The 57,274-nt window shown below is 63.0% G+C and carries 49 protein-coding genes and 1 pseudogene (2 of these 50 cut by a window edge); 28 read left to right on the top strand and 22 right to left on the bottom strand.

All coding sequences use genetic code 11. The features are described 5' to 3' along the window. Positions 1-1,919: the 5' portion of a beta-N-acetylhexosaminidase gene (locus tag I6L32_RS13615; protein ID WP_202014266.1), read on the bottom strand. The gene continues 745 nt to the left of window position 1, outside the view; only the first 1,919 of its 2,664 coding nucleotides appear in the window; it begins with the start codon at positions 1,917-1,919; its stop codon lies off the left edge, out of view. A gap of 122 nt (positions 1,920-2,041) precedes the next feature. Next, positions 2,042-3,496, bottom strand: coding sequence for an N-acetylglucosamine-specific PTS transporter subunit IIBC (gene nagE, locus I6L32_RS13610; RefSeq protein ID WP_039039841.1), 1,455 nt, complete (start codon positions 3,494-3,496; stop codon positions 2,042-2,044). A 272-nt stretch (positions 3,497-3,768) separates the two neighbouring features. On the opposite strand from nagE, the gene nagB reads away from it, so the two are divergent. The 3 genes from nagB to I6L32_RS13595 are packed head-to-tail and all read left to right on the top strand — an operon-like array spanning position 3,769 to position 6,943. Continuing rightward, positions 3,769-4,569: a glucosamine-6-phosphate deaminase gene (gene nagB, locus I6L32_RS13605; protein ID WP_010674098.1), complete on the top strand. Its 801-nt coding sequence runs from the start codon at positions 3,769-3,771 to the stop codon at positions 4,567-4,569. A gap of 9 nt (positions 4,570-4,578) precedes the next feature. Continuing rightward, entirely contained in the window at positions 4,579-5,724 is a 1,146-nt protein-coding gene (nagA, locus tag I6L32_RS13600; protein ID WP_202014264.1) for an N-acetylglucosamine-6-phosphate deacetylase, read from the top strand. A gap of 4 nt (positions 5,725-5,728) precedes the next feature. Continuing rightward, entirely contained in the window at positions 5,729-6,943 is a 1,215-nt protein-coding gene (locus I6L32_RS13595) for an ROK family protein (protein WP_216944005.1), read from the top strand. A 317-nt stretch (positions 6,944-7,260) separates the two neighbouring features. Here I6L32_RS13595 and I6L32_RS13590 read toward each other — a convergent pair whose 3' ends face one another. From I6L32_RS13590 to aspS, 3 genes are all read right to left on the bottom strand, one after another. After that, positions 7,261-8,886 carry a phosphoethanolamine transferase gene (locus tag I6L32_RS13590; RefSeq protein WP_041212708.1) on the bottom strand — a complete coding sequence of 542 codons (1,626 nt, stop codon included), beginning with the start codon at positions 8,884-8,886 and terminating at the stop codon, positions 7,261-7,263. 362 nt (positions 8,887-9,248) lie between these two features. Beyond that, on the bottom strand, positions 9,249-9,989 hold the full coding sequence (locus I6L32_RS13585; protein ID WP_010674094.1) for a YebC/PmpR family DNA-binding transcriptional regulator: 741 nt from the start codon (positions 9,987-9,989) through the stop codon (positions 9,249-9,251). Positions 9,990-10,089: 100 nt separating this feature from the next. After that, positions 10,090-11,856 (bottom strand): aspartate--tRNA ligase, encoded by a 1,767-nt coding sequence (gene aspS / locus I6L32_RS13580; RefSeq protein WP_045525291.1) that lies wholly within the window; start codon positions 11,854-11,856, stop codon positions 10,090-10,092. Between the two features lie 428 nt (positions 11,857-12,284). On the opposite strand from aspS, the gene I6L32_RS13575 reads away from it, so the two are divergent. The 8 genes from I6L32_RS13575 (at position 12,285) to I6L32_RS13540 (ending at position 20,305) form a co-directional block, all read left to right on the top strand. Then, positions 12,285-13,133 (top strand): DUF72 domain-containing protein, encoded by an 849-nt coding sequence (locus I6L32_RS13575; protein ID WP_010674092.1) that lies wholly within the window; start codon positions 12,285-12,287, stop codon positions 13,131-13,133. Between the two features lie 333 nt (positions 13,134-13,466). After that, positions 13,467-14,204 (top strand): carboxy-S-adenosyl-L-methionine synthase CmoA, encoded by a 738-nt coding sequence (gene cmoA / locus I6L32_RS13570; RefSeq protein ID WP_202014256.1) that lies wholly within the window; start codon positions 13,467-13,469, stop codon positions 14,202-14,204. Between the two features lie 3 nt (positions 14,205-14,207). Continuing rightward, the gene (gene cmoB, locus I6L32_RS13565; RefSeq protein ID WP_201887768.1) at positions 14,208-15,185 is read left to right on the top strand and encodes a tRNA 5-methoxyuridine(34)/uridine 5-oxyacetic acid(34) synthase CmoB; all 978 of its coding nucleotides are present in this window, start codon (positions 14,208-14,210) and stop codon (positions 15,183-15,185) included. A gap of 82 nt (positions 15,186-15,267) precedes the next feature. Further along, a complete protein-coding gene (locus tag I6L32_RS13560) occupies positions 15,268-16,026 on the top strand; it encodes an ATP-dependent zinc protease (protein ID WP_010674089.1) in 759 nt (252 codons plus the stop codon). Positions 16,027-16,029: 3 nt separating this feature from the next. Further along, the gene (locus I6L32_RS13555; RefSeq protein ID WP_041215543.1) at positions 16,030-17,568 is read left to right on the top strand and encodes an inactive transglutaminase family protein; all 1,539 of its coding nucleotides are present in this window, start codon (positions 16,030-16,032) and stop codon (positions 17,566-17,568) included. Positions 17,569-17,571: 3 nt separating this feature from the next. Beyond that, positions 17,572-18,537, top strand: coding sequence for an alpha-L-glutamate ligase-like protein (locus I6L32_RS13550; RefSeq protein WP_039039849.1), 966 nt, complete (start codon positions 17,572-17,574; stop codon positions 18,535-18,537). A gap of 297 nt (positions 18,538-18,834) precedes the next feature. Then, a complete protein-coding gene (locus I6L32_RS13545) occupies positions 18,835-19,749 on the top strand; it encodes a hydrogen peroxide-inducible genes activator (protein WP_010674086.1) in 915 nt (304 codons plus the stop codon). Between the two features lie 106 nt (positions 19,750-19,855). Continuing rightward, positions 19,856-20,305: a C40 family peptidase gene (locus I6L32_RS13540; protein WP_029314241.1), complete on the top strand. Its 450-nt coding sequence runs from the start codon at positions 19,856-19,858 to the stop codon at positions 20,303-20,305. A 54-nt stretch (positions 20,306-20,359) separates the two neighbouring features. Here I6L32_RS13540 and I6L32_RS13535 read toward each other — a convergent pair whose 3' ends face one another. Further along, positions 20,360-20,653, bottom strand: coding sequence for a hypothetical protein (locus tag I6L32_RS13535; RefSeq protein ID WP_010674084.1), 294 nt, complete (start codon positions 20,651-20,653; stop codon positions 20,360-20,362). A 212-nt stretch (positions 20,654-20,865) separates the two neighbouring features. On the opposite strand from I6L32_RS13535, the gene I6L32_RS13530 reads away from it, so the two are divergent. The 4 genes from I6L32_RS13530 to I6L32_RS13515 are packed head-to-tail and all read left to right on the top strand — an operon-like array spanning position 20,866 to position 24,613. Next, the gene (locus I6L32_RS13530) at positions 20,866-22,296 is read left to right on the top strand and encodes a coniferyl aldehyde dehydrogenase (protein ID WP_216944004.1); all 1,431 of its coding nucleotides are present in this window, start codon (positions 20,866-20,868) and stop codon (positions 22,294-22,296) included. Between the two features lie 8 nt (positions 22,297-22,304). Continuing rightward, positions 22,305-22,895 carry a TetR/AcrR family transcriptional regulator gene (locus I6L32_RS13525; RefSeq protein WP_202014252.1) on the top strand — a complete coding sequence of 197 codons (591 nt, stop codon included), beginning with the start codon at positions 22,305-22,307 and terminating at the stop codon, positions 22,893-22,895. Beyond that, positions 22,885-23,412, top strand: a complete 528-nt coding sequence (locus I6L32_RS13520; RefSeq protein WP_202014250.1) for a hypothetical protein — start codon at positions 22,885-22,887, stop codon at positions 23,410-23,412. Before I6L32_RS13525 ends, I6L32_RS13520 begins: the two co-directional genes overlap by 11 nt. A 16-nt stretch (positions 23,413-23,428) precedes the next feature. Next, a complete protein-coding gene (locus tag I6L32_RS13515; RefSeq protein ID WP_216944003.1) occupies positions 23,429-24,613 on the top strand; it encodes an iron-containing alcohol dehydrogenase in 1,185 nt (394 codons plus the stop codon). 15 nt (positions 24,614-24,628) lie between these two features. On the opposite strand, the gene cysM is transcribed toward I6L32_RS13515, so the two are convergent. Continuing rightward, positions 24,629-25,519: a cysteine synthase CysM gene (gene cysM, locus I6L32_RS13510; RefSeq protein WP_128273275.1), complete on the bottom strand. Its 891-nt coding sequence runs from the start codon at positions 25,517-25,519 to the stop codon at positions 24,629-24,631. 154 nt (positions 25,520-25,673) lie between these two features. On the opposite strand from cysM, the gene I6L32_RS13505 reads away from it, so the two are divergent. The 6 genes from I6L32_RS13505 (at position 25,674) to I6L32_RS13480 (ending at position 30,962) form a co-directional block, all read left to right on the top strand. Next, positions 25,674-25,931, top strand: coding sequence for a GNAT family N-acetyltransferase (locus I6L32_RS13505; protein ID WP_010674078.1), 258 nt, complete (start codon positions 25,674-25,676; stop codon positions 25,929-25,931). Then, positions 25,921-26,505, top strand: a complete 585-nt coding sequence (locus I6L32_RS13500) for a nucleotidyltransferase family protein (protein WP_202014244.1) — start codon at positions 25,921-25,923, stop codon at positions 26,503-26,505. The genes I6L32_RS13505 and I6L32_RS13500 overlap by 11 nt, the downstream gene beginning before the upstream one ends. Before the next feature lie 70 nt (positions 26,506-26,575). After that, complete coding sequence (locus tag I6L32_RS13495; protein WP_216944002.1) at positions 26,576-28,399, top strand: SulP family inorganic anion transporter; 1,824 nt, start codon at positions 26,576-26,578, stop codon at positions 28,397-28,399. A gap of 122 nt (positions 28,400-28,521) precedes the next feature. Then, on the top strand, positions 28,522-29,868 hold the full coding sequence (locus tag I6L32_RS13490) for an MATE family efflux transporter (protein WP_202014240.1): 1,347 nt from the start codon (positions 28,522-28,524) through the stop codon (positions 29,866-29,868). 11 nt (positions 29,869-29,879) lie between these two features. Next, positions 29,880-30,470 carry a hypothetical protein gene (locus tag I6L32_RS13485; RefSeq protein WP_010674074.1) on the top strand — a complete coding sequence of 197 codons (591 nt, stop codon included), beginning with the start codon at positions 29,880-29,882 and terminating at the stop codon, positions 30,468-30,470. Positions 30,471-30,746: 276 nt separating this feature from the next. Beyond that, positions 30,747-30,962 carry a YdcH family protein gene (locus I6L32_RS13480; protein ID WP_005313020.1) on the top strand — a complete coding sequence of 72 codons (216 nt, stop codon included), beginning with the start codon at positions 30,747-30,749 and terminating at the stop codon, positions 30,960-30,962. 162 nt (positions 30,963-31,124) lie between these two features. Here I6L32_RS13480 and nifJ read toward each other — a convergent pair whose 3' ends face one another. Both nifJ and I6L32_RS13470 read right to left on the bottom strand, forming a co-directional pair. Beyond that, positions 31,125-34,700, bottom strand: a complete 3,576-nt coding sequence (nifJ, locus tag I6L32_RS13475) for a pyruvate:ferredoxin (flavodoxin) oxidoreductase (RefSeq protein WP_216944001.1) — start codon at positions 34,698-34,700, stop codon at positions 31,125-31,127. Beyond that, positions 34,697-36,302 (bottom strand): annotated as a pseudogene (locus tag I6L32_RS13470) (NAD(P)-binding protein). Before I6L32_RS13470 ends, nifJ begins: the two are co-directional and overlap by 4 nt. A gap of 350 nt (positions 36,303-36,652) precedes the next feature. Here I6L32_RS13470 and I6L32_RS13465 point away from each other — a divergent pair. Then, positions 36,653-38,455: a hybrid-cluster NAD(P)-dependent oxidoreductase gene (locus I6L32_RS13465; protein WP_202014236.1), complete on the top strand. Its 1,803-nt coding sequence runs from the start codon at positions 36,653-36,655 to the stop codon at positions 38,453-38,455. An 80-nt stretch (positions 38,456-38,535) separates the two neighbouring features. On the opposite strand, the gene htpX is transcribed toward I6L32_RS13465, so the two are convergent. The 5 genes from htpX to bioB form a co-directional block, all read right to left on the bottom strand. Next, positions 38,536-39,408: a protease HtpX gene (gene htpX, locus I6L32_RS13460; protein ID WP_010674070.1), complete on the bottom strand. Its 873-nt coding sequence runs from the start codon at positions 39,406-39,408 to the stop codon at positions 38,536-38,538. A gap of 113 nt (positions 39,409-39,521) precedes the next feature. Continuing rightward, on the bottom strand, positions 39,522-40,202 hold the full coding sequence (gene bioD, locus I6L32_RS13455) for a dethiobiotin synthase (protein ID WP_041212695.1): 681 nt from the start codon (positions 40,200-40,202) through the stop codon (positions 39,522-39,524). 108 nt (positions 40,203-40,310) lie between these two features. Then, positions 40,311-41,114, bottom strand: a complete 804-nt coding sequence (bioC, locus tag I6L32_RS13450) for a malonyl-ACP O-methyltransferase BioC (protein WP_202014234.1) — start codon at positions 41,112-41,114, stop codon at positions 40,311-40,313. Then, on the bottom strand, positions 41,104-42,300 hold the full coding sequence (bioF, locus tag I6L32_RS13445; RefSeq protein WP_202014232.1) for an 8-amino-7-oxononanoate synthase: 1,197 nt from the start codon (positions 42,298-42,300) through the stop codon (positions 41,104-41,106). Before bioF ends, bioC begins: the two co-directional genes overlap by 11 nt. Beyond that, on the bottom strand, positions 42,297-43,385 hold the full coding sequence (gene bioB / locus I6L32_RS13440) for a biotin synthase BioB (protein ID WP_043155235.1): 1,089 nt from the start codon (positions 43,383-43,385) through the stop codon (positions 42,297-42,299). Before bioB ends, bioF begins: the two co-directional genes overlap by 4 nt. Before the next feature lie 193 nt (positions 43,386-43,578). On the opposite strand from bioB, the gene bioA reads away from it, so the two are divergent. Together bioA and I6L32_RS13430 are read left to right on the top strand one after the other, a co-directional pair. Beyond that, complete coding sequence (gene bioA / locus I6L32_RS13435) at positions 43,579-44,853, top strand: adenosylmethionine--8-amino-7-oxononanoate transaminase (RefSeq protein ID WP_043155237.1); 1,275 nt, start codon at positions 43,579-43,581, stop codon at positions 44,851-44,853. 135 nt (positions 44,854-44,988) lie between these two features. Beyond that, positions 44,989-45,810, top strand: coding sequence for a HAMP domain-containing protein (locus I6L32_RS13430; protein ID WP_202014230.1), 822 nt, complete (start codon positions 44,989-44,991; stop codon positions 45,808-45,810). On the opposite strand, the gene I6L32_RS13425 is transcribed toward I6L32_RS13430, so the two are convergent. Beyond that, the gene (locus I6L32_RS13425) at positions 45,798-46,172 is read right to left on the bottom strand and encodes a hypothetical protein (protein WP_223302528.1); all 375 of its coding nucleotides are present in this window, start codon (positions 46,170-46,172) and stop codon (positions 45,798-45,800) included. The genes I6L32_RS13430 and I6L32_RS13425 overlap by 13 nt on opposite strands. A 168-nt stretch (positions 46,173-46,340) precedes the next feature. Here I6L32_RS13425 and asnS point away from each other — a divergent pair, with 168 nt between their 5' ends. From asnS to I6L32_RS13410, 3 genes are all read left to right on the top strand, one after another. Further along, positions 46,341-47,741, top strand: coding sequence for an asparagine--tRNA ligase (gene asnS / locus I6L32_RS13420; RefSeq protein ID WP_039039869.1), 1,401 nt, complete (start codon positions 46,341-46,343; stop codon positions 47,739-47,741). Positions 47,742-48,093: 352 nt separating this feature from the next. After that, on the top strand, positions 48,094-49,437 hold the full coding sequence (locus I6L32_RS13415) for an anaerobic C4-dicarboxylate transporter (protein ID WP_202014228.1): 1,344 nt from the start codon (positions 48,094-48,096) through the stop codon (positions 49,435-49,437). Positions 49,438-49,563: 126 nt separating this feature from the next. Then, a complete protein-coding gene (locus I6L32_RS13410; RefSeq protein WP_202014226.1) occupies positions 49,564-50,220 on the top strand; it encodes an adenine nucleotide alpha hydrolase in 657 nt (218 codons plus the stop codon). A 70-nt stretch (positions 50,221-50,290) separates the two neighbouring features. On the opposite strand, the gene I6L32_RS13405 is transcribed toward I6L32_RS13410, so the two are convergent. Both I6L32_RS13405 and dcuC read right to left on the bottom strand, forming a co-directional pair. Then, positions 50,291-51,430, bottom strand: a complete 1,140-nt coding sequence (locus I6L32_RS13405) for a M20 family metallopeptidase (RefSeq protein ID WP_202014223.1) — start codon at positions 51,428-51,430, stop codon at positions 50,291-50,293. A 137-nt stretch (positions 51,431-51,567) separates the two neighbouring features. Beyond that, entirely contained in the window at positions 51,568-52,944 is a 1,377-nt protein-coding gene (gene dcuC / locus I6L32_RS13400; protein ID WP_202014221.1) for a C4-dicarboxylate transporter DcuC, read from the bottom strand. 285 nt (positions 52,945-53,229) lie between these two features. On the opposite strand from dcuC, the gene I6L32_RS13395 reads away from it, so the two are divergent. After that, a complete protein-coding gene (locus tag I6L32_RS13395) occupies positions 53,230-53,544 on the top strand; it encodes a hypothetical protein (RefSeq protein ID WP_010674057.1) in 315 nt (104 codons plus the stop codon). A 433-nt stretch (positions 53,545-53,977) separates the two neighbouring features. On the opposite strand, the gene I6L32_RS13390 is transcribed toward I6L32_RS13395, so the two are convergent. The 5 genes from I6L32_RS13390 to I6L32_RS13370 all read right to left on the bottom strand — a co-directional run. Next, positions 53,978-54,565 (bottom strand): CFI-box-CTERM domain-containing protein, encoded by a 588-nt coding sequence (locus I6L32_RS13390; protein WP_040094802.1) that lies wholly within the window; start codon positions 54,563-54,565, stop codon positions 53,978-53,980. Continuing rightward, entirely contained in the window at positions 54,562-55,419 is an 858-nt protein-coding gene (locus I6L32_RS13385; RefSeq protein ID WP_216944000.1) for a CFI-box-CTERM domain-containing protein, read from the bottom strand. Before I6L32_RS13385 ends, I6L32_RS13390 begins: the two co-directional genes overlap by 4 nt. Before the next feature lie 178 nt (positions 55,420-55,597). Further along, a complete protein-coding gene (locus tag I6L32_RS13380; protein ID WP_201035424.1) occupies positions 55,598-56,143 on the bottom strand; it encodes a recombinase family protein in 546 nt (181 codons plus the stop codon). A 112-nt stretch (positions 56,144-56,255) separates the two neighbouring features. Then, complete coding sequence (locus tag I6L32_RS13375) at positions 56,256-56,393, bottom strand: hypothetical protein (protein WP_010674054.1); 138 nt, start codon at positions 56,391-56,393, stop codon at positions 56,256-56,258. 378 nt (positions 56,394-56,771) lie between these two features. Then, positions 56,772-57,274, bottom strand: the 3' portion of a protein-coding gene (locus tag I6L32_RS13370; protein WP_216943999.1) for a hypothetical protein. It continues 442 nt past the right edge of the window; only the last 503 of its 945 coding nucleotides appear in the window; the start codon falls outside the window, past its right edge — the gene reads right to left on this strand; the stop codon is at positions 56,772-56,774.

The following is a 57,274-nucleotide window of genomic DNA, read 5'->3' as shown; positions in this document are numbered from 1 at the left end:
TTGACCCGGGTCTTGTCGGTGGCGAATACGCTGGCATCCGTGGCGTACTTCAGGCCATCTTCCCACGCCTGCAGGGTGGAGAAGCCGTGGCCCTTGACCATCTCGCTCACTTCCTTGGCAAAGTAGACCGGCAGCTCGGCCACGTCCTTGATCTTGCCATCGTCGATCATCTTCTGGCACATGGGGGACTTGCCGAACGGCTTGTCCTGCTTGCTGGAGTCGACGTTGCCCTTCCAGGCCACCAGATCTTCTTTCTTGGTGACGGCCGGATCCTGGTAACCACCGCCCTGCATGATGTTCTTCGCCTCGTCACCACCGTAGTGCCAGGCGGTCAGCGGCTGGCCGGCGGCCTGGTGCATCTGGGCCACTTCGTCCATCACCTTGGCCACGAAGGTGGCGGCACCCGGCTGGCAGGGGTTGATGAAGGACATCTTGTCGTAGAACTGTACCGAGGTGACGTTGGAGGTATCGGCCGGGTCAGTCAGACGGAACTGGTTGGCCTCGGCTTCTTTGCCCTCGCTCATCAGACGCTTGTAGCGCGCCTCCATGGAGACCACGGCGGCACGGGCGTGGGCCGGCATGTTGATCTCGGGGATCACGGTCACACCGCGGGCCTTGGCATAGCGTACCAGGTCGATGTAGTCCGCCTTGCTGTAGAAACCGGAGCCCTGGTTGTCGCTGGTGGGGCCGGAGCCGAGCTGCGGCATCAGGCACTTGGTTTCGGACTCGTCGTGGCAACGCTGGCTGCCGACGTCGGTCAGCTCCGGCAGGCCCGGGATCTCCAGACGCCAGCCTTCATCGTTGGTCAGCCCCAGGTGCAGCACGTTGAGCTTCATGGCAGACATCTGATCCACCAGCTTCTTCATGGTCTCCGGGCTTCTGAAGTGACGGGCCACGTCGGTCTGCATGCCGCGGTATTCAAAGCGCGGCGCATCCTCGACGCTCATCTGGCTCACCAGCTTGTCGTCAACGCCCAGCAGAGAGATCAGAGACTGGGCGCCCCAGAAGGCGCCGTCAACGTCGTGCCCCTGAATGACGGTGCCCTTCTTGCCGATGGTCATGTCGTAGCCTTCGGCCTGCTTGAGCTTGCTGCCGAGCTTGATGGTGACCGGGTAGCCGGTGTCGGAGAGGGTAACACCCAGCTTGGTCAGTTGCGCCTTCAGGGCCTCGGCGCGATCGCTCGGCAGGTCAAGGGCATTGAGCTTGATGGTGGAGAAGTCGACTTGCGGGCCGGCCTTGACCACCTGCTTCATCGGGCTTGGCAGGATGCGGTCGTCAATCTTGCCGGCAGGCAGCAGGGTGCTGGTCTGGTTCGCGGCGAAACGGGTCTCGCTGTTCATCAGGATGTTGTTGTCATCCTTGGTGCGCTTCCAGCCATCGGCAGGCATCGGCTTCTCGTAGGTGCTGGCATCGTCGATGTTGCTCATGCTGGCCAGCACTTTCGGCTCGGCCCCTTCACTGGCGACATACCAGTTCGGCATGATGTCAGATTCGAACAATACCCAGTATTCCACCACCAGGGGCACCTCGACCGTGGCGTCCTTGGCAAAGCCCTGGAACTTCTCGGTCGGCGTCAAACGATAGAGGTCGCCGGTCAGGTGGGTGATGGTGAACTGGTCGTTGTCCACCCGCTGGATGCGGCGGATGGAGGAGACATAGATGCTCCAGTCCTTGGAGGTGACGTCAGCCCCGGTATTGGTCAGGTGCAGCTTGGCAACGCCGCAGCTCGCCCACTCGGAGCCCAGCGCCTGGCAGTCAAGACCGGCGCCGGCACCGTCATTGGTGACGACTTCGTACTTGACGACGAGGTTGCTGGCGAGGGCGTCGACCACCGCTTGCCTGGCAGCATCAGCTGCAAGTGCGGGACCGGCGAAAACGGTAGACATGGCAATGGCTAACAGAGAATGTTTCAAGTTCATAACTGCTGCTCTCATTTGAAGTAAAGGTTGGATTTTCTTGGCTTTTTTTATATGGGGCCCCGAGGCGGGGCCCTTAGTTATGTCAACAATGGACTTAGACTTGAGGTGAGCGAGTCGCTCGATTAACGCAGGGCTTTCATCTCACCGGCGATGATCTCGGCCAATGGGCCCAGAATCACCTGCAGGTTCTGCTCACCGAGCTTGACCACACCGGCCGCGCCCAGGGCTTTGAGCTTGCGCTCGTCAACGATGCTGCGGTCTTTCAGGGTCAGACGCAGACGGGTGATGCAGGCATCGATGGTCACCAGGTTCTCCTGACCACCCAGCACTTCCAGATACTGCTTGGCCAGCTCGGTGCGGTCGGTGGTTTGAGCCTGTACCGGTACGGCTTCGTCATCTTCACGACCCGGGGTTTTCAGGTTGAACTTGGCGATCACGGCGCGGAAGACCACGTAGTAGAGGCCGAAGAAGACCAGACCCTGTACCAGCAGCATGTACCACTGGGTCGCCAGCGGGTTGCGGCTGGAGAGCACCATATCCACCAGACCGGCGCTGAAGCCGAAACCGGCGATCCAGTGCATGGAGGCTGCGATGAACACGGAGATACCGGTCAGCAGGGCGTGGATGACGTACAGTACCGGCGCCACGAACATGAAGGAGAACTCGAGCGGCTCGGTCACCCCGGTGAAGAAGGCGGCAAAGGCGGCAGCGATCATGATGGACGCAACCTTCTCTTTGTTCTCTTTCTTCGCGCTGTGGTAGATGGCCAGTGCGGCACCCGGCAGACCGAACATCATGATGGGGAAGAAGCCGGCCTGGTACATGCCGGTCACGCCCACGACAGCCTTGCCGGCGTCGATGGAGGACTGGCCACCCAGGAAGTTCGGGATGTCGTTGATGCCGGCTACGTCGAACCAGAACACGGAGTTCAGGGCGTGGTGCAGACCGACCGGGATCAGCAGACGGTTGAAGAAGGCATAGATGCCGGCACCGGTGGAGCCCATGCTGACGATGGATTCACCGAAGCTCACCAGGCCACCGTAGATGACCGGCCAGACGGCCATCAGGATGAAGGAGACGACGATCATCACCACGGAGGTCACGATCGGCACCAGACGACGACCGGAGAAGAAGGCCAGCGCCTTGTGCAGCTCCACGCTGCTGAAGCGGTTGTACAGCTCGGCGGCGATGACACCACACAGGATGCCGACGAACTGGTTGCTGATTTTGGCAAAGGCTGCCGGCACCTGGTCGGCCGGGATACCCTTGATCTGGGCCACGGCGCCCGGGCTCAGCAGAGTGGTGACCACCAGGAAGCCGACCAGACCGGCCAGCGCGGCGGAACCGTCTTTATCCTTGGACATGCCGTAAGCGACGCCGACGGCGAACAGAATGGGCATACTGTCGATGATGGCGGCGCCCGCCTTGATCAGAAACGCAGCCAGAGGGCTTCCGCCACCCCAACCGTTCGGGTCAATCCAGTAGCCAATCCCCATCAGGATCGCGGCGGCAGGCAATACCGCTACCGGCACCATCAGGGCACGGCCGATCTTTTGCAAATAACCGAGAATGTTCACGGTTCCTCTCCTTAGTTGGTGTTTTTCTAGAAATTAAGTGCTTATCACGTTCGACGCATAAGCCATCAAGGCTTGATTGGCAGTCTATGTGTTTTATTTCGCTGCGCAAATTAATAAACCAGCTTTCGTGATCATTATCACTCAACAGAGATAAAGGTAGCCGATAGATGTGGCTTAGTTCGCAATCTTTATTTACGCTATAAAACAACTTGAATCCGTGTCTGGTCCCTTGCCGTCACTCCCTGTGCGGCAACCGTACTGAGGTATATAGAATGCGCCTGATCCCGTTGAAGTCTGCCAGCCAGGTGGGTCTCTGGTCTGCCCGTTACATCGTTGACCGCATCAATGCGTTCAAACCCACTGCCGAGCGCCCCTTCGTGCTGGGTCTGCCCACTGGCGGCACCCCGCTCAACACCTACAAGCGCCTGATTGAGCTGCATAAAGCCGGCGAGGTGAGCTTCCAGAACGTGGTCACCTTCAACATGGACGAGTACGTGGGGCTGCCCAAGGAACACCCGGAGAGCTACCACAGCTTCATGCACAACAACTTCTTCAATCACGTGGACATTCGCCCGGAAAACATCAACATCCTCAATGGCAACGCCGAGGATCTGGTGGCCGAGTGCCAGCGCTACGAAGACAAGATCAAGTCCTACGGCAAGATCCACCTGTTCATGGGCGGCGTCGGCAACGACGGTCACATCGCCTTCAACGAACCGGCCTCTTCCCTGGCTTCCCGTACCCGGGTCAAGACCCTGACCGAAGACACCCGCATCGCCAACTCCCGCTTCTTTGGCGGCGACATGGAGCAGGTGCCCAAGCTGGCCCTGACCGTGGGTGTCGGCACCCTGATGGACGCCGAAGAGATCCTGATCCTGGTGGTCGGTCACGCCAAGGCCCAGGCCCTGCAGGCCACCGTGGAGGGCAGCGTCAACCACATGTGGACCATCTCCACCCTGCAACTGCATCCGAAAGGGATTGTGGTGTGCGACGAACCTTCCACCATGGAGTTGAAGGTCAAGACGGTGCGCTACTTCCAGCAACTGGAAGCCGACAATATCAAGCACCTCTGAGGAGCCCCCATGTACGCTCTGACTAATTGCACTCTCTACACCGGCAGCTGCGTGCTGACCGGTTATGGCGTGGTCATCGATGGCGACAAGATTGTCGCCATCTCACGCCAGGCAGAACTGCCCGCCGGCATCGAGCAGATTGACCTCCAGGGCGCCAACCTCAGCGCCGGCTTCATCGACGTGCAGCTCAACGGCTGCGGTGGCGTCATGTTCAACGGTCACATCACCACGGACACCCTGGCCACCATGCAGGCGGCCAACCTGAAATCCGGGACCACCAGCTTCCTGCCGACCCTGATCACCAGCCCGGATGCGGACATGAAGCAGGCCGTCGCCGTCACCCGCGACTACATGGCCACCCACCCCAACGAGGTGCTTGGCGTCCATCTGGAAGGGCCCTACACCAACCTCAAGCGCAAGGGGATCCACCCGGCCGAACAGATCCGCCAGCCCGCCGACGAGATGATCGACTTCTTCTGCGACAACGCGGACGCCATCGCCAAGATCACCCTGGCGCCGGAGCGCAACAAGCCCGAGCACATCCGCCGTCTGGTGGAGGCCGGCATCCTGGTCTCCGCCGGCCACACCGCCGCCAACTACGACCAGGCCATGGCGGGCTTTGACAACGGCATGCGCTTTGCCACCCACCTCTACAACGCCATGACCCCGACCCTGAATGGTCGCGAGCCCGGCGTGGTCGGTGCCATCTACGATCGCAAGGATGTCTATGCGGGCATCATCGTCGATGGCCACCACGTACACTGGGCCAACGTGCGCCTGGCGCACAGGATGCTGGGGGAGCGGCTGGTGCTGGTCACCGATGCCACCGCGGCGGCAGGTGCACCGGAAGGCTTTGAGAAATTTGATTTTTGCGGCGCAACCGTCTATTTCCGCGATGGTCAGTGCGTCGATGAGAATGGTACACTCGGCGGCTCCGCCCTCACCATGATCGAAGGGGTGGAAAATCTGGTCAAACAGGTCGGATTGCCGCTCGACGAAGCACTGAGAATGGCCACCCTTTACCCCGCTCGCGCCATTGGATGGGACTCGCGTCTCGGTAGTATCCAGGTCGGAAAAATTGCCAACCTCACCGTCTTTGATCAGGCCTTCGCGGTCTGCGGGACCGTGGTTAACGGACACTACACAACACAGTGACACTATGACTGGCGGACAAATAGCAAACGTAGATCTTATCAAGCAGGTAAACAGTGCGGTCGTCTATCGCCTCATTGACCTGCAGGGGCCCATCTCGCGGGTCAAAATTGCCGAGTTGAGTCAGCTGGCCCCGGCCAGCGTGACCAAGATAACCCGGCAACTGATCGAGCACGGCCTCATCAGGGAAACCTCGCCGCAAGCCTCCACTGGCGGGCGCCGCGCCATCTCCCTGACCACCATCAAGCATCGCTTCCAGTTTGTGTCCGCCAAGCTGGGTCGCGGCTACCTGCAGCTCTCCCTGTATGACCTCGACGGCAAGGAGCTCGATCAGCACATCACCCAGGTGACCGAGATCGAGCTGCAACCGGTGGTGGACATGCTGCTGCGGGAGATTGGCGCCTTCATCGACGCCAATCAGGATCGCAGCCGCAACCTCATCAGCATCGCGCTGACCATGCCGGGTCTGGTCAACCCGGAATCCGGCATGGTCATCTACACCCCCACCTACCAGATCCGCAACCTGGGGCTCGCCAAGCTCCTGGAGCACCACTTCAACCTCCCCTGCTACGTGGGCAACGACACCCGTTCGCTGGCGCTGGCCGAACACTTCTTTGGCGAGTCCCGCGACTGCATGGACTCCATCCTGGTGAGTGTCCACCAGGGGACGGGCTCGGGCATCATCACCAAGGGCAAGGTGTTTCTCGGCCAGAACCGCAACGTCGGTGAAATAGGCCACATCCAGGTCGAACCTCTTGGCAAGCGCTGCCACTGCGGCAACTTCGGCTGCCTCGAGACCATCGCCTCCAACGAGGCCATCGTCGACAAGGTGAAGGAGCTCATCAGCCGCGGTCACCTGAGTTCGCTACAGGAGAAGCACATCACCATCCAGGAGGTGTGCAAGGCGGCGGTGGCCGGTGACGAGCTGGCCCGCAGCGTGATCGAGAACGTGGGGGAGCACCTGGGGCGCGCCATCGCCATCACGGTCAACCTGTTCAACCCCCAGAAGGTGCTCATCGCCGGTGAAATCACCGCCGCCGAAGAGATCCTGATCCCGGCCATCCGCCGCTGCGTCGAGCACCAGTCTCTGCCAAGTTTCCATCGCGGCCTGCCCATCGTGAAGGCGCGCTTCCAGAACCAGCCCACCATCGGCGGCTTCGCCCTGGTCAAGCGCTCCCTGCTGGAAGGGGATCTGTTGCAGATCATCATGGAGCAGAAGTAAGGTCCACCCCTTCGGATAAAAAAACGGCAGCCAGTGGCTGCCGTTTTTTTATGGTCTGTTTTCGCCGGTTCACCCCGCCCGGCACGATTTGAACAGGTCCAGCTTGCCGTCATAGACCTGGGTCTGCACGTCCATGATGCCGAGCATGGTGCGGCGCAACAGGTTGTCGTGCCGCTCAACCGTTCTGGCCCATTCACCCCGCCCGGCACGGTTTGAACAGATCCAGCTTGCCGTCATAGACCTGGGTCTGCACGTCCATGATGCCGAGCATGGTGCGGGGCAACAGGTTGTCGTGCCGCTCAACCGCTCGGGCCCATTCACCCCGCCCGGCACGGTTTGAACAGATCCAGCTTGCCGTCATAGACCTGGGTCTGCACGTCCATGATGCCAAGCATGGAGTGAAACAGGTTGTCGTGGGAGAAGCGCTTGCTGGCTGCCTCCTGTTGCAGGCAATCCAGATTGAGCTGACGGTCTGCCTGCAACTGGGGAGAGAACCAGGTCAGGAGCGGCACCCGGGTCTGATCGTCCGGTGCGAACTTGTAGGGGGTGCCGTGCAGATAGAGCCCCATGGCGCCGAGGGATTCGCCGTGATCCGACAGATAGACCAGCCCCACGTTGTACTGGCTCTCCAGGCTCTTGAGCTTGTCGATGAGCTGGGCCAGCACCTTGTCGGTGTAGCGGATGGTGTTGTCATAGGTGTTCACCAGCTCTTCGTTACTGCAGTTCTCGATGTCGCTGCGCGGGCAGTCCGGCAGGAAGACGCGATCGGCGGCCGGGTAGCGGCGATAGTAGGTCGGACCGTGGCTGCCCATCAGGTGGAAGGCCACCAGCTTGCTGCCCTGCTTGCCCTGCATGTCGGCGATCTGCTGATCCAGCCCCTGCAACAGCACCTCGTCATGACAGGCATTGCCGGAGCAGTATGCGGGGAATGCCTTGGGCTCAATCTCGATGGTGGGAACGTTTTTGCACACCCCCTTGCAGCCGCCGTCGTTTTCCTTCCAGAGCACCGAGATCCCGGCATGTTGCAGCACGTCCAGCAAGCCGTCCTGGGACTGGGCCCTGGCCTCGTCATAGCCGCGCCGGGTCATGTTCGAGAACATGCAGGGCACGGAGAGCGCCGTGGCGGTGCCGCAGGAGCGCACGTTCCTGAACGAGACCACATTGGCCTCCTTCTCGGTGAAGCCGTTGGTCTCCTTCTTGTAGCCGTTGAGGGAGTAGTTCTGGCTGCGGGCCGTCTCCCCCACCACCAGGAACATCAGGGTCGGCTTCTCATGCTGGCCGATCACCCTGGCATCGGTGCCGATCTGCTGGTAGGGAATGGGAGTCGCGAAGACCACATCCCGGGCGTACTTGTAGAGCCCGTGCACATAGTTGGCGGGCACTATCTCCTTGCCGAGGGACTTGTTGTTGCGCCCGACCGAGGCGTAATCCTGGTAATAGAGGGCGGCAGCCCCCATCAGAAACAGCAAGGAGAGGGCGATGGAACCGAGGCGCAGACCCAGTCCCTTGTACCAGGGACGGGGGTACTCAATCTTCACCCACAGCAGGACCAGCACCGGCAGCAGGCCGGTCAGCAGGAACCAGAGCACCACGGAGCCGTTGAGGTAGGAGCCCGCCTCCCCGCTGTTGGTCTCGATGATGTTCTGCATCATGCCCATGTCGAAGATCACCCCGTACTTGAGCATGGCGTAGCTGACCAGGGAGCCGGTCAGGATGAGCAAGGCGAAAAAGGGCTTGAGCAGATAACGGAAGGTAAAGGGCAGGAACACCGCGTTGAGGGCCGCCACCAGTACCAGGGGAATGGAGAGGACAAACCCCGCCTTGACGTGTTCAAGGGCGCTGAGAATGCGATAAAAGTGCAGGAAAATGGGCCAGTTGAAGACCAGTGCAAACAGCAGCACCAGCAACAGATTGACCTTCATCACTCCCAGAGTGAGACGCATAGAGAGACTCCGACAAACCAGTGGAACTAACAACCTGCCAGCAGGCTTCGTGGTGACCATCCCGGCGCTCGGCCCTGGAAAAACAGGACAAGAGCCAGGGAGGTCCAGATACGGGGTCATCCTAGGACGGCAAACTTAAGCGAACATTAAGAGAGGAAATCGAACCACAAGGGGAGGTGCGCGGTCTGGCACATAAAAAAACGGCAGCCCGGGCTGCCGTTTTTGCGAAGGTGAACAAGGTGTCGCACCTGTGTGTTCGCGAACCTGAACAGGGTCGCGAGAGGCAATTACAGGGTCGCTGCAATCTCGTCGGAGCCGGGGAAGAGGACCGTTGTGGTCACCCTCCCCTTTGCCCTGAGGGATCACAGGGTCGCGGCGATCTCGTCGGAGATGGAGCCGTTGTGGTACACCTCCTGCACGTCGTCCAGATCTTCCAGCATGTCGATGAGGCGCATCAGCTTGGGCGCGGTCTCGGCATCCAGTTCCGCCTCGGTGGAGGGGATCATGGTCACTTCGGCGCTCTCGGGCTTGAAGCCGGCAGCTTCCAGACCGTCCAGCACGGTGCCGAAGTCGTTCGGGGTGGTGTAGACCTCAATGGTGCCATCTTCTTCGGTCACCACGTCGTCGGCACCGGCTTCCAGCGCGGCGTCCATCAGAGCGTCTTCATCGGCGCCCACGAAGGTCAGCACCCCCTTCTTGGTGAACAGATAGGCCACGGAGCCGTCGGTCCCCAGGTTGCCGCCGCACTTGCTGAAGGCGTGACGCACTTCGGCCACGGTACGGTTGCGGTTGTCGGTCAGGCACTCCACCATGACGGCGGAACCGGCCGGGCCGTACCCTTCGTACACGATGGTCTCGAGCTGCTCACCGTCACCGCCGCCGGCCCCACGGGCGATGGCGCGGTTGATGGTGTCGCGGGTCATGTTGCTGGTCAGGGCTGCCGCCACCGCTGCACGCAGGCGGGGGTTGTTGGCAGGATCGGCATCACCCAGACGCGCGGAGGTGGTGATTTCGCGGATCAGCTTGGTGAAGATCTTGCCGCGCTTGGCGTCTTGCGCCGCCTTGCGGTGTTTGATGTTGGCCCATTTACTGTGACCTGCCATAGGGACTCTCCGTTATAGTTGGAAATTTCAGTAACACTGGTTGCGCCCAGAGGGAAACGGGAAAGGCCGCATCGCTGCGGCCTTTGTTGCCGATAACGGCTTATTCGTCACCCTTGACGGTGGTCGCAATCGCCAGCTCGCCCAGTTGGGCCGGGTTGGCAAAGCTCGGGGCGTCTGTCATCAGACAGGCGGCCGCCGTGGTTTTCGGGAAGGCGATGACATCCCGGATGTTGTCGGTGCCGGTCAGCAGCATGCTGAGGCGGTCCAGACCGAAGGCCAGGCCGGCGTGGGGCGGGGTGCCGTATTTCAGGGCATCCAGCAGGAAGCCGAACTTCAGGCGCTGCTCGTCCGGGGTGATCCCCAGGATGTCGAACACGGTGGACTGCATCTCGCTGTTGTGGATACGCACAGAGCCGCCACCCACTTCGTAACCGTTGATCACCATGTCGTAGGCGTTGGCGTAAGCGCCCACCGGGTTCGCTTTCAGCTCGGCCGGGCCCAGGTTGCTCGGGGCGGTGAAGGGGTGGTGCATGGCCGCCAGACCGCCTTCGCCATCTTCTTCGAACATGGGGAAGTCGATGACCCAGAGCGGCTTCCAGACGTTCTCCACCAGGCCCAGATCGCGGCCCACCTTCAGGCGCAGGGCGCCCATGGCATCGCACACCACCTTCTTGGAATCGGCGCCGAAGAAGATGATGTCGCCATCCATCGCGCCGGTACGGGCCAGGATCTCGCGCACGATGGCGTCAGAGAGGAACTTGGCCACCGGGGACTGCACGCCCTCGAGGCCGCTCCCGGCTTCGTTGACCTTCATCCAGGCCAGGCCCTTGGCACCGTAGATGCCGACGAACTTGGTGTACTCGTCGATCTGCTTGCGAGACAGCTCCGCGCCGCCCGGTACCTTCAGGGCCGCCACACGGCCTTTCGGATCCTTGGCAGGACCGGCGAACACGGCGAACTCCACCTCGGTCAAGAGATCTGCCACATCGACCAGCTCCATGGGCAGGCGCAGGTCCGGCTTGTCGGAGCCGAAGCGGCGCATGGCTTCGTCGAAGGTCATGATGGGGAAGTCACCCAGGTCCACGTTCAGGATGTGCAGCCAGAGCTTGCGGATCATCTCTTCCATGATTTCACGCACCTGGGGTGCGGTCATGAAGGAGGTCTCGACGTCGATCTGGGTGAATTCCGGCTGGCGGTCGGCACGCAGGTCTTCGTCGCGGAAGCACTTGACGATCTGGTAGTAGCGGTCGAAGCCGGACATCATCAGCAACTGCTTGAACAGCTGGGGGGACTGCGGCAGGGCGTAGAACTTGCCCTTGTGCACGCGGCTCGGCACCAGATAGTCACGGGCCCCTTCCGGGGTCGCCTTGGTCAGCATCGGGGTCTCGATGTCGAGGAAGCCGTGCTCGTCCATGAAGCGGCGCACGAAGGCACTGGCCTTGGCACGGGTCTTCAGATACTTGGCCATCTCGGGGCGACGCAGATCCAGGTAGCGGTACTTGAGGCTCACCTCTTCGCTGTTGACCTGGTTGAAGTCAAGGGGCAGCGGCTCGGCACGGTTGATGATGGTCAGCTCGTGGGCGAACACCTCGATGGCACCGGTGGCCATGTCGCTGTTGCGCTGGGAGTCGGGGCGGGTACGCACCACACCGGTCACCTGGATGCAGAACTCGCCGCGCAGCTCGGAGGCCAGGGCAAAGGCGTCCGGCTTGTCCGGATCGAAGAACACCTGCACGATGCCCTCGCGGTCGCGCATGTCGATAAAGATGAGGCCGCCGAGATCACGACGACGATGGACCCAACCGCACAATGTAATGGTCTGCCCGGCATGGGCCTCGTTGACCTGTCCGCAATAGATAGAGCGCATGGACTTCTTCCTTCGAAATGGTAGAGAGACGGTTCATCCTGGGTCGCCGGGCACGACTGGCAAGCACCGTCTGTCTCACAGCTGGCCAGATCCTGCTTCTTGCCCGGTTTGAAATCTGTCTCGGGTCATCCGGCTCCCCGAGCCGGATTCTTGCCGCCGCCCCAGGCATGCCCCCGCTCCCGACCGGGATGACGAGTGGGCGCCGGGGTATCGGCTGGCGTCGTTGTCTGGCCACTGCCGGGCCGCGATCATCGTCACCCGGGGGCTCGGTCGCGCGCATTACGACAATGTGGCAAACAAAAGGGTTGGCATTATAGAGGAAAACCTCCATTTGGGTAAAATGGCCCGCAGCCCCCTTTACCCTGTTTTTTGTTGTTCTGGCGCAAAAAGGAGGGCAAAAGTGCGCCAACCTGCCGACAGGAACCATCATGAGCCTCTATTTGGGCCTGCCCCAGTGGTCACACCCGGCCTGGCCCGGCCAGTTGCTGGGGATGAATGCCAGGCCCGCCGAGCACCTCGCCGACTATGCCCGGGTGTTCAACTCCGTGGAGGGCAACACCACCTTCTACGCCTCGCCGACCCCGGAGACGGTGCAGCGCTGGGCCGATGCGGTCCCCGACCACTTTCGCTTCAGCTTCAAGTTTCCCAAGGAGATCAGCCACCAGAGTGATCTGGTGAGCGCGGACAAACAGGTGACGGCCTTCATCCGCCTGCTGGCCCCCCTGCATGACAAGCTGGGGCTGCTCAAGCTGCAACTGCCCGCCCGCTTCGGGCCAGAGGGGCTGGCCCGTCTGGATGCCTTCTTCGCGCGGCTGCCCCAGGATTTCACCTATGCCCTCGAGGTGCGCCACCCCGATTTCTTCGCCAAGGGGGAGGCGGAACGGGCCCTCAACCGGATGCTGATGGCGCGGGGCATCAATCGCATCATGCTCGACAGCCGTCCGCTCTTCTCGGTGCCCGCCACCACGGCCGCCATGATCGATGCCCAGGGCAAGAAACCCAGGTTGCCGGTCCATCTGCTGGCCACGGGGGGTGCCCCGGTGGTGCGCCTGATTGGTTTGCCTCAAATCGAGGACAATCACCCATTTTTGCCACCATGGTTGCCACATTGGAAACAATGGCTCCAGGAGGGCAAGGATCTCTACCTCTTTGTTCACACCGCCGACAATGCCCGGGCCCCCGAACTCGCACGGCAGATCAGCCGCCTGCTCGGCCAGGAGATGGCCCCCTGGCCGGGAGAAAACGATCGCGCCCGCCAGGGGGTGCTGCCCTTTTGAGCGACCCCCTCCCCGCCCCTTCTCCGTCCCCAAAAAAAGCCGCTTTTTTTGTGGTCCCACCGGGGTTGACGTCAAGACAAACGCCCGCCTTTCCTCTACACTAGCGCCCCAAGTAAGGTCCCGGGCCTGGGTGCATGGCAATGCGTTGCCCACCCCAGCCCGGCACCCTGAGGGCCCGGACCATGGCCCGTTGCGAACAGGGGCAGCCCGAAGGATCCCGGAGCAAGCCACCCCGTTCGTCAACCGGTGACGACGCCATTTCGATGCCCGTCCACCCAAGATTCAATTGAATAAAACAGCCGCCCACCACACCGGCTGTCAGGTTGCGTCAGCATGCACGATCAGATTTTTGCCGCCCCCATCGCCCGTCTGGGAGACTTCTGCTTTGACGAGCAGGTCGTCGACGTCTTCCCCGACATGATCCAGCGCTCGGTGCCCGGTTACAGCAACATCATCTCCGCCATCGGCATGATGGCCGCCCGCTACGCCCAGCCCCAGAGCCGCCTCTACGATCTCGGCTGCTCCCTCGGCGCCGCGACCCAGGCCATGCGCCGCCACGTCACCCAGCCCGGCTGCCAGATCACGGCGGTGGATCTCTCCCACCCCATGATCGAGCGGGCCCGCTCTCACCTCTCGGGCTTCAAGTCCGAGGTGCCGGTGGAACTCATCGAGGCGGACATCTGCGACATCCCCATCGAGAACGCCTCCGTGGTGGTGCTCAACTTCACCCTGCAGTTCGTCGCCCCCGAGAAGCGGGCCGCCCTCATCGCGCGCATCTTTGACGGCCTGCGCCCAGGCGGCATCCTCATCCTGAGCGAGAAGTTCCGCTTCGATGACGAGCAGGTCAACGAGCTGCTCATCGACTTGCACCTCGACTTCAAGCGGGCCAACGGCTACAGCGAGCTGGAAATCAGCCAGAAGCGCACCGCCCTTGAGAACGTGATGCGCACCGACACCCTGGCGGTCCATCAGGCGCGCCTGCGGGACGCCGGCTTCACCCACCTGGACCTCTGGTTCCAGTGCTTCAACTTCGGCTCCATGATTGCCATCAAAGCCAGCGACACCAACTAAGCCATGATCGATTTCGCCCATTTTTATCAACTGATCGCCAAGAACAGGTTGAGCCACTGGCTGCACACCCTGCCCGCCCAGCTGCACGCCTGGCAGCACGACAACCTGCACGGGGATCTGCCGCGCTGGAACCGCGCCCTCGCCAAGCTGCCTGTCGTAGCCCCCGGCCGGATCGAGCTCAAAGAGCGGGTCGCCATCGGCGGCTCCGATAGCCTGGGAGAGGGTGAGCGCAAGAAGACCGAGAGCCTGTTGCGCCAGCTCATGCCCTGGCGCAAGGGCCCCTTCCATGTGCACGGCATCCACATCGACACCGAGTGGCGCTCCGACTGGAAGTGGGATCGGGTGCTGCCCCACATCAGCCCGCTCCAGGGCCGCTACGTGCTGGACGTGGGCTGCGGCAGCGGCTACCACCTCTGGCGCATGGTGGGGGAAGGGGCGAAACTGGCGGTCGGCATCGACCCGAGCCCGCTGTTCCTCTGCCAGTTCGAAGCCATTCGCCACTTCATGGACAACGACCAGCGCGCCCACCTGCTGCCGCTCGGTATCCAGGAGCTGCCGGATCTGCGGGCCTTTGACACCGTCTTCTCCATGGGGGTGCTCTATCATCGCAAGTCCCCCATCGAGCACATCGAGCAGTTGCGCAACCAGCTCAAAGACGATGGGGAGCTGGTGCTCGAGACCCTGGTGGTGGACGGCGACGAAAACCAGGTGCTGATGCCCTCCGATCGCTACGGCAAGATGCGCAACGTCTGGTTCCTCCCCTCGAGCGCGGCCCTCACACGCTGGGTCGAGCGCTGCGGGTTCACCGATGTGCGCATCGTCGACGAGAATATGACCAGCACCGACGAACAGCGTCGTACCGACTGGATGATTAACGAGTCCCTGAGTGACTATCTGGATCCACACAATCCTGCACTCACGGTCGAAGGATACCCGGCACCCAAACGTGCCGTACTGATCGCCAGAAAGGCCAAAGACTAGCCGATGGCGGCTGTGGAAGTTACACTGACCCAATTCCAGGAAGCACAGTTAAATGAATGACATGAAAAGCAAATTAAAAGGAATGACCCTGCTCTCCCTGCTCAGTCTCGGCGGGTGTGTCAGTATGGAAAAAGCCCCCCCGGCCCCGACCCTGACGCTGGCCGAGCTGCGCAACGAGATCTCGTTGAGCGAGCAACGTCTGCAAACATCCATGGAACAGCAACAGAAGCAGTATGTGCAGCAACAGCACCTGCTGGTTCAGCTCAACACCGATGTCACCAACATGAAAGAGTCCGTGAAGAAAGTCGACAGCAAGCTGGCTACCCTGCCTCCCGAGCCGCCCAAGGCCATGCCCATTCCCACCGAGAAGTGCCCGGCGCCGAGCCAGGGCCACACCGTCGATGGCAAGCTGCTGGTGGGTGAAGCGGAGTGGATCTGGGTTGACGCCGCCAACGACGCCTTCCAGGCCCGGGTCGACACCGGCGCCACCACCTCCTCCATCAGCGCCCAGGAGATCACCATCTTCGAGCGCAACGGCAAGAACTGGGTGCGCTTCTTCCTGAGCCACCAGGAGATGGACGACAAGATCCAGATTGAAGCGCCCCTGGTGCGTCATGTGCGGGTCCGTCAGGCTTCCGCCGACGATCTCGACCGTCGCCCCGTGGTCCGCCTCGCCGTGCGCATCGGCGACATGACCGAGAAGGCCGAATTTACCCTGAAGGACCGCAGCGACATGACCTTCCCCGTGCTGCTGGGCCGTGAATTCCTCAAAGACATCGCCGTGGTCGACGTGGCCCGCGAATATATCCAACCCAAACCCAAGCTCAAGGATGTGAAATAATCCATGGTTTCCCGTAAGCCGTTCTATCTGCTGGTCGCCCTGCTCTACATCGTCGGCCTGGGGATGACCTTCTATCATCACATCGCGCTGGACGTCCCGCTCACGCCGGGTGAAAAGCGCCAGATCTGGTCCATCGAAGCCAAGCTCGAGTTCGAGGCCACCGGCGAGCCGGTGATCGCCTCCCTGGCCATTCCGGGCACCCAGCCCGGCTTCACCCTGATGAACGAGAACGCCGCGAGCCCGGGCTATGGTCTGTCGTTCGTGGAAAAAGACGGGGATGCCCGCGCCGAGTGGTCCATCCGCGCCGCCTCCGGCCGTCAGGAGCTCTACTACCGGGTCGACATGATGGCCGATGCCCATGCCAAGCCCGCCGCCAACCCGCAGCCGCCCGCCATCGAGAAGCAGATCGAGAGCGAGCCCTACGCCACGGCCATGAAGCAGATCCTGGAGCGCGCCCAGGAGCGCTCCGCCGACGGCTACACCCTGACCCGCGAGATCATCAAGGAGATCGAGAAGCAGGAACAGAACGCCGAGCTGCTCAAGTCCCACAAGAGCCGCGCCAATCTGATTGCCGAGCTGCTCAACAACGCGGACGTCCCGGCCCGGGTGGTTCACGCCCTCAGCCTGGAAGACGGCCGTCGCCGTCAGGAGCTGGTGGATTACCTGCAGGTCTTCAACAGCCCGACCGACTACAAGCTGTTCAACCCGCAAAGCGGTGAACAGGGTCAACCGGCCAACCTGCTGCTGTGGGAGTACAACTCCGGCGCCCTCCTGGACGTCACCGGCGGTCACAACTCCCGCGTCACCTTCTCGATGATCGAGCAGGAGCAACCGGTCAACGTGGCCCTGGCCCAGAAGTTCGAAAAATCCGAGATGATGAACTTCTCCATCCACAGCCTGCCCCTGGAAGAGCAAGCCCTGTTCAAGGGTCTGCTGCTCATCCCCATCGGCGTGCTCATGGTGGTGTTCCTGCGGGTCATCGTGGGGATCAAGACCTCCGGCACCTTCATGCCGGTGCTGATCGCGGTCGCCTTCATCCAGACCTCGCTGGTCACCGGCCTCATCGGCTTCCTGCTGATCGTCGGCACCGGCCTGGTGATCCGTTCCTACCTCTCGAGGCTGAACCTGCTGCTGGTCGCCCGAATATCGGCGATCATCATCATGGTGATCTCGATGATCGGCATCTTCTCGGCGTTCGCCTTCAAGCTGGGGCTGACCGACGGCATGAAGATCACCTTCTTCCCGATGATCATCCTCTCCTGGACCATCGAGCGCATGTCCATCCTGTGGGAAGAAGAGGGTCCCAAAGAGGTGTTCCGCCAGGGCGGCGGTTCCCTGCTGGTGGCGGTCATCGCCTACCTGGCCATGGACAACGAGCTCATTCGTCACCTCACCTTCAACTTCCTCGGCCTGCAGCTGGTGCTGATGGCGACCGTGCTGTTGATGGGTAACTACACCGGCTACAAGCTGAGCGAGCTCAAGCGCTTCAAGCCGCTGGTGGACGAGATGAAGTCTGGTGCCACCCCGGGTAAGGACAAGTAACAGATGTGGTTCTGGCAGAAATACACCAGTCCGTGGAGCCTGTCCCAGGCAGGCATCCTCGGCATGAACAAGCGCAACCACTCCTATATCAGCCGCTACAACCCGCGCCGCCTCTATCCGCTGGTGGATGACAAGCTCAAGACCAAGCGCATCGCGCTGGATGCGGGGGTGACGGTGCCTGAACTCATCGGCACCATCCGCGAGCAGCACGACGTGACTCGCATCACCGAGCTGGTGAAGGACTGGCCGGGCTTCTGCATCAAGCCGGCCCGCGGCTCCGGCGGCAAGGGGATCCTGGTGATCCTGCGCCAGGAGGACGGCCTCTTCTACAAGCCCAACGGCAGCGCCGCCAACGGCCAGGATCTGGAGCGCCATGTCTCCAACATCCTGGCAGGGCTCTATTCCCTCGGCGGCAAGCCCGACGTGGCGCTGGTGGAAGGGCTCATCAACTTCGACGACGTGTTCGACGGCTACTCCTTCGAAGGGGTCCCCGATGCCCGGGTGATCATCTTCAAAGGGTTCCCGGTGATGGCCATGATGCGCCTCTCCACCTCGGCTTCCGATGGCAAGGCGAACCTGCACCAGGGCGCCGTGGGGGTGGGCCTGTGCCTGCGCACCGGCCGCGCCCTGCGGGCGGTGCAGTTTGGCAACCCGCTGCGCCACCACCCGGACACCGGCCTGGATCTCTACGATCTGAAGGTGCCCCACTGGGACACCCTGCTCAACCTGGCGGCCTCCTGCTACGAGATGTCGGGTCTGGGCTATATCGGGACCGACATGGTGCTGGACAAGTTCCGCGGCCCCATGCTGCTGGAGCTCAACGCCCGTCCGGGCCTTGCCATCCAGATCGCCAACGGTCGCGGCCTGGTGCCCAACCTCAAGACCATCGAGAAGCTGGGTCAGGTCAAGATGAACGTGGAGCAGCGGGTCAACTTCGCCAAGGATCACTTCGGTATCTTCGACGAATAGTCCGCCCCCCTTCTGCAAAAACGCGCCCACCGGCGCGTTTTTTTATGGCCGCTCCTGCGCGCAGGGCGCCCCGCCGGAAGGCCGATCCCCGTCACATCCCATGGCGGCACCCCTTCAATGCCGCGGCACAAGGGGATAAGCTCCTGACCAATGAGGGGTGGCCAGTCCATCGGCGCAGGCCACCACATGTGCGTGAGGCAGTGCGCCTGCCAGGGGGCACCGATTTGTCGACGACAACGGGGCTTCTCGATGGTAGATTAATCAAATCAAATAGATAGCATCGATCGGGTTTCTCCTATGCAACGTTGGCCCAGCCTGAAGCAGCTCCAGTATCTGGTCGCTCTGGACGAGCACAAGAATTTCAACCGCGCCGCCAAGGCCTGCCATGTCAGCCAGTCGACCCTGAGTACCGGGATCCAGACCCTGGAGGACATGATGAACCTGCAACTGGTGGAGCGGGATCACAAGAGCTTCATCATGACGCCGGTCGGCATGGAGATCGTGGCGCGGGCGCGCAACCTGCTCTCCGACGCCCGGGATCTGATGGAGCTGGGGCAGCAGCAGGGGGGCGTCATGCACGGCACGGTGCGCCTGGGCTGCATCCCCACCATCGCCCCCTTCCTGCTGAGCAAGCTGCTGCAGGTGTGCGGCAAGGCCTATCCGGATCTGGAGCTGCTGCTGCGGGAAGACACCACCACCAATCTGCTCAAGCAGCTGGAGCAGGGGCAGCTCGATCTGCTGATCCTGGCGCTGCCGGTGGAGATCGGCGGCTTCCACAGCAAGACCGTCGGCCAGGATCCCTTCCACATGGTGATGCCCTCCCACATGGCTGCGGGTCTGCACATGCCGTTCGACTACAAGGAGCTGCCCAACCAGAGCATCTTCCTGCTGGAGCGGGAGCACTGCCTGACGGAGCACGCGGTGAGCGCCTGCCGGCTGCGGGACAAGAGCAAGATCAACCCGTTCGCCGCCACCAGTCTGCACACCCTGGTGCAGATGGTGGGGGCCGGTCTTGGCACCACCTTCCTGCCCCAGATGGCCATAGATGCGGGCATCCTCGACAACACGGACCTGGTGGCCATCCCCCTGCCCGGGGAGAAACCCTATCGGGAGATAGGCCTGGTGTGGCGCCCCAGCACCACCCGGGTGCAGACCTTCTACAAGATTGCCGAGCTGCTGACGCCGCTCATTACCCCCAAACCGGCGGGGTGATCCAGTGGCTGCCCCCACAGGCGGCCACTCGTCAATGCCGTTGTCATTCAGGTTCCAGGCAGGATCATCGTCTATGATGAACCCCGTGCCCTATCAAGGAGTTGAGATGTTTCGCACCTTGCTGCTGCCCCTGCTGGCCCTGCTTCTCGCCGCCTGCTCCAGCACGCCGGAGCCTCCCCCTCCCGTGCGCCAGAGCGGCGCATTCGACAACTTCTATCAGCAGTGGCGCGGCGTGCCCTATCGCATGGGCGGTACCAGCCGCGCCGGTCTCGACTGCTCCGCCTTCACCCAGCTCGCCTACAGCCAGGTGCTGGGCTTCACCCTGCCCCGCACCACGGAATCCCAGGCGAGCCTCGGCCGCCCGGTGGACAGATACCGTCTCCAGCACGGGGACCTGGTCTTCTTCAAGACCGGCTGGCAGCAGTACCACGTCGGGGTCTACACCGGGGCAGGGGAGTTCATCCACGCCTCCACCAGCAAGGGCGTGATCCGCTCGCGCCTCGACAACGTCTACTGGAACAGCCGCTACTGGCAGGCCCGCAGGCTGGTCCAGTAGGTGCGACCCCCAACATGAAAAGGCCCCGAGGGGCCTTTTCATGTTGTTGCCGGGTCAGTGCTTGCGGTGCCAGCGGGGCGAGGTGGCACGCTCCCCCCAGGGGGTCATGCAGGGCAGCAGGGCCCCCTCTATGACGCCCTCATGGCTCGCCAGCGCCAGGGCAATCTTCTCGTGGAGCAGGCGCAGCAGGTTCTTCTCCTGGCCCGCCAGGGAGTGGCCTGCGGCGAAATACTCCTGCTGATGTTGCAGCGCCAGCTTCTGGGCAAACTCATAGGTATTGAAACTGTCCGGCATGCGCGCGATCACGTCATCCAGCCGGGCCAGCAGGCTATGCAATTCCCTGGTCATGTGCGGTTCTCCCTCCGAGTTGGTGACCCACAATTACCCCTTATTAGATAGAAGACCAATCCGAATGCCTCAAAAATGGGAGCCCGGACACAGTTCCGGACAACGCTGCCCACTGGCAGCCACCCTCTGCCCTCGCCCGGTTTACAAGTCGGCAACGAATCGCTAGATTTGGACCGACTAATCAGTCGGTCACTTTTCGTGCGGAGCATGCCATGGACACCACCGTCACCCCCGCCTCACCGGACAAGTTCTCCCTCCCCGAGCAACTGCATCGGCTCAGGCAGGCCAGCCAGGCCACCCCCATGCCGGATCTGGCGTCCCGCCGTGCCAGACTTGATGCCCTCAAGCAGGGGCTGCTGCGCCACAAGCAGGCACTGTGTCAGGCCCTGGCCCGGGACTACGGCCAGCGCAGCGATTACGACAGCCTGATCGCCGATGTGCTCCCCTGCGTCATGCAGATCAACTACACCCAGAAACGGCTCAAGGGGTGGATGAAACCGGAGCGCCGTCATTCCGGCCTGCTGCTGGCCCCCGCCAGGGTCGAGGTGCACTATCAGCCCCTCGGCGTGGTCGGCATCATGGTGCCCTGGAATTTCCCGGTGATGCTGAGCCTCGGGCCCCTCATCGGCGCCCTCGCCGCCGGCAACCGCGCCATGATCAAGCTCTCCGAGTTCACCCCTCACACCAACGCCGCGCTGCGCACCCTGCTCGATGAGGCCCTCGGCGGTGACGAGGTGGTGATCATCGAGGGGGATGCGGGGATCGCGGCCGCCTTCAGCGCCCTCCCCTTCGACCATCTCATCTTCACCGGCTCCACGGCGGTGGGTCGGCTGGTGATGGCCGCGGCCGCCCCCCAGCTCACCCCCCTCACTCTGGAGCTCGGCGGCAAGAGCCCCTGTCTCATCGCCCCCGACATGCCCCTGGCCCTGGCGGTGGAGCGGATGATCTTCGGCAAGAGCCTCAACGCCGGCCAGATCTGCATAGCCCCCGACTACGTGCTGCTGCCGAGGGGGCAGGAGCAGGCCTTTATCGAGGCCTATCAGGCCCATTTTCGCCGCCTCTACCCCAAAGGGCTCGAGAGCCCGGATTATGGCGCCATCATCAACGCCCCCCAGTACGAGCGGCTCACCGCCTGGCTGGAGGAGGCGAGGCAGGCCGGCGCCCAGATCCACCCCTGCGTCACGCCCGCCCGGGATGACGCCACCCGCAAGCTGGTGCCCCACCTGCTGACCGAGGTGCCCGGCCACTGCCAGGTGATGCAGCAGGAGATCTTCGGCCCCCTGCTGCCTCTGGTGCCCTATGACGACATCGAGGAGGCCCTGGCCTATGTGGCGGCCCGGCCGCGCCCCCTGGCGCTCTATCTGATGAGCCTGGACGAGACGCTGCAACGCCGCCTCATCCGGGAGACCCACGCCGGGGGCATGGCCATCAACGAGAGCCTGTTCCAGGTGGCGGCGGACGATGCCCCCTTCGGCGGCATCGGTCCCTCCGGCATGGGCCACTATCACGGCCGCGAGGGGTTTCTCACTTTCTCCAAGGCGAAAACAGTGCTGCGCCGCGGACGCTTCAGCACAGGCTCCCTCATTCACCCCCCCTATCGGCGCTGGTACCAGCGGCTGATGATGGCCCTGTTCCTGCGCTAGGAGGCGAGATGCGAGAAACCATGACCGACAAACGCCGCCAGATCCTGGATGCCGCCCTGGCCCTGTGCGCGGAGGATGGCCTGCAGGGCGCCGCCACCGCCCGCATCGCCAAGGCGGCCGGGGTGGCCAATGGCACCCTGTTTCATCACTTTCCCAGCAAGGAGGTGCTGATCCAGAGCCTCTACCAGGACATCAAGCTGCGCCTTGGCGCCGCCATCACCGAGGCCGATGCCGCCCTGCCGCTCCAGGAGCAGGCCCGCCACTACTGGCACCAGGCCATGGGCTGGATGCAGGCCCACCCCCGTGAGCTCAGGTTCGTGCTGGGCTTTTTCCACTCCCCCCTGCTGGCCCGCCCCCTGCGCAGCCAGATCCTGGCTGAGACCCTGCATTTTCTGCCGAGCCTGCTCGCCCGTGGCCAGGCCAGCGGCGAGCTGATGTCGGCCCCGCCGGCCCTGATGCTGGAGGTGTGCCAGGGCCAGTTTCTGGCCTGCGCCTCCCTCTTTGTCGATCAGCCTGAGCTGGGGGAAGACTCCCACTGGCAGGAGAGCGCCTTCGCCCTCTTCTGGTCAGCCATCAGCGGAGGTTCCCATGCGCCCTGACGCCCTGCTTGCCACCGGCAGGCGCCTCTGGATTGGCAGCCTGCTCTGGATCATCGGCCGCACCCTGTGCCGCGCCGCCCGGGTCGACGAGGCGGTACGCCGCGAGCTTGCCCCCCTGCCGGACGGCCTCACCATTAGGCTGGAGGTAAACGGCATGACCCGGGGGCTGAGTCTCTACAAGTTCGCGGGGCGCTGGCACTGCGGTGAGGAGACTGGCAGGGCGCACTCGACCTGTGCCCATGACGGCCCCCACCCCCTGCGGGTGCGCTTCAAGCACCCCGCCGTCGCCTTTCGCGCCCTCAGTTTTCGCCTCGGCATCAACCAGGCCTTTTGCGAAAACCGGCTGCTGGTGGAGGGGGATCTCGACGCGGCCATGCACCTGGTGCGGGCGCTTGAGCAGTTGCAGAGCCTGATCCTGCCCGCCTTCATCGCGCGGCCCCTGCTTCGCCACTACCCGGACCCGCATCGCAAGCTCGCGCGGGCCTGCCACATCTATCTGGGTCTTCTGACCGGTTGAACACGAGGAGAACGGGATGAGCCGTTATTACGATTTTTTCTGCCCGGTCAAGCTGATGGCGGGGGAGCAGGCACTGGAACAGTTGCCGGATGCCCTGAGGGGATTGGGGGCTGGCCGCCCCTTGCTTCTCACCGACAAGGGGGTCAGCGGCAGCGGGCTCGCCACCCTGCTGGCCGGTGTGATGGCCGAAGGGGCCTTGCCGGTCGCCGCCATCTGGGACGAGATCCCGGCAGACTCCTCCACCGCCGTGGTGGAGCGGATCGCCCGCCACTACCGGGAGCTGGGCTGTGACAGCCTGCTGGCCCTTGGCGGCGGCTCCGTCATCGACACCGCCAAGGCGGTGAACATACTGGCGACCCTGGGGGGCGAGCGGCTGCTCGATTATGCCGGAGCGGATTGCCTGACCCGTCCCCTCAACCCCCTGGCGGTGGTCCCCACCACGGCGGGGACCGGCTCCGAAGTGACCCTGGTGGCGGTGATCAAGGATGAAGGGAGCGGGCGCAAGGTGCCCTTCACCTCCCCCTTCCTGCTGCCCCGGCTGGCGGTGCTGGATCCCCGCTTCACCCTGGGGCTGCCGCTGCCCATCACCGCCGCCACCGCCATGGATGCCATGACCCACGCCATCGAGGCCTTCATCGGCAACGGCAAGAACCCGGTCAGTGACGCCCTGGCCCTGATGGCGGTGGAGAAGATTGCCACCGCCCTGCCCAGGGTGCTGGCCCACCCGACAGACAAGGGCCTGCGGCTGCAACTGGCGGAGGGCTCCACCCTGGCGGGCATGGCGTTTTCCAACTCCATGGTGGGGCTGGTGCACGCCCTCGGCCACAGTCTGGGGGCGCGCTGCCACCTGCCCCATGGCCTCTGTATGAACCTCTTCCTGCCCACCGTGCTCGACTACAACCGGCCCGGCATCGACCCCGAGCTGGCCCGCCTGCTGCTGCCGCTGGTGGGGGCCGAGCGCTTTGCCGCAACCCCGGCCGCCGCGCGGGCCCAGGCCACCATCGAGGCGTTGCAGGCACTGCGCGATACCCTGTGGCAGACGGTCAAGCTGCCCCGCACCCTGCGGGAGGCGGGCCTCACCGACAAGGCGCTGCTGCCCGGGATCCGGGATCTCGCCATCAACGACGGCTCCCTGCTCTACAACCGCAAGGATGCGGACAGGGAACAGTTGCTGGCCCTGCTGGAGCGGGCCTGGGAGTAGCGGGCCCCTTGCCTGTCAGGCATCGGGGGTGAAGACCCCGGTGGAGAGATAACGATCCCCCCGATCGCAGATGATCGCCACCACCACCCCCTGCCCGATCTCCGCCGCCACCCGCAAGGCCCCGGCCACGGCGCCACCCGAGCTGACACCGCAGCAGATCCCCTCCTCCCGCGCCAGGCGGCGCATCATGACGAGGGACTCTTCCAGTGTCACATCCAGCACCCCATCAACCCGCGCAGGCTCGAAGATGGCGGGCCGGTAGGCCTCGGGCCAGCGGCGAATGCCGGGGATCTGGCTCCCCTCGGCCGGTTGCAGGCCGATCACCGCCACCGCCGGGTTCTGCTCCTTGAGGTAGCGGGAAACCCCCATGATGGTGCCCGTGGTGCCCATGGCCGAGACGAAGTGAGTGACCGCCCCGCCGCTCTGGCGCCAGATCTCGGGGCCGGTGGAGCGGTAGTGGGCATCCGGGTTGGCGGGGTTGTTGAACTGATCCAGCACCAGCCCCTCCCCCCGCGCCTGCATGGCCAGGGCGAGGTCTCGCGCCGCTTCCATGCCCTCTTCCACCAGCACCAGCTCGGCGCCGTAGGCCTGCATGGCGTCGCGCCGCTCCTGGCTCATGTTGCTCGGCATGATGAGCCGCATCCGGTAACCCCGGGACGCCGCCACCATGGCCAGCGCGATGCCGGTATTGCCGGAGGTAGCCTCGATGAGCCGGGCTCCTGGCGCTAAGTGACCACTCGCCTCTGCCTGCCTGATGAGGTTCAGCGCCGCCCTGTCCTTGACGGAGCCGGCGGGGTTGTTGCCCTCCAGCTTCACCAGCAGGGTGACGCCGGGGTGCGGATTGATGCGGCGCAGCGCCAGCAGCGGGGTGTTGCCTATCAGATCGTCCAGGGTGGCGAAGGCCATGACGGATCCATCCTCTCTCTATGTTCTATACCTTGCCTTGCGACCATTCGCAGGCCGGCCAGTGTAAGCGAGCCCGCCATGGGCGCAAAGAATGGCGTTGGCAAACCCTGTCCGCCATGTTCTGATCTTCCCATTCACCCAGAGAGGACTCCCGATGAGCGACATCCTTCACCAGGCCGATCAGCAGCAGTTTGTCTGCACCGTGGACGGCAAGCTCTCCCGCCTTGCCTATCGCAGGCTGGACGCCACCAAGGTGGACGCCTACAGCACCCAGGTTCCCCCCGAGCTGCGCGGACAGGGGATTGCCGACAAGCTGGCCCGCCGCTTCTACGACTGGACCCTCTCTGAGGGGCTCACCATAGTGCCGAGCTGCAGCTACATCGACGTCTGGTTGCGCCGCAATGCCGGTTGACGCCGCGGCGCTGCGGGAGGCGCACCTGCGGGCCTGCACCGAGGCCCTGCTGCGGGCTGATCACCCGCGCATGGATTGCCTCCGGGCTGCGCGGGAGCTGGCCCTGCCCGACTGGGCCCTGGGGGCGGGGTTTGTGCGCAACCTCATCTGGGATCACCTCCATGACAAGGCCGAACCCACCCCGCTCAACGACATCGATCTTATCTATCTGGACAACGCTGATCCGACTGGATTGAAGGAAGCCGATCACGAAGCCTGGCTCGCCGCCAGGATGCCGGGCCAGCAGTGGGAGGTGCGCAACCAGGCACGCATGCATCTGCGCCAGCAGGTGCCTCCTTTTGCCAGCTCGCTCTCGGCCCTCAGCCACTGGGTAGAGGTGCCCACCTGCATCGGGGTCCGCCTGCTGGCAGATGATGCGTTCGAGTGGCTGGCCCCCTACGGCTTTGCCCCCAACTGGTCCCTGGTGGTGAGCCCCAATCCGCGCTGTCGCCAGGAGAGCCGTATCTTTAGCGAACGAGTCAGGGCCAAGGAGTGGCAACGCATCTGGCCTGACCTTGTGGTGAACTGGCCATGAGCGGATTGCAAAGGGCCGACGACCTTGGGCACACTAAGAAAAAGATGTTTGTAACTCAATGGGTTAAATAATGCGCGACTTCTTCTCTCTCGAGCGCTGGCTGCCGGGGCTCGCCGCCTTGCTGCAATACCAGCGGGCTTGGCTGATGCCGGATCTTCGCGCTGGCCTCTCGGTCGCGGCCGTGGCCCTGCCCGTGGCCATCGCCTATTCGGAGCTCGCCGGGGTAGGTGCCATCGTCGGCCTCTACTCCTGCATCCTGCCCATGGTGGTGTATGCCCTCTTTGGCACCTCCCGTCAGCTCATCGTCGGTCCGGATGCCGCCACCTGCGCGGTGATCGCCGCCGTGGTAACGCCGCTCGCCGCCGGGGATCCCACCCGTCACTGGCAACTGGTGATGACCATGACCGCCATGACCGGCTTCTGGTGCCTCATCGCCAGCCGCTTCAAACTGGGGGTGCTGGCAGACTTTCTCTCCCGCCCCATCCTGATGGGGCTGCTCAACGGGGTGGCCATCACCATCATGGTGGGCCAACTCTCCAAGATCTTCGGCTTCACCTTCAGCGAGCGCTACCTGATAGAGCGGATCCTGAACGGCACCAGCTACATTACCCAGACCCATCTGCCCACCCTGGCCATGAGCCTGACCGCCCTGCTCACCCTGCTGCTGGCCAAGCGCTACAGACCGGCCTGGCCCTCCTCCATTGTGGCCATGGTGGTGACGGCGGCCCTGGTGTGGCTGTTCAATCTCGGCCGTGTCGACATCGCCACCCTGGGGACCATCGGCTCGGGGCTGCCCGCCTTCCAGATACCGGACTTTCCCCCCGGGCTTATCCGTGAGCTGGTGCTGCCCGCCCTCAACCTCGCCATGGTGAGCTTCGTCTCCATGATGCTTACCGCCCGCAGCTTTGCCGCCAAGAACGGCTACGAGATTGATGCGGACAAGGAGTTTAGGGCGCTGGGCATGGCGAACCTGGCCGCCGCCGCCTCCCAGGGGTTTGCCATCAGCGGGGCGGATTCGCGTACCGCGGTCAACGACGCCAACGGCGGCAAGAGCCAGCTGGTCTCCATCATCGCCGCCGCCGTCATCGCCCTGGTCACCTTCTACCTGACGGCGCCGCTGCAATACATTCCCACCGCCGCCCTCGGCGTGGTGCTGGTGATGGCCTCCCTGTCGCTGACGGATTTTCGCGGCCTCTGGGCTCTGCGCGACTCGGATCGCGCCGCCTTCTGGCTCGCCCTGGTGACCTTTGTCAGCGTGCTGACCATGGGGGTCATTCCGGGCATCACCCTCGCGGTCCTGCTGGGGCTGTTCCAGTTCCTGCGCAACGTGATGCGCCCCACCGACCAGCTGCTCGGCATGGACGACGAGGGCGTGGTACGCACCCTGGGGGACAACGAGCAGGCCAAGGCGATTCCCGGCATCCTGGTCTATCGCTTCAACTCCCCGCTCACTTACTTCAACGCCCCCTACTTCAAGCGGCGGGTGCTGGCGCTGCTGGTGCAGGATCCCCACAATCCCAGGTGCCTGGTGGTGGATGCGGTGGCCTGCTTCACCCATCAGGACATCAGCGTGATGAGCATGGTGGGAGAGCTGCACAAGGAGCTCAAGCGGCGCGGCATCCACATGGTGATGGCCGGTCGGCACGGCCAGATGAGCCAGTGGTTCAAACAGGCGGGTATCCGGGTCGGCGAGGATGGCATCATCCTCTGCCCCGACATGTACCAGGCCCTGCGCATGACCCGCTGCTACCGGGAGCCGGTGTTCCGGGACGACGAGGGGGTGGAGAGCACCACGGATGCCCTGCTCACCCGCTGGCCGCACGATGACGACCTGCCCGACTCGGCGCGCCTCACCCGCCCCAGCGAGCAGGAGGCCGGCGCCACGCCGGTCTGAGACACGTCCCCTGGTCGCAGGCCCCCTCCTCCTGCGACCAGGATTGCACCCCGCCCCCGCTTGGTGTTAAATGCCCCTCCAGTTGGCCCTGACGAGGGCCATCGCCAGCACCTGGATATCCCATGCAGACTCAATCCCACGCAGGCCCGGGCTCCCTCTTCGCCCTGACCTGGCCACTGTTCATCGATCTGGCCCTTCACTTTCTGACCGGGGCCCTCAACACCTTCATGGTGGGCCACGTCTCCTATCAGGGGGTGGCAGCCCTCGCGGTGGGCAACCAGGTGTTCGATCTGGCCATCACCCTGTTCAGCTTCGTCAGCATCGGCACCAGCGTGGTGATCACCCAGTATCTGGGGGCGGGAGACAAGGAAAAAGCCCGCGTCGTCATCCACACCGCCATCGGTTTCAACCTGCTGGTGGGACTGGTGGCCGCGGTCGGCGTCATGGCGGGGGCCGGCACCATGCTGGCGCTGATGAACCTGCCTGCCCACCTGATGAGCGACGGCAGCCTCTACCTGCAGATCATCGGGCTTTGCCTGCTGCCGGAGGCGGCGGCCCTCTGTCTGGCCGCCACCCTGCGTGCCCACGGCCACACCCGCCAGGCCATGTACGTGACCCTCATCGTCAACATCATCACCTTCGTCGGCAACCTGCTGCTGCTCTATGGCTGGTTCGGCCTGCCCCAGCTCGGGGTCGCCGGGGTCGCCATCAGCACGGTGGCGGGGCGCATCGTCGGGGTGGCGCTGCTGGTATGGCTGGTGGCGCGCAAGACCGGCATCCGGCTGCGTCTGCCCGAGATCGTCCGCCCAAGCCGCGCCATGCTGGACAAGGTGCTGCACATCGGTCTGCCGGCGGCGGGGGAGAACCTCTCCTGGATGCTGCAGTTCATGGTGGTGACCGCCTTCGTCGGCCTGCTCGGCGACAAGGCGCTGGCGACCCAGTCCTACTTCTTCCAGATCTGCCTGTTCATCCTGCTGTTCGGCCTCTCCATCGGCCTTGGCAACGAGATCATCATCGGCCACTTGGCGGGAGCCCGACGCTTCGATCAGGCCTATCGCCAACTGATGAAGAGCCTGAAACTCGGCCTCATCGTCACCGCCGCCATCGCCATCGCCGCCGCCCTCAACGGCCGCGCCATCATCAGCCTGTTCACCGACGACGCCGACATCATCACCCAGGTGGCGCAGCTCTTCCTCATCAGCCTCATCCTCGAACCCGGTCGCACCTTCAATCTGGTGGTGATCAACGCCCTGCGCGCCACCGGGGATGCCCGTTTCCCGCTCTACATGGCGCTCGTCTCCATGTGGGGCATTGCCGTTCCCCTGGCCTATTTCCTTGGTATCATGCAGGGCTATGGCCTGGTAGGCATCTGGCTGGCCCTCGCCTGCGACGAGTGGGTGCGCGGTCTGGCCATGTTCTGGCGCTGGCGCAGTCGTCGCTGGCAAAACAAAATTCTTGTCGAAACATAAGCGGAATCACCATGAAGAAAATCGGACTCTTGTTGACGGCCATCCTGCTCAGCCCGCTCGCCATGGCGCAAACCGCCCCGGCGACCCCCAAGGCGCAGGCTCCCCAGACCTGGTATGTGGCCCCCATCGTCATCGACGAGACCAGCGAAGCCCAGAAGGCCCTGACCAAGGAGTTCACGGCCCAGATGATCAAGACCATCAAGATCAACGAGTACCAGACCGGCAAGGCGGTGGGCAAGACCAAATCGCCCAAGTGGCTGATCCGCACCAAGCTGATGCCCGCCAGCACCGAGCCCCTGGTCGGCAAGAAGCACCCGCAGGGCCTCACCTACGGCAAAGGCATCCCCACCCAGGAGATCGTCGGCGAGCTCATCATGAACGGCACCCTGGTGGCCCACATCGGTCAGGGCTGGCGCGAACCCATCGTGCCGGGCACACCGGTGGCGGAGAAGATCTCCATCGCCAACTACCAGTACGCCATCGGCAACGAGGCCAAGGCGCCGGATCTGGAAGAGCTGGCGGCGCAGATCGGTTTCGAGGCAGGCAAGGTGATTGCCAGAGACGGCAAGCCCCTGCCCGAGAAGAAAAAGAAAAAAGAGTAAACGGCTCACCCGTTTCCAGTCAGGGGCCTCGCGCCCCTTTCTGTTGCCCGCCCCGTTGCAGACTCCCTCTCCCGAATGTGAACCGGATCCCGCTTCTTTCCTCTGCTGCCCCAGGGTCAGTAGGCAATCATCTTGTAATTCAAACAGTTAAAAATCACCCTTCTTATGCAGCAAATCCGTGGCCCCGAATTGGATCGGGATCACGTTTCTCCCCGGCAGTAAGGGGTATTTTGGTCTTGCAGGCACAATCAAACGACAACAAGGAGGCTTCATTACATGTTTCCGGAGTACAGAGATCTCATCTCGAAACTGAAGAGCAGTGATGTCCATTTCCAGAAGAAGTTTGACTTGCACAACGACCTGGATGCGGAGATCAGAAAGCTGGAGAAACACCACGCCAGCGACTACAGCTCCGAGGTGAAGGATCTGAAAAAACAGAAACTTAAACTGAAAGAGGAGATATACGACATCCTCAAACAACATCCACACTAGACGCCTCGACGAATACCTGGATAAGCAACTTATCCTGCCAGCCCGGCCCGACGCCGGGCTTTTTGTTGGCTGCTCACGAGGCGCGGTAACGGCCACTTCCCTTGGCACCGGAAAACGAAGCGGGCCAATGGCCCGCTTTGTCATACCTGTTTCACCCCATGATCACACCAGCGGATGGAAATGGCTGGCTTCGCGGGTGGCCATCTCCTCGTAGGTAGCCCACTTCTGCCACGCCACTTGTTGCGCCACCTGCATCAGCCGCTCGGCCTCCTGTGGATGGCTCTGGGCCAGCACCCGATAACGGGTCTCCTCCTGCCGGTATTCGGCGAGCGGGATGGAGGGTCGCAGGCTGTCGAGGCTGAAGGGGTTCTGCCCGGCGCTGCGCAGTACCGGGTTGTAGCGCATCAGCGGCCAGTGGCCCGAATTGACCGCACGCTTCTGTTGGGCCAATCCCTGCTCCATGTCGATGCCGTGGGCGATGCAGTGGCTGTAGGCGATGATCAGCGACGGGCCCGGATAGGCCTCCGCTTCCCGCAAGGCCTGCAGCGCCTGCTGCGGGTTGGCGCCAAAGGCGATGCGGGCAACATAGACGTTGCCGTAGGAGATGGCCTGCAACGCCACATCCTTCTTGGCCAGCGTCTTGCCTCCCGCCGCGAACTTGGCGACAGCGCCGAGCGGGGTCGATTTCGACATCTGGCCGCCGGTGTTGGAGTAGACCTCGGTATCCATCACCAGCACGTTCACATCGCGCCCGGAGGCGAGCACGTGATCGAGCCCCGCCGAGCCTATGTCATAGGCCCAGCCATCGCCGCCCACTATCCAGACCGAGCGGCGCACCAGCTGATCGATAAGCGAGAGCAGCTCGCGGGCCTTGCCGGATTTCACCTCTTCCAGCCGCTCCCGCACTTGCGCCACCCGGGTGCGCTGGGCGCGGATCTCCGACTCCAGCCGCTGCGGGGCACTGATCAGCGACTCGACCAGCTCTGCGCCCAGCTCCCCCTTCATCGCTTCGAGGGCGGCCACCGCCTGACCGTGGTGTTGGTCGGCGGTGAGACGAAAACCAAAGCCAAACTCGGCGTTGTCCTCAAACAATGAGTTAGACCAGGCCGGCCCCTTCCCTTCACCGTTCTTGGCCCACGGCGTGGTCGGCAGGTTGCCGCCGTAGATGGAGGAGCAACCGGTGGCGTTGGCCACCAGCATGCGGTCGCCAAACAACTGGGTCAGCAGCTTGAGGTACGGGGTCTCGCCACAACCAGCGCAGGCACCGGAGAACTCGAACAGGGGCTCGAGGAACTGGGTGCCGCGCACGGTGGAGAAGTCCACCCGCTCGCGGGCAGGCCACGGCAGGCTCTCGAACCAGCACAGTGCCTGCTTCTGACCAGCCAGATGCGGCGCCTTGTCCATCATGGCGATGGCGCGCTCGCCTTGATGGCGGGCATCCGCTCCGGCCCGCACCGGACAGGCCTGCACGCACTGGCCGCAGCCGGTGCAATCCTCCGGATAGAGCTGCAGGGTGTAGCGGCTGTCGGGGAAGCCCCTGGCGGTAACGGGCACCGACTGCGCTGCCTCGGGGACGGTCGCCAGCCAGTCCTGATGGTAGAACTTGGTCCGCAGCGCCCCATGGGGGCAGACAAAGACGCAGTTGCCGCACTGGATGCAGATATCGGATTGCCAGATCGGGATCTCGCGGGCGATATCCCGCTTCTCGAAGCGGCTGGTGGCGGTGGGGTAAGTGCCATCCACCGGCAGCATGGAGACAGGGATCAGATCGCCGCGCCCCGCCAGCATCGGGCCTGTGACCCGCTGGACAAATTCGCTGCCACCCGGTGCCAGCGGCAGCGGATAGTCGCTGATCTGCTCGTCACCGGCCGGGATGGCCACCTGATGGAGATGAGCCAGGGTGTCATCCACCGCCGCGAAGTTGCGCTCGACCACCTCGGGCCCCTTGCGGGCATAGCTTTTCTCGATGCTCTCTTTGATCAGCGCAATCGCTTCGTCCCGCGGCAAGATGCCAGCCAGCGCGAAGAAGCAGGTCTGCATGATGGTGTTGATGCGATTGCCCATGCCGTTGCGCTCGGCTACCCGATCCCCATCGATGCAGTAGAGCTGGATATTGAGGGCGCGGATGCGGGCGCGCAGCCGCTCGGGCAGCTCGGCCCAGACCCGGTCAGGCTCATAGGGGGCATTGAGCAGCAGGGTCGCTCCTTCGGCGGCATGCTCCAGCAGATCCACTGACTCTACAAAGCCCCACTGATGGCAGCCGATAAAGCTCGCCTGCTCGATAAGCCAGGGGGCGTCGATGGGCTCGGGGCCAAAGCGCAGGTGGGAGACGGTGCGCGAGCCCGACTTCTTGGAGTCGTAGACGAAGTAGCCCTGAGCGTGGAAGCCCTCCAGCTCGCCGATGATCTTGATGCTGTTCTTGTTGGCGCCCACGGTGCCGTCGGCACCAAGGCCGAAGAAGAGCGCCCGCACCCGACTGGCGGGCTCCAGATCGCCGATGGGGTGCCAGGCCAGACTGAGGCCGGAAACGTCGTCCACTATCCCCACCGTAAAGCGGGGGCGCGGCGCATCGGAGGCCAGCTCCTCGAACACGGCCGCACACATGGCGGGGGTGAACTCCTTGGAAGAGAGGCCGTAGCGACCGCCACTGAGCCAGGGCAGCCGCTTGATAAGGCCGCGCTGCAAACCGTCGATCAGCGCGCTCTGCACATCCAGCAGCAGCGGCTCGCCCCCTGCCCCCGGCTCCTTGGTGCGATCCAGCACGGCGATGCGCCGCACGCTCTCGGGCAGGGCATCGAGCAGCGCCTGCACCGGGAAGGGACGATAGAGGCGAATGACCAGCACCCCGGTCTTGCGATCCTGCCGGTTGAGCCAATCCACGGTGGTGCGGGCGGTGGCCGCCCCCGAACCCATCAACACGATGACCTCAATGGCATCCGGGGCGCCGTGATACTCCACCAGCCGGTAGTGGCGGCCGGTCAGCTCGCCAAGCCGATCCATACACTGCTGCACCCGCGCCGGTACCGCTTTGTAGAAGGGGTTGACGCTCTCGCGGGACTGGAAATAGGTATCCGGGTTCTGGGCGGTGCCACGCATCACCGGATGATCCGGGTTGAGGGCCCGGGCGCGGTGGGCGCGCACCCAGTCGTTGTCGATAAGGGCGCGAATTTCATCTTTGTGCAGCGCGGTGATCTTGTTCACCTCGTGGGAGGTACGGAACCCGTCGAAGAAGTGGATAAAGGGCACCCGGCACTGCAAGGTGACACTGTGGGCGACCAAGGCCAGGTCCTGCGCCTCCTGCACCGAGCCGGAGGCGAGCATGGCAAAGCCGGTGCTGCGCGCCGCCATCACGTCCTGATGGTCGCCAAAGATCGACAGCCCCTGCGCCGCCAAGGATCGGGCCGCCACATGGAACACCGCCGAAGTCAGTTCACCGGCGATCTTGTACATGTTGGGCAGCATCAGCATCAGTCCCTGACTGGCGGTGAAGGTGGTGGCGAGCGCCCCCGCCTGCAGGGCGCCGTGTACCGTGCCAGCCGCCCCCCCTTCACTCTGCATCTCCACCACCGTGGGGATGTTGCCCCACAGGTTGGTCTGCCCCTCTGCCGCCCAGGCATCGGCCAGTTCGGCCATGGTCGAGCTCGGGGTGATGGGATAGATGGCACACACTTCGCTCAGCTGATACGCCACCCGGGCCGCGGCTTCGTTGCCGTCGACCATGATCAGTTCATGTTTCATTGGGACTCCTCCGGTTGGCGAAGCTCGATGGCGTGGCAGGGACACTGGTCATGGCAGGCACCGCAGCCGGTGCAGCGCTCGGCATCCACCTGATACCCCAGACCCGGCCCCAGCTTGGCGATGGCCTGCTCGGGGCAGCTGCCATAGCAACCGTCACACTCGAAGCAGTTGCCGCAGGAGTAGCAGCGCGCCGCCTCGTAGCGGGCTGCCGTCTCGTCCAGCCCGCCGATGATCTCGCCAAAGTCGTCCCGCGCCGAGGGCGGTTTGACCGGCTGGCTGCTGGCCGGCGCATGGGTCTGGAACCAGAGCTGCAACTGCTCCGGCCCCACCAATGAATAGGAAAGCGGCTTGTGGTAGAGGCGACCGCGCAGCCAGGCATCCATATGGCGCGCCGCCTTCTTGCCGTGGCCGGTGGCGATGGTGACAGTGCGCTCGGAGGGCACCATGTCGCCACCGGCAAAGAGGCCCGGCACATCCGTCATCAGGTTCTCGCCAACCTGTACTACTCCCTCCTTGTTGACCCGCACGCCGGGGATGCTCTCAAGCACCGAGAGGTCGACCTCCTGACCCAGCGCCAGAATAAGGGAGTCCGCTTCGAGGGTTTCAAACTTGCCGGTGGGCACCGGCTTGCCCTCGGCATCCAGCGCCATCACCTCCACCTCGATGTTGGTACTGTCGAGCTGGCGGATAGTGCGCAGCCAGTTGATCTTGATCCCCTCCTCCTCGGCCTCAAGGGCTTCGAAGGCGTGGGCTGGCATATGGTCCCGGTCGCGGCGGTAGATGATCATCGCCTCCTCGACCCCGAGGCGACGAGCGGTACGGGCCGCATCAATGGCGGTGTTGCCGCCGCCGTAGATGGCCACCCGCCGTCCCAGTTTGGGCGGTGGCAGTCCTTTCTCTTCGGCCAGACTCGCCTGCTCGAGGAAGCTCACCGCATCGAGGATCTTGCCCGCCTCCCGGGCCGGAATGTCGACCCGCTTGGCCAGATGGGCGCCGATGGCCATGAAGACGGCGTCAAAGCCCCCCTCGTCGCGCTCGCACAGCACATCCTCCACCTTGTGGTTGAGGGTCAGCGTCACCCCGGCCGCCACGATGCGGGCCACCTCCCGATCCAGCACATCGCGAGGCAGGCGGTAAGCGGGAATGCCGAAACGCAGCATGCCGCCCGCCAGCGGCCCCGCTTCGCGGATCTCCACCTGATGGCCGAGCCGATTGAGGTGCCAGGCGCAGGAGAGGCCGGAGGGACCTGCACCGATCACCAGCACCTTCTTGCCGCTGGCGAGTGCGGGGGGCGCAGGCTGCCAGCCACGGGCCAGCGCCTCGTCGCCGAGGAAACGCTCGATGGCGTGGATGGAGACGGCATCATCCACCTGGGCCCGGTTGCAGGCGCTTTCGCAGGGGTGATAGCAGACCCGCCCGTGGACCGCAGGCAGGGGATTTTCTTCGATCAATCGTTGCCAGGCCGCCTCAAAGCGGCCCGCTTCGGCCAGGGCAAGCCAGGCCTGGATGTTCTCGCCAGCCGGGCAGCCGGGTGCGAACCGGGCCTGCTCCCGTTTTCTGGGAGAGATCCGGCTGTGGGGTCATATCCAGTTGTTTGCTCATACATTGCTTTCTTCTTTTTGTGTGACAGGCCCCATCCGAATGCGCTTGATACCGTTTTGCCTGGGCAGACGGTGGCTGGAGGGGGAAGAAGCGAAAGCGTCAGAAACTGGAAGCTGGCCCGATGATGGGCCGTTTTTTGTAAGACATGGTGGATCAGGATCAATAAATGTTGCGCTTTATGGGTCGCCCCCTTCACAACCGGATCCCCGTCACACCCCGCAGCCATTCGGGCCTGTCGCCCGAGCCCCCTCGCCGCCCTCGACATGGGCAGCAGGAGAAGATTGCCGCCCGGGGCAGGAATCGTTATCTTCCCCTCTTCACAGGAATCGCCACAGCACAAGGACCAGGACATGCCGACCCTCGCCAGCATACATCTCTACCCCATCAAATCGACGGCAGGCATGCCGCTGGAGCGCGCCCGGGTGACCCAGGAGGGGCTTGCCGGGGATCGCCGCTACATGGTGGTCAAACCGGATGGCACCTTTATCACCGCCCGCACCCATCCCCAGTTGCAGCAGGTGGTGGCCACCCCCGTCGAGGGGGGGCTGCAACTGCGCTATCCGGGTCTGCCCCCCCTTGCCCTCATGGAGGCGGCGTTCAGTCGCGCCCCTCAGCACACCGGTGTCTGGGGGGATCGCTTTACCGCCCTGCACACCGGGCCCGACGCCGATGAGTGGCTGAGCCGGGTGGCGAGGGAGCCGGTGCGCCTGCTCTGGCTCGGGGAGGCATCCGATCGTTTTCGGGAGAAGACCGGCACCCGGGTGAGCTTTGCGGACGGCTACCCCTTGCTGCTCATCAGCCAGACTTCCCTTGAGGATCTCAACCTGAGATCCGATGCCTTGCACCAGATGAGCCAGTTTCGTACCAACCTGGTGGCGAGCGGCACCCGCCCCTTCGAAGAGGATGGCTGGAAGCGGATCCGCATCGGCGAGGTGGAGTTTCGGGTGGACAAGCCGTGCAGCCGCTGCATCATGACCACGGTGGAGACAGGCACGGAGCGCTTCAATGCCCTGAAAGAGCCGCTGGCTACCCTCACCCGCTACCGCCGTGGCGAAGATGGTGAGGTCTATTTCGGCCAGAATCTGGTGGCCCTGAACGAGGGGTGGATTGAAGCGGGCAGCGAGATCGAGGTGCTGGAGCGGGCCCGGGCGCCGGTCTACCCCAACGCGGCCCCGAAAAAACGGGAGCTGGTGTGCGTCGCCCGGGAACCCCTGGCCCGGGATCTGGAAACCTTCTGGTTCGAGGCCGCCGACGGCGAGCCCCTGCCCGACTACCTGCCTGGACAGCACCTGCCCATCAGCCTCGATATCAAAAACACACGGGTTCAGCGCCGCTACACCCTGAGCTCCACGCCGGAGCGGCCCGAGCGTTACAGCATCAGCGTCAAGAAGCTGGCCGATGGCCGCCTCTCCCCCTGGCTGCACCATGAGCTGAAAGTGGGCGACCGGTTGCTGGCCGCCCCCCCGGCCGGCGAGTTTCACTTAGGGTCCGAGCGCAGGCTGCTGCTGCTCTCGGCGGGATCCGGTGTCACCCCCATGCTCTCCATTGCCCGCACTCTGGCACTACGGGGGGAGCTCGGTGACGTCCACTTCATGCACCTGTGTCGCAGCGAGGCAGACATTCCTGCCGCCAGCGAGCTGCACGCCATGGCGCAGCAGGGAATGACCCTCACCCTGATCCTGAGCCAGCCTGACAAACACTGGCAGGGGCTCAGCGGCCGTCTGAATGACGATCACCTGGGCCGGATCCGGGATTTGCAGGAGCGGGAGGTGTTCATCTGCGGCCCCCACGGCTTCATGGCCGATGCAGCCAACCGGCTGACCGCCCTCGGCGTACCGGCCGGGCGCATCCGCCAGGAGAGCTTTGGCGGGGCCCTGCTCTCGGTGGCCCGCCCCCATCAGGCGGTGCAACTGCGTATCGGCGAGCGGGAGTTTGCGGGCAACAACCAGGGCACCGTGCTGGATCAGGCCAACAAGCAGGGGGTAGAGCTGCCCTGGAGCTGCCGTGCTGGCATCTGCGGCAGTTGCAAGCAGACCCTGGTCTCGGGCGAGGTGGATCACCCCGATGCCCCCGCCATCAGCGCCGCCGAGCGGGCCGAGGGCAAGATCCTCGCCTGCTGCGCCGTGCCCCTGACGGATCTGGTGATCAAATAGGGTGATCGGGGGGCAAAACCCCGTCCCCGGAATGCAAAACGGCTGCCCGAGGGCAGCCGTTTTCTTTAGATGACTGGCTATCAGCCACGCAGGGCGGCGATGCGCTGCTCGATGGGCGGGTGGCTCATGAACAGCTCGCTCATGGAGCGCTTGCCGTTGATGCCGAACGCCATCATGGAACCCTCCATCTGCGGCTCGGCACCGCGGGCGAGACGCTGGAGCGCGGCAATCATCTTGTCGCGGCCGGCCAGCTTGGCGGCACCGGCGTCGGCACGGAACTCGCGCTGACGGCTGAACCACATGACGATGATGGAGGCGAGCACGCCGAACACCATCTCCAGCACGAACACGGTGATCATGTAGGCGAAACCGCCGGTGCTGCTGCTCTCTTCCTCGTTGTTGGAGCTGAAGAAGTTGCTGATGACGCCGGCCACGATGCGGGCGAAGAACATCACGAAGGTGTTCACCACCCCCTGGATCAGGGTCAGGGTCACCATGTCGCCGTTGGCCACGTGGCTCACCTCGTGGGCCAGCACGGCTTCCGCCTCGTCGCGGCTCATGCTGTAGAGCAGACCGGAGGAGACGGCAACGAGGGAGTCGTCACGGCGGGCGCCGGTGGCAAAGGCGTTCATCTCGGGGGAGTCGTAGATCCCCACTTCCGGCATCTTGATGCCAGCCTCACGGGCCTGACGGGCAACAGTGCTCACCAGCCAGTGCTCGGTCTCGTTGCGGGGCTGCTCGATGACCTGGACGCCATAGCTGCGCTTGGCCATCCACTTGGACATCAGCAAGGAGATAAAGGAACCCCCAAAACCGAACACGGCGCAGAACACCAACAGACCGGAAATGCTGGACTTGTTGATCCCCAGAACCGAGAACAGGATATTGAGTACCACCCCCAGCACCAGCATGACGGCCAGGTTGGTCACCAGGAATAGCATAATTCGCTTCATATTGACTCCTTGTGAGATATGGATGCATGGTTCGGGGCGCCCCAGGGGCGACCGATGCCACACTTGCCCCAGATAATAGACAGACTCGATGAATGTTTGCTGAATGTCTGGCCTCAGAGCAAGGGCGACACATCGAGACAGTGGTGCAAATCCACCTCATTCACCGCGTCCACGAAGGGGAGCTCCCCCAGAAATGGGGCCGGCAACATGGCTTTCAAGGTGTCCAGGTTCTCCTCGTAGCGGCTCATGTGCGGATCCACCCGGTTGATGACCCAGCCCGCCAGGGTCAACCCCTGCTGGCGAATGGCGCTGACGGTGAGCAGGGCATGGTTGAGGCAGCCCAGCCTGGCCCCCACCACCAGGATCACCGGCAGCCGCTCCTGGGCGACCCACTCCGAGAGCAGACGCTGGTGATCCAGCGGCAGGAACCAGCCCCCCGCCCCTTCGACAATGACGAGATCGGCCCCAGCTCCCTCAATCTCCCGCAAGCCGGCGGACAGCCCCTCGAAGGGGATGCTCACCCCCCGCTCACGGGCGGCGATATGGGGGGCGATGGGCGGCTCGAAGGCATAGGGATTGACCTGCTCGTAGGGCAGCGCAACCGTGGCCGCCTGCTGCAACAGCAAGGCATCCAGATTGCGAAGCCCCTCCGGGGTGCGGGTGCAGCCCGCCGACACCGGTTTGTACCCGGCGCAGCGAATGCCTCTGGCGGCAAGCGCCAGCAACAGGGTGCGGGCCACCAGGGTCTTGCCCACGTCGGTGTCCGTGCCCGTGATGAAATAGGATGTCCCCATGATGATTCCTCGATGCAGTGCAGGGGCGCAGAGGCGCCCCGATATCCATGGTGAAAGGCAGGCGCGCGTCCTGCCGCTGAAGGGGTGGGTGCGCCGGGTCTTTTTGTGTCAGCGCCGCACCAGGCGCCCGAGGCAGACCTCGTAGCTGGCGGCCAGCAGGCCGTCCGGTTGACGGTGGCGCTCGTAGGCCTCCCCCAGTCGCACCAGGCGCTGGCGATGACCCAGGCCCGCAGACCGCTCGTCGTTGACCTGGCTCGCACCTATCCCTTTGAGGTCGCGCAGCAGTCCGCTGAGCGCCGGGTAGGCGAGGGACCAGGTCAGCGGGCAGAGTTCCGTTGCCTCGAAGCCCCCGTCACGGGCCGCCTGCTGCAACTGGGGCAACGTCAGGAAGCGATTGACATGGTCACGACCATCCACGGCCCGCCAGGCCTCCCGCAGTTGCCACAGTGACCCCGAAAGCAGGGTCGAGAAGAAGACCTGGCCACCGGGTTTGAGCACCCGGTTGAGCTCGGCAAAGGCCTGGGCCGGCCGCTCGCACCACTGCAGGGCCAGGCTGGAGAAGACCCAGTCCAGGCTCTGGTCGGCAAAGGGCAGCCCCTCCGCATCGCCGCACACCAGGCGGGCTCCGCCGCCGCGAAGGGCCGCCTGGGCCAGCATGCCGGGAGCGAGATCCAGCCCGGTCAGCGTCTCACAGCGCGGCGCCAGGGCAGGCAGGAAGAAACCGGTGCCGCAGCCCAGATCCAGCCCGGCCCCTGAGCGCACCTCTTTCACGCCCCCCTCGTCCATGCGCGCCAGCAGCGACTGCCCCACCTCCTGCTGGAAGCGGGCGTGGGCGTCGTAGTGGCGAGCCGCCGCCCCGAAGCGGCGGGCGAGCTGTGCCTTGTCCACCGACTGGAAACGCTCATGCACCATGGGCGCCCCCTCTCTCGTCGGTGGATGGGCGGGGTCCCAGGGCCTCGAGCAGGCGATCCACGTCATCTTCGCCATGGGCGGCGCACAGGGTGATGCGAAGGCGCGCTGTGCCGACCGGCACCGTGGGTGGGCGGATGGCGCCGGCCCAGACACCGCACTCCCGCAGCCGCTCGGCAAGTTGCAGGGCAGCGACGCTCTCCCCCACCAGCAACGGCTGGATGGGGGTATCGCTTGCCCCAAGCCGCCAGCCGAGCGCCTGCCCCCCCTGCCGGAACCGGGCGACAAGGCGAGCCAGGTGGGCACGGGCCTCGTCGGCTACGCGTACCAGCTCGATGCTCTGGCGCACGGCGCACGCCTGGGCGGGGGGCATATGGGTGCTGTAGACATAGTGGCGGGCAAAATTGACCAGGTACTCCACCAGCTCGCGACTGCCACCCACAAAGGCGCCGGCCACCCCGAGCGCCTTGCCGAAGGTCCCCATCTGGATGTGCACGCTGGCCGGGTTCACCCCCTGGGCCGCCAGGGTGCCGCGCCCCTCGGCACCCAGCACGCCGAGGCCGTGGGCATCGTCAATCATCAGCCAGTTGCCGCTTCGGGATGCGAGTGTGGCCAGCTCAGCCCAGGGGGCCTGATCCCCGTCCATGCTGAAGACCCCTTCCGAGACGATCAGGCCCCGGTTTGGCTCAAGCAGCCGCTCAAGGGCCGCCATGTCGTTGTGGCAAAAGCGCTTCATCTTGCAGGGGAGCTGGCTCCCCATTTCCTGCAGGGAGGCGTGGTTGAGCCTGTCCTGCCACAGCAGATGATCCTTGCCGAGCAGGGCCTTGAGCACCGCCTGATTGGCGGAGAAGCCACAGTTGAACAGCAGCACCGCCTCCACCCCGAGCCAGTCGGCAAGCGTCTCTTCCAGCTGCTGGTGAGCGCGGCTGTAGCCGGTCACCAGGGGCGAGGCACCTGCCCCCGCGCCATATTGCGCCACCCCCGCCGTGAAGGCGGCCTTGATGGCGGGGTGACCCGCAAGGCCCAGGTAGTCGTTGCCAGAGACGTTGAGGTAGTCCCGCCCCCCGACCCGGATCCGCCCGCCGCTCGCCACATCCACCGGGGTGCGTCGGCGCAGCAGGGTGGCCTGTTCACGCTCGGCCAGCGCCTCCCCCAGGGCAAAGGGGCCGGTAACAACGGGCGTCATCATGGACGGAGGACATCTGCGCGGGAACGGGTGGCATCGTAGAAGAGTTCGCTCGGCTCGCTCTGGCGGTTCACCTCGGCCAGCAGCTCCTCCTCTTGAACCTGATCCGGCTTCTGGGCCCGCTGGGCGGGGCGGATGCCGAGGCGCTTGAAGAGCTGCATGTCGCTGTTCTCGTCCGGATTGGGGGTGGTCAGCAGCTTGCAGCCGTAGAAGATGGAGTTGGCCCCGGCCATAAAGCACATGGCCTGCATCTGCTCGTTCATCTTCTCCCGCCCGGCGGAGAGGCGCACGTGGGAGGCCGGCATCATGATGCGCGCCACGGCGATGGTGCGGATAAATTCGAACGGGTCCAGGTTCTCCTGGTTCTCCAGGGGCGTCCCCTTCACCTTGACCAGCATGTTGATGGGCACGCTCTCCGGGTGGCGCGGCAGATTGGCGAGCGCCATCAGGAGGCCCGCCCGATCTTTCGCCTGCTCCCCCATGCCGACGATGCCGCCGGAACAGACCTTCATGCCGGCGCCGCGCACATGCTCCAGGGTGTCGAGCCTGTCCTGATAGGTGCGGGTGGTGATGATGTCGCCGTAGAACTCCGGCGAGGTGTCGAGGTTGTGGTTGTAGTAATCGAGCCCCGCCGCCCCGAGACGCGCCGCCTGATCGGCGGTCAGCATCCCCAGCGTCATGCAGGTCTCCATGCCGAGCCCGCGCACCTCTTCAATCATGCGCAGGATGTAGGGCATGTCCTTCTCTTTCGGGTTGCGCCAGGCCGCCCCCATGCAAAAACGGGACGAGCCGTTGGCCTTGGCCTCCCGGGCCCGCTCCAGCACTTTTTCCACCTCCATCAGCCGCTCGGTCTCGAGCCCGGTGTGGTAGCGAGCGCTCTGGGGGCAGTATTTGCAATCCTCCGGGCAGGCCCCGGTCTTGATGGAGAGCAAGGTGCTTACCTGCACCTCGTTCGGGTCGAAATGGGCGCGGTGCACCGTCTGGGCCTGGAACAGCAGATCGTTGAATGGCAGGGCAAAGAGATCCTGAACCTCGGACAGGGTCCAGTCGTGACGAAGGGCGTGGGCACCCGCGGTGAGAGCATTCATACATGGCTTCCGGTTGTTATTGGTGGGATCCTGCGCCGCGCTCAAGAGAGCGTTCGCCGCAAGACCCGCCAGCTGGACAGCGCGACGCAAGGGCGTGCGCGAAGCCAAGTGGCTGAAATTGTTGGCTAGTGTAGAGAGCGCGCGTAGACTGTCAACACCGACCAGATCAAATCAATTGACAACAGAACACAAAATGACCAATCAAGAATTCGACCTGCACCACGTCTGGCACCCCTATACCTCCCTCACCCATCCCCTGCCCTGCTACGAAGTGGCCAGCGCCAAGGGGGTGACCCTCACCCTGACGGACGGGCGCGAGCTGGTGGATGGCATGAGCTCCTGGTGGGCCTGCGTGCACGGCTACCAGGTGCCTGAGCTCGACGCGGCCGCCACCGCCCAGCTCGGCAAGATGTCCCACGTGATGTTTGGCGGCCTGACCCATGCCCCGGCAGTCGAGCTCTGCCGCAAACTGGTGGAGATCACCCCGAAGGGGCTGGATCGGGTCTTTCTGGCGGATTCCGGCTCGGTGGCGGTGGAGGTAGCCCTCAAGATGGCCCAGCAGTACTGGCATGCCAAAGGGACGCCCCGCGCCAAATTCGTTGCCCTTCGGGGCGGCTATCACGGCGACACCTTCGGCGCCATGAGCGTGTGCGACCCGGATGGCGGCATGCACGAGCTCTACCAGGGCTTCCTGCCCGAACACCATTTCGTCGAAGCGCCAAGCTGCCGCTTCCACGCCCAGTGGGACGAGCAGAGCGTGGTGGAGCTGGCCACCCTGGTGGCGGATCATCACGAGGAAATTGCCGCCATCGTGCTCGAACCCATCGTCCAGGGGGCGGGCGGCATGCGCTTCTATCACCCCCGCTACCTGCAGTGGGTGCGCGCCCTGTGCGACGAATTCGGCCTGCTGCTGATTGCCGACGAGATAGCCACCGGCTTTGGCCGCACAGGCCAGCTGTTTGCCTGCGACTGGGCAGGGATCAGCCCCGACATCATGTGCCTGGGCAAGGCGCTTACCGGCGGCTACCTGACGCTGTCGGCCACGCTCACTACCGAGCATGTGGCTCGCACCGTGTGTGACGGCAAGGCAGGCGTCTTCATGCACGGCCCCACCTTCATGGGCAACCCGCTTGCCTGCGCGGTGGCCAACGCCTCCATCGAGTTGCTGCTCGCCTCCCCGTGGCAGGCGCGAGTGCAAGCCATCGAACACCAACTCAAAACCGAACTGGTGGAGCTGACCCTGCACCCGGCGGTGGCGGATGTGCGGGTGCTCGGCGCCATCGGGGTGGTGGAGATGAAGGAGCGGGTGGACGTGGCGCGCATCCAGCGCAAGTTCGTGGAGCTGGGCGCCTGGATCCGTCCCTTTGGCAAGCTCATCTACCTGATGCCTCCCTTCGTCATCACCCCTGAAGAGCTGCGGGTATTGACCGGCGCCATCCACGAGGCCATCACCATCGGCGAATATTGAGTCCGGATGAACGGGCCCTGCATGAGAACGCAGGGCCTTTCGGCGCTTTTTCATCAGAATGTGAGCAAGACACCAAAACCCGTCCGGCGAGGAGAGTAGACTGCGCGGGTTTTACCCAACAGATGTACCAGTCCCATGCGCCTCTCCATTGCTGCCAAGATCAACTTCTTCCTGCTCTTCATCTTCTCCATGGTGTTGGTGTTTTCCGCGGCCTATCAGGCGGTGCGCGAGCGTGACCTCATCCTGACCCTCATCAAGGAACAGAGCCGCGAGCAGACCGAGGCCTACTTCGACGGCCTCAACATGCTGATGCTGACCGGCAAGATGGACGCCCGCGACACCCTGCGCGCCAAGTTTCTCGATCACGCCCACGTGGAAGATGCTCGCATCGTGCGCGGGGCGGCGGTCAACAAGCAGTACGGGCCGGGCCGTGACGACGAGGCCCCGAAGGACAGGTTTGATGCCCTGGCGCTGGCGGGCAAGGGGAGCCTGGAGGTAGAGCATGACGGCATGCACAGCCGGCTGGTGGTGACCCGCCCGCTGCTGGCCAGAAAGGATTTTCGCGGTACCGACTGCACCAGCTGCCACCAGGTGCCGGAAAACACCGTGCTGGGGGCGGTGCGTTTTGACTACTCCCTCGACACCCTGTTTACCCGGGTGGAGCAGAACATCCTTACCTCGGCCCTGAGCCTCACCCTCATCTTCGGGCTGGGACTCCTGCTCACCCTCTGGGTCATCCGCACCTGGATAGTCCGCCCCCTCAACCAGCTGACCCGCTCCATGGAGGAGGCCACCGATCGCAACGACTTCGGCCACAGGCTGGAGGGGGATGAAGGGGACGAGATTGGCCGGGTGGCGCTCGCCTACAACCAGATGCTCGACAGCGTGGAGCGCCAGATAGGCAAGCGCCCCACCTCTCAGGGGCTGGATGACGGCGACGGCCCTCAGCCCCGGTAGTAAAGCAGCAGGCAGGCCACCAGGATCAGCAGCAGGATGAAGAGATTGACGTGGCGGGCATCTTCCTGCCGACGGCTGCGGCCACGGGCCAGCACCAGCACCACCAGGGTCAGCAGGCAGCAACCCCAGAGCCCGCGCTCCAGCCAGGGGGTGAGCAGGGGGTCCCAGCTCTGGCGCACCTTGACGCCCCCATAGACCAGAAAGCCGTAAGCCACCTCTGGCCGGGCGAAGTGATAGAGGGAGAGCAGGGCGACAAAGCCGCCCCAGCAGAGGATCACCAGCCCCTGCAACACCCGTATCCAGCCATCCGGCCCCCGCCTGCGCTCCTTCACCCTCACCCCCGTCCAGCCGCCATGATCCATGCACGATGCATGGGGAAATCCCCGCAAGGGTCCGACATTTTTGCTTGTTTATCAAACCTGCGCGGGTAAGATGAACGGCTTAGTCTGCCATGGTGGGCCAACTGCGCCCGGGCCAGACCCCTAGTGTTGCAAATAGCGCTGCAAGAACAAGCTGGAGACAATATTTCGATGACGCACGCATCCGTAGTTGATGTGCTGGCCGGTAAGTATTCGGTCGGCACCACCCTGACTGTGAAAGGGTGGATCCGGACCCGCCGCGATTCCAAGGCGGGGATCTCATTTTTGGCCGTTTCCGATGGCTCCTGCTTCCATCCGGTGCAGGCCGTCGCCCCCAATACCCTGGCCAATTACGAGAATGAAGTGCAACGTCTGACCACAGCTTGCTCCGTCGAAGTGACCGGCACCGTGGTCGAGTCCCAGGGCAGCGGCCAGGCGTTCGAACTGCAGGCCACCGAGGTCAAGGTGGTGGGCTGGGTCGAAGATCCGGACACCTACCCCATGTCTGCCAAGCGCCACAGCATCGAGTACCTGCGCGAGCAGGGCCACCTGCGTGCACGCACCAACATCGTCGGTGCCGTGACCCGGGTGCGCAACTGCCTCTCCCAGGCCATTCACCGCTTCTTCCACGAACAGGGCTACCTCTGGATCGCGGCGCCCCTCATCACCGCCTCCGACACCGAAGGGGCCGGCGAGATGTTCCGCGTTTCCACCCTGGACATGGAAAACCTGCCGCGCACCCCCGAAGGCAAGGTGGACTACGACAAGGACTTCTTCGGCAAGGAGACCTTCCTGACCGTGTCCGGCCAGCTGAACGTCGAAACCTACGCCTGCGCCCTATCCAAGGTCTACACCTTCGGCCCGACCTTCCGCGCCGAAAACTCCAACACCAGCCGCCACCTGGCCGAGTTCTGGATGGTGGAGCCGGAAGTGGCCTTCGCCGATCTGGAAGACAACGCCGCCCTGGCCGAAGCCATGCTGAAGTACGTCTTCAACGCCGTGCTGACCGAGCGCCGCGACGATCTGGAGTTCTTCGCCCAGCACGTGGACAAGGACGCCATCGGCCGTCTGGAGCGCTTCGTCGCCTCCGACTTCGCCCAGATTGACTACACCGACGCCATCGACGTGCTGCAAAACTGCGGCAAGAGCTTCGAGTTCCCGGTCTCCTGGGGCATCGATCTCTCCTCCGAGCACGAGCGCTACCTGGCCGAGGAGCATTTCAAGTCCCCGGTGGTGGTGAAGAACTACCCGAAGGACATCAAGGCCTTCTACATGCGCCTCAACGACGACGGCAAGACCGTTGCCGCCATGGACGTACTGGCCCCGGGGATCGGCGAGATCATCGGCGGCTCCCAGCGTGAAGAGCGTCTCGAGGTGCTGGATGCCCGTCTGGCCGAGATGGGTCTGAACAAGGAAGACTACTGGTGGTACCGCGATCTGCGTCGCTACGGCACCGTGCCCCACTCCGGCTTCGGTCTGGGCTTCGAGCGCCTGGTGGTCTACGTGACCGGCATGGGCAACGTGCGCGACGTGATCCCCTTCCCCCGTACTCCCCGCACCGCCGAGTTCTAAGGCGACCCGCCTACTCGCACCGTGCAAAAGCCGACCCCCGAGGTCGGCTTTTTTTATGCCCGCCTCGCTCTTCCCGCCCCCGTTATTCCCGCCTTTTGCATTCCAAACCCTGTGCGCTCCCCCATCTTTCCCGTCATTTATCTGGTGTGCGCCAGGACGCGGTCCCCTGTTCAAGGGCTGAACCGTAGTTTTTATGCACTTAAATCGGAAAAAAGCCGGTTGTTGAAGCAACGCAATTTTTTACCCCTTTAGGGGTGACAAAATATCCATTAACCCTTCAGGGGTAATTAATGACAGCGGATCCCGGGCAGCTGGCCGATGGGGACATGGATAAAACACACGAGGTAATGGAATGATCTTGATGGAATTTTTGGTGGTACTCGGCTGCTTGCTGCTGGGTACCCGCTTCGGGGGCATGGGGCTGGGTCTTATCAGCGGCATTGGTCTGTTCCTGCTGACCTTCGTCTTCGGCCTGGTGCCGGGCGAGCCGCCGGTGCAAGTGATGCTGACCATACTGGCGGTCATTGGCTGCGCCGCCACCCTGCAGACCGCCGGCGGTCTCAACCTGATGATGCAGGTGGCCGAGCGTCTGCTGCGCCGTCACCCCCAGTACATCACCCTGCTGGCGCCGCTCACCACCTGGACCCTCACCTTCCTGTGCGGCACCGGCCACGTGGTCTACACCATGTTCCCCATCATCGCCGACATCGCGCTGCAGAAGAACATCCGTCCGGAGCGCCCCATGGCAGTGGCGTCCGTTGCCTCCCAGATGGCCATCTGCGCCTCGCCGGTCTCGGTGGCCGTGGTCTCCATGGTCTCCATCCTGGCGGCGGCTCACGGCGTGGGTCAGGCCTACGGTCTGCTCGACATCCTGATGGTCGCCATCCCCTCCTCTCTCATGGGTGTCATGATGGCGGCCCTGTGGAGCCTGCGCCGCGGCAAGGATCTGGACAAGGACGAGGAGTTCCAGGCCAAGATCAAGGACCCTGCCCAGCGGGACTTCATCTACGGCGGTGGTGAAACCCTGCTCAACACCAAGTTCCCGAAAGAGGCCTACTGGTCCACCTGGATCTTCTTCGCCGCCATCGCTGCCGTGGTGCTGCTGGGGGCCGATGAGGCGCTGCGCCCCGTCTTCACCATCAAGGAGAAGACAGGCCCCCTCTCCATGAACCTGGTGATCCAGATGATGATGCTGATCGCCGGCGCCATCATCCTGATGCGCTGCAAGGTCAAGCCGGGGGAGATCGCCAACGGCGCCGTCTTCAAGGCGGGCATGGTCGCCATCTTCTCCGTGTTCGGGGTCGCCTGGATGAGCGAAACCTTCTTCCAGGCCCACATGCCGCTGCTCAAGGAGACCCTGGCCCACGTGGTACAGGCCCAGCCCTGGACCTACGCTCTGGTGCTCTTCCTCATCTCCAAGCTGGTGAACAGCCAGGCCGCGGCGCTCACCGCCATCGCCCCCATGGGGCTGGCGCTGGGGGTCGAACCCAAGCTGCTCATCGCCTTCCTGCCGGCGAGCTACGGCTACTTCGTGCTGCCGACCTACCCGAGCGATCTCGCCTGCATCGGCTTCGACCGCTCCGGCACCACCCGCATCGGCAAGTTCATCATCAACCACAGCTTCATCATTCCGGGCCTCATCGGGGTGGTGACCTCCTGTACCCTGGGCTTCATCCTGGCCAGCATCCTGCTGTAACAGGCATCCAGTGCGAGCGGCTCCCCCGTGGGAGCCGCTTTTTTATCCCCGCATCCCCGGCCCGCGCTTTGCCATCGCCCCCCACTCTGGGTAGCATGAGCCCTCTTTTCTTTGCGGAAATCCCCCATGTCTCGCGTCATCCTGCTCTGGAGCGGCGGCAAAGATGCCATGCAGGCCCTCTGCCACGCCCGGGAAGCGGGCCATCAGGTGGTGGCCCTGATCACCTTTGCCCCGCCAGCGCCCCGCTTTCTCGCCCATCCCCTGTCACAGGTTCGCCGTCAGGCGGCGGCCCTCGTACTGCCCCATCGGCTGGTCACCATCGAAGCGCCCTTCGATCTCGGTTATGAGCAGGCCCTGGCGGCATTGAAAGAGGAGTGGCAACTCGATGGGGTCGTCACCGGCGACATCGACAGCGTGGGGGGCGCGCCGAACTGGATCCGCGAGCGCTGTCGCCCCCTAGGGCTCACCGTTCACACCCCGCTCTGGCAACAACCCCGCGAGGCGTTGCTGGCGGACATGCTGGCCCGCGGCATCGTCGCCCACCTCTCCTGCGTCGATACCCGGGTACTGGCCTCCGAGTGGGTGGGGCGCAGGCTCGATGCTGGCACCCTCAGCGATCTGCAGCAACTGGCGGATCGGGATGGCTTCGATGCCTGCGGCGAGCAGGGGGAGTACCACACCATGGTGACCGACGGCCCCGGGTTTGCGGCGCCGCTGACGCTCGGCCACTGGCAGGCGGCGCGCCAGGAGCACCTTGCCTATCTGCTGGAGGACGAGGAATGACCTCTCACGAGGGCGACACATAAAAAACGGGAGGCGCTGGCCTCCCGTTTTGCTTGTCCTTAACGTTGACCTATTTGGCCAGCTTGCCCAGCACCCGCTTAAGCAGGCGGATGCGCGGCTCGATGCTGTCTAGCAGCAGGAATTCCGCCTCCGAGTGGAAGCCGCCCCCCATGGGGCCGAAGCCATCGAGGGACGGCACCCCGGCCGCCGCGGTGAAGTTGGCATCGGAGCCGCCACCGGCCTCCAGCCAGGTGAAGGGGACTCCCTCCTCCCTGCCTGCCGCCTCCACCAGTGCCATCAGGGCCTCGGTGTCGCCGCTCGGGCGCATCGCGGGCTTGAAGCTCTGGCGCGCCACCTCAACCCGGCAACCGGCGAGGAAGGGGTTGTTGGCCATGAAGGTGAGCCGGTCGTGCACCGCCTGCGCCTCTTCGTTGCGCCAGAAGCGCAGATCCACGATCGCCTCGGCAAAGTCGGGCACCACGTTGACGCCGGTGCCCCCCTGCACCACCCCCACGTTCATGGTGGTGCCGGTTTCCATGTTGACCTGTTCGTTGATGGCAAGCACCCAGTGGGCCAGCTCCGTGATGGCGGAGATCCCTTGTGCCAGGGCAGAGCCCGCATGGGAGGCCTTGCCGTGGAAGGTGATGCGGTACTTGGCATTGCCCTTGCGGGCGCTGATGAGATCCCCGCTCGGGCGCGCCGCCTCGGCCACCAGCACGCAGCCGCTCTGTCTGGCTCGCTCCACCAGCCACTCCTTGGACCAGGGGGAGCCTATCTCCTCGTCGCAGTTGCAGCAGACCAGCACCTTGAGCCTGGCCAGCACGGCCGGGTCCAGCTCTTTCAAGGCATACCAGGTAGAGAGCAGGCCGCTCTTCATGTCCGAGACGCCGGGGCCAAAGGCCTGATTGCCTTCGATTTTCAGCGGGCGCTTGGCCGCCGTCCCCTCGGGGAAGACGGTGTCCATGTGGCCCACCAGCATGACATCGTAGTGATCCGCCCCCGGGGCATTGGTTGCCTCCAGGCAGGGGCCGCACTCGGCGGCGAACTGGTGGCGGGTCACCTGCCAGCCGATGGCTTCATATTTCTCGGTCATGATGTCGGCTACCCGGGCCACCCCGGCCGGGGTGCGGGTGCCGCAGTCGAGGTTGATGAGCGGGGCCAGCTCCGCCAGATAGGTATCGAGTGAAAACGGGCGCTTGAGATCGTTCATTGTCTTCTCCATGGAACAATCTGCGTAAAAGACAGACTGTTTTTGCAACGATAAGAGTGGGCGGGCACTCGGCGCCGCCTCGTCAACGGCGGTCGGCCAGCGTGGATCGACTGGCCGCCGCCTCTACACCAGAGCCTTTACATGAACAGCAGATAGTTGAGGAGCAGCGCCGTCACCAGGGCCCCCGCCATGGGCACGCTGGTGCGCTTGACCACCACGAAGGGAGAGACCTTGGCGATGCCCGCACAGGCGATGAGCACCGCCGCGATGGGGGAGACAGTGCGGCCGATACTGGAGGCGAGCTGCATCGGCAGCAGCATGGTTACCGCCGGTACGCCAAACTTGGCTGCCACCGCGGGGGCCAGGGAGGAGAAGCTGAGGAAGGCCGCGTTGCCCGAGCCCATGATGACCGCCGCCACCATGATGAGCCCCACCATCACCAGGGTCATCAGACCGCTGCCGATGCCGGCATTGCTGGCCGAATGGAGCAGGGTGTCGATGGCGCCGATGGCCTTGAGGGATTCGGCGAAGAGTTCGGCACAGACGATCAGCGCCACCACGGGACCGAACACCTTGCCCATGCCGTCGAGGAAGCTCGACAGCCCCGCGAAGGCGGTGCGCACCGAGCGGGTGCGCAGCAGCTCGCACAGCATGCCGATGAACACCGACAGCAGCATGGCCACCTCCACGCTGACGCTGATGCTGGTCACCAGCAGCTTGGAGAAGGTCATCATCAGCACAAAGGGGATGATGGGCAGCAGGGCATACCAGATCGGCGCAGGCACCTCGTTCGCCCCCTGCTCATCCAGCTCGGCGTGCTCGCCACGGTGCAGGGCGGGATCCCAGCCCTCCTGGCGGTCACAGTGCCGCTGCCAGAAGAAATGCAGCACCATGGTCACCAGCAGCATGGGAGCCACCAGCCAGATCTGGTAGTCGACGAAATAGCTGGTGGGATCCATGCCGGACTGGCCGGCGGAGAAGATAGCGTTGGTCTGGGTCGGGCCGATTTCGAACGCCTGGGAGGTGGCGATGACGCCGCAGGCGGAGGCCGGGCTGATGCCGAGGTTGCGCATCACAGGGTACATGGTGACCATCAACAGCAGGCCGAGGCCGGTGGCGGAGGTGACGAACAGGGAGACGAAGACCGCCACCAGGTAGCAGATGGCCAGCATCAGGTAGCTGGACTGGATGCCCGCCACCGGTTTGACCGCCACCCGCACCAGGGCCTGGGAGGCGCCGATATGGGACATGTAGGTGGCAAAGCCCGCCACCGCCATGATGGTGAGGCCAAGGCCCGCCGCCCGGTAGGAGAAGATCCCCTTGAACACCTCGAACAGGTCGAACAGGGCGAAGCCGGTGCTCTTGTCGGCGGGCAGAATGGGGTGCAGTCCCAGCCAGTAGGCGACGGTGAAGAGGGCCATGCCCGCCAGCGCCAGCACCGCCTGCGGGTTGTAATCCTTGATGATGCCGTAGACCACGGCGATCAGCACGAGCAAGACGAAGACGAGTTCCAAGGTGCACTCCTGACAAGATTATCGAGAAGCGCAATCTAGTGGGGGATCTCCCCTTTCCTCTTGATCACCATCAATAAAGATGGAAAAAGCAAACGGTTGCAGATTTTTATTCCGAAAATGAAATTAAAAACGACACTTAACATCACGAAACTGGATCTAGAATGCTCCCCAGGGTATCCCTGACCGACAACCGCCACTTAGTTTGCGTTGGATCAACATCCCGCCGGGGTGAACTGGCCAAGATGCCCGTCGACACAGAGCGACCATTTCGCACCGGAGAGAGTTATGACAAACCAAGCCACCGCAGGCACCCCGACCTGCGACTGCAAGCTGTGGGACATCCTCGTCGAGTCTGCAAAGGAACGCACCACCATTCGTTACTCCAAACTGGCCAGGCAGGCCGGGCTGGAGCAGTGCCAGGATGAACTGCGCACCCTGCTGCAACGCATCCGCATGTATTGCACCGAAAATCACCTGCCCATTCTCTCCGCCATCGTGATGGATGACGTGGGCAAATACGCCGGCCTCTCCTCCAGCCTGCCGGATGCCCCCTGGGAGCGGGCACGGGTCTTCGATCACGAGTGGACCACCCTGCACTGAGTGCCGCCCCCTGAATCCGGAACGCGCCCATACCAGCAGGCGCGTTCTGGTTTTTGGCCCCCACCGTTTCTTCCCCGGCCCCAGCGGCCCATCCGGCCAGGTGTGCTTCCCTGTGAGGCGCCCTGCCCCCTGTCGTCCTATCCGGCCAGGCGTGCAGCATAAGGGCCTCCTGCCCCCGGTCTCCCCCTTTGATACCGCAGCGCATCCCGTCCCAGACCAGCGTGTGCTGGCGCGCGGCCCCTCCCTTCTCCACTCGGCCTGACTGGTAAAACCAGCCCATCCGGCCATGAGCGTTGCCATGGGGGGGCCACAATGCCAGAATCGGGCCCTTGCACGATTTCAGGGCCGCCGGCCCGCAGACAAAGGATCCCCCATGGCCACCACCCTCTATGGCATCAAGAACTGCGAGCTGTTCTTAGTAGAAAAGCCGAGACTAGGAATGATTATTGCATTTATTTTTTAGGGCTTTAACGATAATGGAAATAACATATCTTGACCAAGATCTAAGCACATTCGTTCTACCTACAAACTTCGCGATCTTTGGACCAACTTTCCAATATGTTGCGATGAATACCCTACCGAGTAAATGATACTGAAGAATATGGTCACGATACCATCTCAAAAACATTACATCAGGATGATTAGGGTCATCGTATGCAACAGATGCAACGAAACATGTGGCTCCCGACTTACTTTCAATACGCATATTACCTGCCCCAGTTTTTATATCTGAGGTAACACTCTGGCGTGTCAAGCGACCGCTTTTTTCTAACATGCTGAAAGTGTCGATATGATCTTCGGCCACTTTCTTTCCTGCAATATAATCCATATTTTGTTCACGTGATTTTGTTTCCAGCCTAAGAGCCTCTTCAGCAGCTTTTGCTAATAGGTTTTTAGTCTGCTCTTCATCAAGGCTACGAACGGCAGCATCAATAAGAGAACCAGCCCTCAAGCCATTATCATGAAGCGACTGCAATGAGTTGCTTTGTGTTTTTGAGGGGAGATTGCCATCATTGCTCATGATAGTTCCTTACGATTGCAGAAATAAACAAACTTAACCAATGGACTGACCATAGATTTAGTTAATAGCTTTATAACTTTATGTTTTTCTATGATCTTAGAAAGATGCTCACCATGGGTGTAATACCAAACTATAAAACTCCTCCCATAAGATGTATTGATCAGATGGGAGTCTCTCCAATAGCGTAGCACTTGAGTTTCCCAAGCCTGCTCACCATAACACACTGTAGCAATGAAACATTTAGATGGTGTATATGCAACTACATTAAGCTGACCTGCTGGCATAGTTACACTATAGCTTGCGGATTGAACCTGCCCGGTTGATATAGTTTTCCTCAGCAACTCAATTTCTTTTTTAGCATTGCTTTTTATCAACTCATTCTCTAGCCTTGTAGCCTGAGCTAACATAGCACGTGCGGCAGATATATCGTCATCATATAACCAAGATGCAGCCTTCATCACGTTTTCTGGGATGTGAGCCAACACGTCATCATGTGACATAGAATCTAACGCTGAATTCAATTCAGAGAACCCCAACGATGGCTCTTTTACATTAATCCTTATAGATTTGTAGGTAGTACATTTCACTTTGTGCTTGTGTATAACCTTTGATAGAAGGTCATATCTTTGATTAGCAGAAAGGTATGGTGGAACCAGTTCAACAAGCCTTTCCATTGTTTGACCAGATAGTTTTGTATTTCCACTTTTCCAAAGAGGGAAAGTTTTTCTAGCGTAACTCTCGGCAGATGAACCATACATATCACCATAATCTGAAAGCATGCTATCAAGAGCATCGGTATCAAAGTTAAAGAATGCTTGACGAATATCTGTGATAGCATCTCCAAAATATGACATCAAAACACGATATTTTGATGGCGTCTGTGACCCAAATCTTCTTCGATAACGCCAACTTCGATACCGCCCCATTACACTAATCCCTCGATAATAAAATATGTGAAATCATTAAAATTTCAGCGGGGCACAACTCAAGCAGTACAACACCCCGCGAAATACTACCAAATTACGTACAAAATCACAGCGACATACAAGTTATCCGATGGACACTCGACACGCTGATACCCAACCGCTTTGCCACTGATGCTTTAGCGATGCCTTGCGATAGAAGATGCAGCACTTCGTCCCGCTTCTCCATCGCTGTCGGTTTCCGGCCCTTGTAGACCCCTTTGGCCTTCGCCAAGGCGATCCCCTCTGCTTGACGCTCCAGCATGATTTCCCGCTCGAACGTGGCGATGGCTCCGATCATGGTGAGCATTAGCTTGCCTGTCGGAGTGGCCGTGTCGATGCCCAGATTCTGGATCTGTAATGTTACCCCTTTGGCGTGTAGCTGGTCTGTGATCTCCAGCAAGTGCCGGGTGTTCCGGGCCAGACGATCCAATTTGGTCACCTTTAGCACGTCTCCAGAGCGGGCAAATTCGAGCATTGCCTGTAGTTGCGGCCTATCCGTCTTGCTACCGCTGACCTTCTCCTGAAAGACTTTTTCACACTCAGCCAGAGCTGTCAGTTGCTGCTCCAGCGATTGCCCCGTGGTCGAAACACGGGCATACCCGATGATTGCCATGATAGCCTCCCAATAGGCTCAAGACCCTGCAAGAAAAACGTGTCAAAACTCAAATCCCAACCCGTGTGACAGGGGTTGCCGGGGGGCTTCCGGTCTGTCACACGGGCATGGTCTATTGAGCGTCCGGCTCCTTCGGCGGTGGCGGCGGTGTCTGCATCGAGTTGACGGCCTCCTTGATGAGGACGCCCAAGGCTGCTAGCAGTGCCGCCTCCAACGCTTTCAGTAACGGGTTTCCTTGCTGCTCATTCATACGCCTTCTCCTTGCTGGATGGCTCCCGAAAAGGGGCCAGATGTGATGTGTTCCATGGGGTTCTCCTATGGTGCTTATCTCATCTGTCTTATACCGGCGTGGGGTCTGAATGTTGCCTGCTCGTTTTCCTTATGCTGGTGGGGTTTGGGATTGTTTTTTCAGGGTCGCCAACGGGGCGGGATCGTTGCTATCTTCTCGATTTGTCTCCTTCGGGTGGCTGGTAAGCTCCCCCCTCGGTGCAGTAAATAGATAAGTCTCTGAGTAACAAAACGGGTATCTATATCGGGCTGGAACAGGCGACACACCAGACACATGCCGCCGAAAAGCCCATGAACACGCAGCTGGATGTGTCGATGAGACTCAAATAGACCAGACACATCACCCCGAAATGTGTCGATTGGCAGTCACTCGCGGCGGGGTCAGACGGTGATGCGGCAGGTTGTCGCTATGCCCCTTACGAAATCGCCAATCAAGCCGCTCTGCAACCGCCTTCAGGTCTCGTCCCGGTTGAGCGGGATATCGCAGATACCCGGCAGGGTCGCAGGTATAAGCACTCTGTGCAGACTTCCGCGTGATATAGATATGCCCCTCCTCCTGTCGCCATTTCATCATCTCCAGCAGTCCTTGCAGGTACCCCTCCACGCTTAGGATGCGTCCCTGAGCACGACAGATGGTTACCCACAGCTCCTGTTCCTCGTGGCGTATCCTGAGCGGTCTGAGGCCCGTCTGCTGCTCAATGTAGGCATCACGCTGTTGGTCTGCATGGCGGTTCGCTGGCTCCAGATGATAGGCTTCGTCAAACTCCAGCAAGTACGTTTCCTGCCGGATCGGTCGGTCAAAATATTTTCCATCCGGGTCGAACCACTGAAAATCGACTCGGA

It is taken from the genome of Aeromonas sp. FDAARGOS 1402 (assembly GCF_019046925.1).
In the GTDB taxonomy this organism is placed as follows: Bacteria; Pseudomonadota; Gammaproteobacteria; order Enterobacterales; family Aeromonadaceae; genus Aeromonas; species Aeromonas caviae.
Note: the sequence above shows the minus strand (reverse complement) of the source record. Positions and strands in the feature narration are given on the sequence as shown.

Excerpts from the sequence above, each read along its gene's own strand:
- nagB (WP_010674098.1), top strand. The coding sequence starts at position 3,769 with ATGCGCCTGATCCCGTTGAAGTCTGCCAGCCAGGTGGGTCTCTGGTCT.
- nagA (WP_202014264.1), top strand. The coding sequence starts at position 4,579 with ATGTACGCTCTGACTAATTGCACTCTCTACACCGGCAGCTGCGTGCTG.
- I6L32_RS13595 (WP_216944005.1), top strand. The coding sequence starts at position 5,729 with ATGACTGGCGGACAAATAGCAAACGTAGATCTTATCAAGCAGGTAAAC.
- I6L32_RS13590 (WP_041212708.1), bottom strand. The coding sequence starts at position 8,886 with ATGCGTCTCACTCTGGGAGTGATGAAGGTCAATCTGTTGCTGGTGCTG.
- I6L32_RS13585 (WP_010674094.1), bottom strand. The coding sequence starts at position 9,989 with ATGGCAGGTCACAGTAAATGGGCCAACATCAAACACCGCAAGGCGGCG.
- aspS (WP_045525291.1), bottom strand. The coding sequence starts at position 11,856 with ATGCGCTCTATCTATTGCGGACAGGTCAACGAGGCCCATGCCGGGCAG.
- I6L32_RS13575 (WP_010674092.1), top strand. The coding sequence starts at position 12,285 with ATGAGCCTCTATTTGGGCCTGCCCCAGTGGTCACACCCGGCCTGGCCC.
- cmoA (WP_202014256.1), top strand. The coding sequence starts at position 13,467 with ATGCACGATCAGATTTTTGCCGCCCCCATCGCCCGTCTGGGAGACTTC.
- cmoB (WP_201887768.1), top strand. The coding sequence starts at position 14,208 with ATGATCGATTTCGCCCATTTTTATCAACTGATCGCCAAGAACAGGTTG.
- I6L32_RS13560 (WP_010674089.1), top strand. The coding sequence starts at position 15,268 with ATGACCCTGCTCTCCCTGCTCAGTCTCGGCGGGTGTGTCAGTATGGAA.
- I6L32_RS13555 (WP_041215543.1), top strand. The coding sequence starts at position 16,030 with ATGGTTTCCCGTAAGCCGTTCTATCTGCTGGTCGCCCTGCTCTACATC.
- I6L32_RS13550 (WP_039039849.1), top strand. The coding sequence starts at position 17,572 with ATGTGGTTCTGGCAGAAATACACCAGTCCGTGGAGCCTGTCCCAGGCA.
- I6L32_RS13545 (WP_010674086.1), top strand. The coding sequence starts at position 18,835 with ATGCAACGTTGGCCCAGCCTGAAGCAGCTCCAGTATCTGGTCGCTCTG.
- I6L32_RS13540 (WP_029314241.1), top strand. The coding sequence starts at position 19,856 with ATGTTTCGCACCTTGCTGCTGCCCCTGCTGGCCCTGCTTCTCGCCGCC.
- I6L32_RS13535 (WP_010674084.1), bottom strand. The coding sequence starts at position 20,653 with ATGACCAGGGAATTGCATAGCCTGCTGGCCCGGCTGGATGACGTGATC.
- I6L32_RS13530 (WP_216944004.1), top strand. The coding sequence starts at position 20,866 with ATGGACACCACCGTCACCCCCGCCTCACCGGACAAGTTCTCCCTCCCC.
- I6L32_RS13525 (WP_202014252.1), top strand. The coding sequence starts at position 22,305 with ATGCGAGAAACCATGACCGACAAACGCCGCCAGATCCTGGATGCCGCC.
- I6L32_RS13520 (WP_202014250.1), top strand. The coding sequence starts at position 22,885 with ATGCGCCCTGACGCCCTGCTTGCCACCGGCAGGCGCCTCTGGATTGGC.
- I6L32_RS13515 (WP_216944003.1), top strand. The coding sequence starts at position 23,429 with ATGAGCCGTTATTACGATTTTTTCTGCCCGGTCAAGCTGATGGCGGGG.
- cysM (WP_128273275.1), bottom strand. The coding sequence starts at position 25,519 with ATGGCCTTCGCCACCCTGGACGATCTGATAGGCAACACCCCGCTGCTG.
- I6L32_RS13505 (WP_010674078.1), top strand. The coding sequence starts at position 25,674 with ATGAGCGACATCCTTCACCAGGCCGATCAGCAGCAGTTTGTCTGCACC.
- I6L32_RS13500 (WP_202014244.1), top strand. The coding sequence starts at position 25,921 with ATGCCGGTTGACGCCGCGGCGCTGCGGGAGGCGCACCTGCGGGCCTGC.
- I6L32_RS13495 (WP_216944002.1), top strand. The coding sequence starts at position 26,576 with ATGCGCGACTTCTTCTCTCTCGAGCGCTGGCTGCCGGGGCTCGCCGCC.
- I6L32_RS13490 (WP_202014240.1), top strand. The coding sequence starts at position 28,522 with ATGCAGACTCAATCCCACGCAGGCCCGGGCTCCCTCTTCGCCCTGACC.
- I6L32_RS13485 (WP_010674074.1), top strand. The coding sequence starts at position 29,880 with ATGAAGAAAATCGGACTCTTGTTGACGGCCATCCTGCTCAGCCCGCTC.
- I6L32_RS13480 (WP_005313020.1), top strand. The coding sequence starts at position 30,747 with ATGTTTCCGGAGTACAGAGATCTCATCTCGAAACTGAAGAGCAGTGAT.
- nifJ (WP_216944001.1), bottom strand. The coding sequence starts at position 34,700 with ATGAAACATGAACTGATCATGGTCGACGGCAACGAAGCCGCGGCCCGG.
- I6L32_RS13465 (WP_202014236.1), top strand. The coding sequence starts at position 36,653 with ATGCCGACCCTCGCCAGCATACATCTCTACCCCATCAAATCGACGGCA.
- htpX (WP_010674070.1), bottom strand. The coding sequence starts at position 39,408 with ATGAAGCGAATTATGCTATTCCTGGTGACCAACCTGGCCGTCATGCTG.
- bioD (WP_041212695.1), bottom strand. The coding sequence starts at position 40,202 with ATGGGGACATCCTATTTCATCACGGGCACGGACACCGACGTGGGCAAG.
- bioC (WP_202014234.1), bottom strand. The coding sequence starts at position 41,114 with ATGGTGCATGAGCGTTTCCAGTCGGTGGACAAGGCACAGCTCGCCCGC.
- bioF (WP_202014232.1), bottom strand. The coding sequence starts at position 42,300 with ATGATGACGCCCGTTGTTACCGGCCCCTTTGCCCTGGGGGAGGCGCTG.
- bioB (WP_043155235.1), bottom strand. The coding sequence starts at position 43,385 with ATGAATGCTCTCACCGCGGGTGCCCACGCCCTTCGTCACGACTGGACC.
- bioA (WP_043155237.1), top strand. The coding sequence starts at position 43,579 with ATGACCAATCAAGAATTCGACCTGCACCACGTCTGGCACCCCTATACC.
- I6L32_RS13430 (WP_202014230.1), top strand. The coding sequence starts at position 44,989 with ATGCGCCTCTCCATTGCTGCCAAGATCAACTTCTTCCTGCTCTTCATC.
- I6L32_RS13425 (WP_223302528.1), bottom strand. The coding sequence starts at position 46,172 with ATGGATCATGGCGGCTGGACGGGGGTGAGGGTGAAGGAGCGCAGGCGG.
- asnS (WP_039039869.1), top strand. The coding sequence starts at position 46,341 with ATGACGCACGCATCCGTAGTTGATGTGCTGGCCGGTAAGTATTCGGTC.
- I6L32_RS13415 (WP_202014228.1), top strand. The coding sequence starts at position 48,094 with ATGATCTTGATGGAATTTTTGGTGGTACTCGGCTGCTTGCTGCTGGGT.
- I6L32_RS13410 (WP_202014226.1), top strand. The coding sequence starts at position 49,564 with ATGTCTCGCGTCATCCTGCTCTGGAGCGGCGGCAAAGATGCCATGCAG.
- I6L32_RS13405 (WP_202014223.1), bottom strand. The coding sequence starts at position 51,430 with ATGAACGATCTCAAGCGCCCGTTTTCACTCGATACCTATCTGGCGGAG.
- I6L32_RS13395 (WP_010674057.1), top strand. The coding sequence starts at position 53,230 with ATGACAAACCAAGCCACCGCAGGCACCCCGACCTGCGACTGCAAGCTG.
- I6L32_RS13390 (WP_040094802.1), bottom strand. The coding sequence starts at position 54,565 with ATGAGCAATGATGGCAATCTCCCCTCAAAAACACAAAGCAACTCATTG.
- I6L32_RS13385 (WP_216944000.1), bottom strand. The coding sequence starts at position 55,419 with ATGTCATATTTTGGAGATGCTATCACAGATATTCGTCAAGCATTCTTT.
- I6L32_RS13380 (WP_201035424.1), bottom strand. The coding sequence starts at position 56,143 with ATGGCAATCATCGGGTATGCCCGTGTTTCGACCACGGGGCAATCGCTG.
- I6L32_RS13375 (WP_010674054.1), bottom strand. The coding sequence starts at position 56,393 with ATGAATGAGCAGCAAGGAAACCCGTTACTGAAAGCGTTGGAGGCGGCA.